The 56,248-nt window shown below is 70.4% G+C and carries 48 protein-coding genes, 1 tRNA gene and 5 pseudogenes (2 of these 54 only partly in view); 27 read left to right on the top strand and 27 right to left on the bottom strand.

The annotated features are described in order from the left end of the window. The 5 genes and pseudogenes from P9K36_RS07225 to P9K36_RS07205 form a co-directional block, all read left to right on the top strand. Positions 1-88, top strand: a pseudogene (locus tag P9K36_RS07225) (integrase core domain-containing protein); its annotated part reaches 329 nt to the left of the window's first position; the annotation flags it as partial. Positions 89-131: 43 nt separating this feature from the next. After that, complete coding sequence (locus P9K36_RS07220; RefSeq protein WP_278306764.1) at positions 132-425, top strand: hypothetical protein; 294 nt, start codon at positions 132-134, stop codon at positions 423-425. 1,226 nt (positions 426-1,651) lie between these two features. Next, positions 1,652-2,482, top strand: coding sequence for a hypothetical protein (locus P9K36_RS07215; protein WP_278306763.1), 831 nt, complete (start codon positions 1,652-1,654; stop codon positions 2,480-2,482). A gap of 189 nt (positions 2,483-2,671) precedes the next feature. Further along, on the top strand, positions 2,672-3,760 hold the full coding sequence (locus P9K36_RS07210) for a phytanoyl-CoA dioxygenase family protein (protein WP_278306762.1): 1,089 nt from the start codon (positions 2,672-2,674) through the stop codon (positions 3,758-3,760). A 218-nt stretch (positions 3,761-3,978) separates the two neighbouring features. Continuing rightward, the gene (locus tag P9K36_RS07205; protein WP_278306761.1) at positions 3,979-4,971 is read left to right on the top strand and encodes a hypothetical protein; all 993 of its coding nucleotides are present in this window, start codon (positions 3,979-3,981) and stop codon (positions 4,969-4,971) included. A 236-nt stretch (positions 4,972-5,207) separates the two neighbouring features. On the opposite strand, the pseudogene P9K36_RS07200 reads toward P9K36_RS07205, so the two are convergent. Next, positions 5,208-5,408, bottom strand: a pseudogene (locus tag P9K36_RS07200) (transposase); the annotation flags it as partial. 240 nt (positions 5,409-5,648) lie between these two features. Here P9K36_RS07200 and P9K36_RS07195 point away from each other — a divergent pair. Then, on the top strand, positions 5,649-6,866 hold the full coding sequence (locus P9K36_RS07195; RefSeq protein WP_278306760.1) for an IS110 family transposase: 1,218 nt from the start codon (positions 5,649-5,651) through the stop codon (positions 6,864-6,866). Between the two features lie 32 nt (positions 6,867-6,898). On the opposite strand, the pseudogene P9K36_RS07190 reads toward P9K36_RS07195, so the two are convergent. The 8 genes and pseudogenes from P9K36_RS07190 to pdxY form a co-directional block, all read right to left on the bottom strand. Continuing rightward, positions 6,899-7,252 (bottom strand): annotated as a pseudogene (locus tag P9K36_RS07190) (DDE-type integrase/transposase/recombinase); the annotation flags it as partial. A gap of 285 nt (positions 7,253-7,537) precedes the next feature. Next, a pseudogene (locus tag P9K36_RS31015) lies at positions 7,538-7,594 on the bottom strand (hypothetical protein); the annotation flags it as partial. A 144-nt stretch (positions 7,595-7,738) separates the two neighbouring features. Beyond that, positions 7,739-7,828: transfer RNA gene (locus P9K36_RS07185), tRNA-Ser, on the bottom strand. Between the two features lie 141 nt (positions 7,829-7,969). Next, positions 7,970-10,240 carry a glycogen debranching protein GlgX gene (glgX, locus tag P9K36_RS07180; protein ID WP_278306759.1) on the bottom strand — a complete coding sequence of 757 codons (2,271 nt, stop codon included), beginning with the start codon at positions 10,238-10,240 and terminating at the stop codon, positions 7,970-7,972. Positions 10,241-10,365: 125 nt separating this feature from the next. Beyond that, on the bottom strand, positions 10,366-11,361 hold the full coding sequence (locus P9K36_RS07175) for an ABC transporter substrate-binding protein (protein WP_278306758.1): 996 nt from the start codon (positions 11,359-11,361) through the stop codon (positions 10,366-10,368). A gap of 177 nt (positions 11,362-11,538) precedes the next feature. Further along, positions 11,539-12,264 (bottom strand): NUDIX hydrolase, encoded by a 726-nt coding sequence (locus P9K36_RS07170; protein ID WP_278306757.1) that lies wholly within the window; start codon positions 12,262-12,264, stop codon positions 11,539-11,541. Continuing rightward, the gene (locus P9K36_RS07165) at positions 12,257-13,141 is read right to left on the bottom strand and encodes a PhzF family phenazine biosynthesis protein (RefSeq protein ID WP_043389498.1); all 885 of its coding nucleotides are present in this window, start codon (positions 13,139-13,141) and stop codon (positions 12,257-12,259) included. The genes P9K36_RS07170 and P9K36_RS07165 overlap by 8 nt, the downstream gene beginning before the upstream one ends. Before the next feature lie 48 nt (positions 13,142-13,189). Continuing rightward, positions 13,190-14,038, bottom strand: a complete 849-nt coding sequence (pdxY, locus tag P9K36_RS07160) for a pyridoxal kinase PdxY (RefSeq protein ID WP_043756227.1) — start codon at positions 14,036-14,038, stop codon at positions 13,190-13,192. Positions 14,039-14,174: 136 nt separating this feature from the next. Here pdxY and P9K36_RS07155 point away from each other — a divergent pair, with 136 nt between their 5' ends. The 4 genes from P9K36_RS07155 (at position 14,175) to P9K36_RS07140 (ending at position 18,126) form a co-directional block, all read left to right on the top strand. Beyond that, entirely contained in the window at positions 14,175-14,696 is a 522-nt protein-coding gene (locus tag P9K36_RS07155; protein WP_043347771.1) for a DedA family protein, read from the top strand. Continuing rightward, the gene (locus P9K36_RS07150) at positions 14,696-15,472 is read left to right on the top strand and encodes a cobalamin-binding protein (protein WP_278306756.1); all 777 of its coding nucleotides are present in this window, start codon (positions 14,696-14,698) and stop codon (positions 15,470-15,472) included. Before P9K36_RS07155 ends, P9K36_RS07150 begins: the two co-directional genes overlap by 1 nt. Positions 15,473-15,576: 104 nt before the next feature. Then, positions 15,577-16,095: an MmcB family DNA repair protein gene (locus P9K36_RS07145; RefSeq protein ID WP_278306755.1), complete on the top strand. Its 519-nt coding sequence runs from the start codon at positions 15,577-15,579 to the stop codon at positions 16,093-16,095. Between the two features lie 426 nt (positions 16,096-16,521). Then, entirely contained in the window at positions 16,522-18,126 is a 1,605-nt protein-coding gene (locus P9K36_RS07140) for a Na+/H+ antiporter (RefSeq protein ID WP_278306754.1), read from the top strand. A gap of 90 nt (positions 18,127-18,216) precedes the next feature. Here P9K36_RS07140 and P9K36_RS07135 read toward each other — a convergent pair whose 3' ends face one another. Continuing rightward, the gene (locus tag P9K36_RS07135) at positions 18,217-18,495 is read right to left on the bottom strand and encodes a hypothetical protein (protein WP_051044690.1); all 279 of its coding nucleotides are present in this window, start codon (positions 18,493-18,495) and stop codon (positions 18,217-18,219) included. 148 nt (positions 18,496-18,643) lie between these two features. Then, positions 18,644-19,093, bottom strand: coding sequence for a GNAT family N-acetyltransferase (locus P9K36_RS07130; protein ID WP_278306753.1), 450 nt, complete (start codon positions 19,091-19,093; stop codon positions 18,644-18,646). Positions 19,094-19,283: 190 nt separating this feature from the next. On the opposite strand from P9K36_RS07130, the gene P9K36_RS07125 reads away from it, so the two are divergent. The 3 genes from P9K36_RS07125 to glyS all read left to right on the top strand — a co-directional run bounded on the left by P9K36_RS07125 (position 19,284) and on the right by glyS (position 22,859). Further along, positions 19,284-20,195 (top strand): glycine--tRNA ligase subunit alpha, encoded by a 912-nt coding sequence (locus tag P9K36_RS07125; protein WP_043347781.1) that lies wholly within the window; start codon positions 19,284-19,286, stop codon positions 20,193-20,195. Positions 20,196-20,263: 68 nt separating this feature from the next. Then, positions 20,264-20,707, top strand: a complete 444-nt coding sequence (locus tag P9K36_RS07120; RefSeq protein ID WP_043347783.1) for a DUF3828 domain-containing protein — start codon at positions 20,264-20,266, stop codon at positions 20,705-20,707. A gap of 52 nt (positions 20,708-20,759) precedes the next feature. After that, a complete protein-coding gene (gene glyS, locus P9K36_RS07115) occupies positions 20,760-22,859 on the top strand; it encodes a glycine--tRNA ligase subunit beta (protein WP_278306752.1) in 2,100 nt (699 codons plus the stop codon). Between the two features lie 181 nt (positions 22,860-23,040). On the opposite strand, the gene P9K36_RS07110 is transcribed toward glyS, so the two are convergent. Beyond that, positions 23,041-23,721: an aldolase gene (locus P9K36_RS07110; RefSeq protein WP_043347786.1), complete on the bottom strand. Its 681-nt coding sequence runs from the start codon at positions 23,719-23,721 to the stop codon at positions 23,041-23,043. After that, positions 23,718-24,725, bottom strand: coding sequence for a LacI family DNA-binding transcriptional regulator (locus P9K36_RS07105; RefSeq protein ID WP_043347788.1), 1,008 nt, complete (start codon positions 24,723-24,725; stop codon positions 23,718-23,720). Before P9K36_RS07105 ends, P9K36_RS07110 begins: the two co-directional genes overlap by 4 nt. Positions 24,726-25,079: 354 nt before the next feature. On the opposite strand from P9K36_RS07105, the gene P9K36_RS07100 reads away from it, so the two are divergent. From P9K36_RS07100 to denD, 5 genes are all read left to right on the top strand, one after another. Then, the gene (locus tag P9K36_RS07100) at positions 25,080-26,402 is read left to right on the top strand and encodes an MFS transporter (protein ID WP_053609192.1); all 1,323 of its coding nucleotides are present in this window, start codon (positions 25,080-25,082) and stop codon (positions 26,400-26,402) included. Between the two features lie 106 nt (positions 26,403-26,508). Next, positions 26,509-27,423 carry an L-threonate dehydrogenase gene (gene ltnD / locus P9K36_RS07095; RefSeq protein ID WP_278306751.1) on the top strand — a complete coding sequence of 305 codons (915 nt, stop codon included), beginning with the start codon at positions 26,509-26,511 and terminating at the stop codon, positions 27,421-27,423. Between the two features lie 167 nt (positions 27,424-27,590). After that, the gene (gene otnI, locus P9K36_RS07090; protein WP_278306750.1) at positions 27,591-28,373 is read left to right on the top strand and encodes a 2-oxo-tetronate isomerase; all 783 of its coding nucleotides are present in this window, start codon (positions 27,591-27,593) and stop codon (positions 28,371-28,373) included. Then, positions 28,370-29,644, top strand: a complete 1,275-nt coding sequence (gene otnK / locus P9K36_RS07085; protein ID WP_043347794.1) for a 3-oxo-tetronate kinase — start codon at positions 28,370-28,372, stop codon at positions 29,642-29,644. The genes otnI and otnK overlap by 4 nt, the downstream gene beginning before the upstream one ends. Before the next feature lie 28 nt (positions 29,645-29,672). After that, complete coding sequence (denD, locus tag P9K36_RS07080) at positions 29,673-30,650, top strand: D-erythronate dehydrogenase (RefSeq protein WP_278306749.1); 978 nt, start codon at positions 29,673-29,675, stop codon at positions 30,648-30,650. 4 nt (positions 30,651-30,654) lie between these two features. Here the strand turns inward: denD and P9K36_RS07075 are convergent, their stop codons facing one another. Together P9K36_RS07075 and P9K36_RS07070 are read right to left on the bottom strand one after the other, a co-directional pair. After that, on the bottom strand, positions 30,655-30,993 hold the full coding sequence (locus P9K36_RS07075; RefSeq protein ID WP_278306748.1) for a type II toxin-antitoxin system VapC family toxin: 339 nt from the start codon (positions 30,991-30,993) through the stop codon (positions 30,655-30,657). A 61-nt stretch (positions 30,994-31,054) separates the two neighbouring features. Beyond that, a complete protein-coding gene (locus tag P9K36_RS07070) occupies positions 31,055-31,294 on the bottom strand; it encodes a type II toxin-antitoxin system VapB family antitoxin (RefSeq protein WP_278306747.1) in 240 nt (79 codons plus the stop codon). An 83-nt stretch (positions 31,295-31,377) separates the two neighbouring features. On the opposite strand from P9K36_RS07070, the gene recQ reads away from it, so the two are divergent. The 5 genes from recQ to grxD all read left to right on the top strand — a co-directional run bounded on the left by recQ (position 31,378) and on the right by grxD (position 36,775). After that, on the top strand, positions 31,378-33,219 hold the full coding sequence (gene recQ, locus P9K36_RS07065; protein ID WP_278306746.1) for a DNA helicase RecQ: 1,842 nt from the start codon (positions 31,378-31,380) through the stop codon (positions 33,217-33,219). 155 nt (positions 33,220-33,374) lie between these two features. Beyond that, a complete protein-coding gene (purL, locus tag P9K36_RS07060; protein WP_043347803.1) occupies positions 33,375-35,600 on the top strand; it encodes a phosphoribosylformylglycinamidine synthase subunit PurL in 2,226 nt (741 codons plus the stop codon). Between the two features lie 26 nt (positions 35,601-35,626). Further along, on the top strand, positions 35,627-35,863 hold the full coding sequence (locus P9K36_RS07055) for a BolA family transcriptional regulator (protein ID WP_007568343.1): 237 nt from the start codon (positions 35,627-35,629) through the stop codon (positions 35,861-35,863). A gap of 56 nt (positions 35,864-35,919) precedes the next feature. Beyond that, positions 35,920-36,390 (top strand): DUF29 family protein, encoded by a 471-nt coding sequence (locus P9K36_RS07050; protein ID WP_278306745.1) that lies wholly within the window; start codon positions 35,920-35,922, stop codon positions 36,388-36,390. A gap of 46 nt (positions 36,391-36,436) precedes the next feature. Further along, positions 36,437-36,775 carry a Grx4 family monothiol glutaredoxin gene (gene grxD, locus P9K36_RS07045; RefSeq protein ID WP_043347809.1) on the top strand — a complete coding sequence of 113 codons (339 nt, stop codon included), beginning with the start codon at positions 36,437-36,439 and terminating at the stop codon, positions 36,773-36,775. A 72-nt stretch (positions 36,776-36,847) separates the two neighbouring features. Here grxD and P9K36_RS07040 read toward each other — a convergent pair whose 3' ends face one another. Further along, entirely contained in the window at positions 36,848-37,504 is a 657-nt protein-coding gene (locus P9K36_RS07040) for a class I SAM-dependent methyltransferase (RefSeq protein ID WP_278306744.1), read from the bottom strand. Positions 37,505-37,603: 99 nt separating this feature from the next. Between P9K36_RS07040 and rlmN the strand changes: the two genes are divergently transcribed. After that, entirely contained in the window at positions 37,604-38,878 is a 1,275-nt protein-coding gene (gene rlmN / locus P9K36_RS07035) for a 23S rRNA (adenine(2503)-C(2))-methyltransferase RlmN (RefSeq protein ID WP_043347814.1), read from the top strand. Between the two features lie 181 nt (positions 38,879-39,059). Here rlmN and P9K36_RS07030 read toward each other — a convergent pair whose 3' ends face one another. The 4 genes and pseudogenes from P9K36_RS07030 to P9K36_RS07015 all read right to left on the bottom strand — a co-directional run. Continuing rightward, entirely contained in the window at positions 39,060-40,184 is a 1,125-nt protein-coding gene (locus P9K36_RS07030; protein WP_274928997.1) for a mechanosensitive ion channel domain-containing protein, read from the bottom strand. A gap of 279 nt (positions 40,185-40,463) precedes the next feature. Next, complete coding sequence (locus P9K36_RS07025) at positions 40,464-45,752, bottom strand: alpha-2-macroglobulin (RefSeq protein ID WP_278306743.1); 5,289 nt, start codon at positions 45,750-45,752, stop codon at positions 40,464-40,466. Between the two features lie 146 nt (positions 45,753-45,898). Next, complete coding sequence (locus tag P9K36_RS07020; RefSeq protein WP_043347845.1) at positions 45,899-46,198, bottom strand: antibiotic biosynthesis monooxygenase family protein; 300 nt, start codon at positions 46,196-46,198, stop codon at positions 45,899-45,901. Positions 46,199-46,215: 17 nt separating this feature from the next. Then, a pseudogene (locus P9K36_RS07015) lies at positions 46,216-46,617 on the bottom strand (Kdo hydroxylase family protein); the annotation flags it as partial. Between the two features lie 277 nt (positions 46,618-46,894). Here P9K36_RS07015 and P9K36_RS07010 point away from each other — a divergent pair. Further along, the gene (locus P9K36_RS07010; RefSeq protein WP_043347847.1) at positions 46,895-47,344 is read left to right on the top strand and encodes a DNA-directed RNA polymerase sigma-70 factor; all 450 of its coding nucleotides are present in this window, start codon (positions 46,895-46,897) and stop codon (positions 47,342-47,344) included. A gap of 188 nt (positions 47,345-47,532) precedes the next feature. On the opposite strand, the gene P9K36_RS07005 is transcribed toward P9K36_RS07010, so the two are convergent. Continuing rightward, a complete protein-coding gene (locus P9K36_RS07005) occupies positions 47,533-48,531 on the bottom strand; it encodes a GNAT family N-acyltransferase (RefSeq protein ID WP_043347850.1) in 999 nt (332 codons plus the stop codon). Positions 48,532-48,681: 150 nt separating this feature from the next. Then, the gene (locus tag P9K36_RS07000) at positions 48,682-49,164 is read right to left on the bottom strand and encodes an Hsp20 family protein (protein WP_278306742.1); all 483 of its coding nucleotides are present in this window, start codon (positions 49,162-49,164) and stop codon (positions 48,682-48,684) included. A gap of 205 nt (positions 49,165-49,369) precedes the next feature. On the opposite strand from P9K36_RS07000, the gene P9K36_RS06995 reads away from it, so the two are divergent. After that, on the top strand, positions 49,370-50,404 hold the full coding sequence (locus P9K36_RS06995; RefSeq protein WP_278306741.1) for an alpha/beta hydrolase: 1,035 nt from the start codon (positions 49,370-49,372) through the stop codon (positions 50,402-50,404). Positions 50,405-50,408: 4 nt separating this feature from the next. Here P9K36_RS06995 and P9K36_RS06990 read toward each other — a convergent pair whose 3' ends face one another. Then, the gene (locus P9K36_RS06990) at positions 50,409-50,933 is read right to left on the bottom strand and encodes a histidine phosphatase family protein (protein ID WP_278306740.1); all 525 of its coding nucleotides are present in this window, start codon (positions 50,931-50,933) and stop codon (positions 50,409-50,411) included. A 206-nt stretch (positions 50,934-51,139) separates the two neighbouring features. Here P9K36_RS06990 and P9K36_RS06985 point away from each other — a divergent pair, with 206 nt between their 5' ends. Then, complete coding sequence (locus P9K36_RS06985) at positions 51,140-52,063, top strand: class I fructose-bisphosphate aldolase (protein WP_278306739.1); 924 nt, start codon at positions 51,140-51,142, stop codon at positions 52,061-52,063. A gap of 25 nt (positions 52,064-52,088) precedes the next feature. Here the strand turns inward: P9K36_RS06985 and P9K36_RS06980 are convergent, their stop codons facing one another. From P9K36_RS06980 to P9K36_RS06965, 4 genes are all read right to left on the bottom strand, one after another. After that, positions 52,089-53,024 carry an NAD-dependent epimerase/dehydratase family protein gene (locus P9K36_RS06980; RefSeq protein ID WP_278306738.1) on the bottom strand — a complete coding sequence of 312 codons (936 nt, stop codon included), beginning with the start codon at positions 53,022-53,024 and terminating at the stop codon, positions 52,089-52,091. Next, positions 53,021-54,058 carry a glycosyl transferase gene (locus P9K36_RS06975; RefSeq protein WP_278306737.1) on the bottom strand — a complete coding sequence of 346 codons (1,038 nt, stop codon included), beginning with the start codon at positions 54,056-54,058 and terminating at the stop codon, positions 53,021-53,023. Before P9K36_RS06975 ends, P9K36_RS06980 begins: the two co-directional genes overlap by 4 nt. Before the next feature lie 70 nt (positions 54,059-54,128). Further along, the gene (locus tag P9K36_RS06970) at positions 54,129-55,814 is read right to left on the bottom strand and encodes a methyl-accepting chemotaxis protein (protein WP_278306736.1); all 1,686 of its coding nucleotides are present in this window, start codon (positions 55,812-55,814) and stop codon (positions 54,129-54,131) included. Between the two features lie 110 nt (positions 55,815-55,924). Continuing rightward, positions 55,925-56,248 carry the final stretch of a protein meaA gene (locus tag P9K36_RS06965; RefSeq protein ID WP_043383488.1) on the bottom strand. It continues 1,719 nt past the right edge of the window, so 324 of the gene's 2,043 nt are visible here — the last part of the coding sequence; its start codon lies beyond the right edge, outside the window; it ends in the stop codon at positions 55,925-55,927.

Below are 56,248 nucleotides of genomic sequence, written 5' to 3'. Positions count from 1 at the left end.
AACCTACAAGCCACCCAGTCCCAGTCTCATCAAACGCGCCCTCCGCATCGTTGAAGACGCCAAGGAGGTCTCACATCCAGACAGCTAGGAAAACTGCGCGTCAACAGCATCAGCCAATATGGATTCGTGACTTGGACCGCGAAGCTCTTGAAGCGCCAGTTGCTCGAACCGCATCGGTGATGCGTTCGTCGTCGGCCATTTCTTCCGCTTCCAATCGCCCGGCTACGGCCGCGGCGATGTCTTCCTGGCCGGTGGGCCCGCTGGCTAGCGCCTTGATGGCGCAGAACACTTTCCAGGCTGCTCTCGGCACCGCCGCGCGGAATTTTTCAAGCGCTCAACCGCGATTTTCGGAACGGCCATCGGCCGTCCCCGATTGCCTCGTCGAGCGCAAACGAGGAGGCGACGGCATGCTGAAGGTCTCGTAGATCGACCTCCATGAGAAGCCGGGCAGTCCGTTCACAGCGGCTGGTACATCACGGACGCGAATGGGGCCTTGATCGGTGGGGGCCATCGTTACGAGGATCAAGCCAGTGGCCTGCGGGCGCTGCTCGCCCTCAACTGCCCTGTTCGCTCCCGCAGATCTCAGCCCGCCCGGTCGGCCGGCGCGGGCACATTCGTGTTCAGCGCGTACTTCCGCCGGAGGCGCTCCCTCCTCCTCCGCCTGAAGAGAGACCGGATCCGACGGTTCCTGAGAGCTGATCCGGCGTCCCCAAGGGCTGGCCGTAGCGATTGGTGCTCAAGTTTGGCTCCTCAATTGCAAGGCCGCCGGGCGACGGATTTGTTGTCTCTGCCGGAGCGAACTGAATTCTCCCGCCAGCCAGCGGCGCCGTTAGGCGCTCCGGGCGGACCGATGTTTCGCAGATCCCCTGACAAATCGGCACCATCAGATCGGTCGGCTGACAGATCGGCTTCATCTCGCCCTGCACGCAGACGCACTGGCACAGCGCCGAGGCGGGTGCAGGCAAAAGCAGCAAGGTGGTGGCGAGAAGCAGCGAGCGCATTGTGGCCAATCTCAGCGCCCGTGGTGGGCGGAGAAGCTTGATAGCACAGCGGTGTCAATCCGACGAAGTTGGAGCCTGGCGCCTGCACGGCTCGGCGGCTATCGCTAGCCATTCTCCCAATAGGCTGTGTTGCGTATCGGTTCGGCTTACACGCTGAAGAGATCCGGCGCCTCCCGCCCCGTGATCAGATCGAGGCAGGGCTAAGCAGAGGGTACGCGGATCGGCAATCATTCCGCCGTACCCCGTCAGTATGTCCGAGCTGCCGTCTGCTTCGCGCTCCTGGCGCGATCAGACCGAGCGCCTGTTCGAGCGGCCGCATCCCGCTGGTATCTCCTGCCAGCCGAGTGGTGGCAACCTGCGCGGACGCGCTGAACCGACGCGTCGCCTGACTGTCAGACAGTGGCGCACGATCGGGCTCGACGAATGCAGCCTGCTCGCCTCGCGGCTACGATTTGAATGATTGGCCCGATCCTAACGTGTGTTAATGAGAGGACTTTCAACTTTATGGACATGCGTGGATGACCTGTGGTAGCGCCTGCGATGCGCCCGTGAGGCGTCTCACAAGCGGTTTCAGGTAGATGAGCACGCAGCCTACTTACGAAGCTCCATGGAGAGAGGCACTGAATAGCCGATCGTACTGGTATCACACGATGACTTTCCCGGACGGTGAGACCGTTCGTGGTAGCTGGACTATATCCGATTTTAGTCAGTATATTGGCCGCTATGATCTCGCAGACAAGAAAGTCCTGGATGTAGGAACCGCATCTGGTTTTCTTGCCTTCAATGCAGAGAAATTTGGTGCTGATGTCACGGGATTAGATGCCGCGTCTACCTCCGAATTTCGGCACATGCCTTTTGCTGATAGTCTTTCTTACCGTGACATTCGGCAATTCAAAGAAGTATGGACTAAAGATAATTTAATACCAATCAAAAATTCGTGGTGGCACGCATGGCATAAATATAATAGTCGGGCAAAATGTATCTATGCGCCTATGCCGGAACTTTACGAATGGCCCGAGCAGATGTTTGACGTAGTGATGGCTGGGGCGATCGTCGAGCATCTTTCTGAACCGGTCTTTGCTATCGGAGCTTGGGCTCGTCTCGCGCGAGAGGCTGTTCTGATACCTTTTACTGATGTAATACCAGTGGATGATCTAATGATTCGTCCGATTACTGCGCTCGACGATAGCCGTATTAACTATGTATGGTGGCATATTTCGCGCGGACTTTACAATAAAATATTCGATAATTTGGGTTTTGATGTCTATTACACGTCGGCTTACGCCGAGCACCATGATGGCGCGGCAGACGCTGAGATTGTAACGCGCCCATCTATTATCGCGATCAGACGTGGCACTCAGGCAGCTGCCAACTTCATCGCGCCGAGGCTTAATGATGATGCGCCTAGCGCAGTCCCATCCGCCGAAGCTCCCACGCATTCTTATAGGCGAGGGCTGCTCGGCCGGCTGAGAGGTCGCTGAACTGGGGGATCGCCGCGCGAGGCCGAGACATGGTCGCCTTCGGCAGCCTGCGGCTGGAAGGTGCCGCCGCGCGCGGAAACTGATACGATGAGCTGCTCGTACTTCCGCCGTGATCTGATGGCTCGGTAAGGTTGTCGATAATTCTGTGATCGTGGCGATAACAGCTGCGGCGGGGATCAAGGTAGAGAAATGGCCCAGGGACTTTCGCGAGCTGCGGACCTTGCGCGCACCGTCAAAACTACCTTGCGCAATCTCGCGCTGGGCCGTGACGATGCCTTGCCCGTCGCGTCAGACCCGCCACGTGGTCCAAACCATGTTGTCGACGCGGATGTGCCTGTCGATATCGGTTGCATCAAGGTATTCCGTGCCGAAAGCTTTCCAGAGGCCGGCCCTAGCCCATGGCTCGATCAGCCCGATGCAAAGGAGATTATTGAGCGACGGCTGTCACGGCGCGAGATCAGTCCGAAGCAAGCTGAGATTTGCCGGAGCTGGGAAGAGCACGGCTACTACATTCTGCGTGGCGCCATTGATCACGATACGATTGACGAGGCTTGGGGCGCATACGAGGCTGCGATCGCGCGCGGCGACCTGACGCTCGCCCCTGAAAAGGCCACGGAAGATGACCCCCACCCGGGTCGCTACCTCAATCCGCACTTGAAGGTTGAGGAACTCAATCACCTCTTGAAACACCCCGTGCTGGTCAACTTCAGCAGCATGGTGCTCGGCCGACCTGCAATCCCGTTCCAGACCATCGCGTCCCATAAGGGAAGCCAGCAATCCGAGCACTCAGACTCCATCCACATGACGACTTACCCGCTCGGCTATCTCGCCGCCTGCTGGGTCGCCATGGAGGACATTCACGCCGATGCGGGGCCGCTGGTCTACTACCCCGGTACGCACCGTCTGCCGTACCTGTTCAGCCACGACGTCGGCATCTCGACGGATGACTTCCGCGAGCGCGGCTATGGCGCCTACGTGGATCGCTACGAGCCGGCGATCAAGCAGGAGATCCGGGAGCACGGGGCGACGCCGGCCTACTTCACGGCGCGCAAGGGCGACGTGTTGTTCTGGCACGCAAACCTGCTGCATGGCGGCTCCGCGCGTGCCAACATGCAGCGCTCCCGCAAGGCTCTGGTGCACCACTACTTCGCGGAAGGCTGCGTCTGCTACCACGACCTGTCGGCGACGACATCGGCGGTGCACGGCCCCGTCGAGAGCCTGCCGACCTGCGGCGCGTCCAGCCCCGACATCGCGATACGGGGCAAGATCGCATCGTAGCTTTCGTGTCGGATCGAGCTGTGCCAGATAGAAAATCGGTCGCGAGGATGCGCACTATGATCGCCTCCAACAAGGACATGCAGGAGGGCTGGGATCTCGCCGTCGAACTGCGGATCTCGGATCGCGAGGAAGGCGGTCGCAGGCCTCGCGCCCCTTGGTGTTGCTCTCACGGCCGGTGATGCCCGGGCGCTCGTCACCCGCGTGAACGAGTTGGTGCAGTGAAGCTTTCTCTCACTCTCGCCCTGGCGCTCTTGACCTCGCCAGCCGCGGCACAGACTTTAACCTTGCCGTTCTCCAAGAGTGTCGCCAATTCCGGCCAGCCCGGACTTCAGGGAATGCCGCTGTTCCTGTCCAACAGCTTCGGCGGAGCGACCTTCGATGATCGTGCGACCTTGCGCGTCGATCGCGACGTCGAGACCGCATCGGGCGGCGGCAAGCCGTGGTGGACCTACAAGGCTTTCTGGGCGAACACGACGACGAGCTACGTCTCGCCCGGCTTCGAGTGGACGATCACGGGCGAGCTGAACAACCGTTCCCGCAAGAGTGCGAACGCCCAGAACGTGGCCGTGAATGGTACGGCCTGGAAGAAGCCGACCGACAACGGCGAGGAGACCGGCACGACCTGGGCCGGCAACTTCAACTGCGTCGACCAGACGGGCAAAGCCTCGCCGACCACGTCGTGCATCGCGCTTGAACTCGATATAGGCGGTGTAGTCGGACCGGACCCGAACCGGCAGCGCGTGCTTTCACACGCGGGCGGCGGCGGCGAGCCCGGCAGCCACGTCGCCTACGGCTACATGGTCTCGACCAGTCAGGGCGTGACCATTGACCGGGCCTTCTCGACGGCTAACGTCGGCTCGACGTTCGGCATCGGCCTCGACCTCGCAGGTGCCTCATTCAGCGGTGCCGCGATCCTGATGGCGCCTGGGCAGTGGATCGGTCTCGACGGCAACGCGGACGGGAAGTTCAGCCGCTTCCTTGGCTTCAACCCGGCCGATGGCTCCCTGACATACATGACTAGCAGCGGCCCGATGATGAGGATCGCCGACGACGGCGCGGCCTATGTTGGCCGGCTCGTCGAGACCATACCCCATGTTCCGGCTTCGTCGATCGCCCCGTGCGTCACAGGCGAGCGCGCCTGGGATCAGAGCTACGAATATCGCTGCATCGCGCCGAACCGCTGGAAGCGGGCCGTTCTGAGCGACTGGTAGGCAGCCAACACACCGGCACCGGCCCGCGCGGCTGAAGCGCCCTAAGAGTCAGGGACAAAACCGTTTGATCTGTGCGCGGCAGATGAGGGCGCAGGTGAGCGTCGTGAAGGCGAGGTGGACTTGCTCCGCAAAGTGGCTCTTCGTCATTTCGTGTGGCTTCCCCGTGCGTTCTCCGGTCGTGTGAGAAGTGAGGGTCCCCCGGATTTTGGTCCGGCCTGAAGGTGAGCTTCCGGCTCTCATTCGGCGGCCTGCAGGGCCGCCGCCAGGGCGAATTCCTGGGGCGTTCGCCACCCCAGGGCGGTGTGAGGACGGCTCTCGTTGTAGTGCCGCCGCCACGTCTCGATCTTGCTCCTCGCGTCGGCCAACGACAAGAACCAGTTCGCGTTCAGGCACTCGTCGCGCAGCCGGCCGTTGAACGACTCGACCAGCGCGTTATCCGGCATGATGCCGACCGGTGCCGCCGTTCCCAGCTCGGCGCAAAGCAGATAGCTCTCGCCGATCCGGGCTTCGGGGCACCGGGAGCACGCAAGTGCGGGCAGGCCGTCGCACTGACATGAACCGCGAGTTCGAGGTCGTTATCTGGCCGCCCCCGCGACTAGCCCGGATGCGCTGCGAGCGCGGATCCGTAACTGTCGTGTCGCCCGCCGCTCCCTCTCGTGACCAATACGGAGAGGCGCATGCGCATCATCGGTATGGACATCCACCGCGTCGCGGCCGAGATCGTTGCTCTGCACGATGGGCAACTCACAAAGCTCGGGCGCGTGCCCATGCTACGCGAGGACCTCGAAGCCTTCGCGCGCAAGGTCCTCACCCACGACGACCACGTGGTCGTCGAGGCGACCGGTAACGCCGCGACCGTCGTGGCAATCCTTGCTCCGTTCGTCGAGCGGGTCGTCGTCGCCAACCCCAAGCAGGTCCGGCTTATCGCACACGCCAAGATCAAGACCGACGCCATCGACGCTGCCGTCCTCGCCAAGCTCTACGCCACCGGCTTCCTGCCCGAGGTCTGGACGCCGGATCAGAGGACGCTGGCACTGCGCCGCCAGGTTGCGCGACGCACCCAGTTCGTGCGTCAGCGCGTACGGCTGAAGAACCTGATCCAATCCATCCTGCATGCCCACCTGATCCCACCGTGCCCGCACGGCAACCTCGTAGGGATCAGCGGCCGGCGATGGCTCGCCCGGCAGCCCTTGCCGGAGGATGAGAAGTTTGCCGTCGAACGCCACCTGACGCAGATCGACCAGATCGAGGCGTCACTCAAGTTTGTCGACGCCGATATCGCGAACTACGCGCTCGCTGATCCTCTGATCCGGCGCCTGATGACTCTCCCAGGGGTCGACGTCACCGTGGCTTCAGGCGTCGCCGCGGCAATCGGGGACATCGGCCGCTTCAGTGATCCGCAGAAGCTTGTCGCCTACCTCGGGCTGAACCCGAGCGTTCGGCAGTCCGGCGAGGGACCAGCCTACCACGGCCGGATCACCAAGCAGGGCCGAGGGCAGGCGCGCGGTATGCTGGTGGAGGCGGCATGGGCTGCGGCGCGCTCGCCTGGTCCGCTGCGCGCTTTCCATCGCAGGATCGCCGCACGGCGCGGCAAGCACATCGCGGCGGTCGCCACCGCGCGCAAGCTGGCGATGATCATCTGGCACATGCTGACGAAGACGACGGACTACATCTGGGCACGACCGGCGCTGATGGCCAGGAAGCTGCGGAGCATGGAGCTGCGGGCGGGAGCAAAGCCGAGCCCGGCTGCGCGCGGCAGCGCCTACGACTACAACATTCCTGCCAAACGGGCGGCCGAACGGGAACGTGTCGAGGCAGCAGAAGGTGCCTACCTGAGCCTGACCGAGAGTTGGCGGCAGAAGGGTCGAGCGAAGCCTGTGGAAAAGCCGGCCTGAGGAGGGGCGCAGGGCTATTCGACAACATCCGTGTCGGTCGGCTTGCCGGGGCGCGAGAAGTCCAACGTGACGCCGTTCTCGTAGGCCCAGCGGTCGCGGGCTTTCGAGACGAACTCAGGCCCGTTATCGACCTGAATCGCGCCCGGTGCTCCGTGCAGCAGCGCCAAGCGGCCGACGACAGCCACGACCTGCTCGCCTTTGATGCCCTGGTCGACCTCGATCGCCAGAGCCTCGCGCGTGAACACATCGACGACCGTCAGGGCCCGCAGCCGGCGGCCGTCGAACAGCGCGTCGGAGACGAAGTCCATCGACCAGCGTTCGTTCGGCCGGAGCGCAGCAGGCTGACGCTCACGGTGTGCCGCGCTGACGTTCCGGCGCGGCCGCTTGTTGTCCATCATCGCCAGGATGGCGTGCTGCTGATGCTGGGCAACAGATGCGCGTCGAGGATGTGTGACACTCTGACGGGCACGGTCAGCGGCACTCTGAGGCGGAGCCTCAGTTTCACTGTAGGCTCGATCATCGGAGAACCTTTCCGAGCCGGTCAGTCCAGCCGCCCAAGCTGGCTCCCAACCGTCTGAGACGGTCTGCGCACCGATCCAGTCCCAGAGCAGCGCCAGCGCGATCCACCGTCGCTCGCGTGCAACAGTCTCGCTTTCAGTGTCGAGAGCCCTGACGAGATGCTGCTGGCCGACCGTAGCGACGAGGTGGGCTGGAGCCTTGAGCCGCACGTACCAGCGCCCGCGACGACGTTGCAGGTACTCCGGGCGGCGCACCACTGGCCTCGCTCCTCAACGGCCATGATGACACTGTGTCACCAAGTGGGTTCGAAGCGAGAGAGAAAAACTATTTATTGACAGTGGTTTAGAGGTAGTTGGCGGAGGGAGCGGGATTCGAACCCGCGATACCGTTTCCGGTATACACACTTTCCAGGCGTGCGCCTTCAACCACTCGGCCACCCCTCCGTCCGCGAACCGGGCGCCCGGGCGCACACGCGGCGCGCCGGGCGCGGCCAGGGCCGCGCGGTGCCGTGCTGTTAGCCGGGTGTGCCGTCCGGCGCAAGGCGCAGTCGGCCGGGCGATGCGAAAACCGCCCGGCCGCGTCCCTCACCCCTCAGCCTCGTCGAGGTGGAAGCGGACATGCTCCACGTTCGCACGCTCGAAGGCCTGCATGACGTGGTGGTAGGAGCGCTCCATGGCGTTGTCCTCCGTCCCGGGGCTGTCCTCGGGCTTCAGCACGAACATCAGGAGCGAGCGCCCGGTCACGTCGTAGCCGGAGCCGAACTTGAAGCTCTCCACGTCCTGGCTGTCGGGCAGGTTCGTATCGAGGAGCCGCGTCCAGGCCACGCCTCCCACGGATTCGGGCAGCGTGAACGTCACGAGGTCGTGGTAGGCGTTGAACATGATCAGCAGCGTGGCGTCCCCGCCGCGGCGGTGCAGGCCGGTGGCCTGGGCGCGCCCGTCGAGCTGGACCGCGAAGGCGCGGGCCTCGCCGTCCGACCAATTCTCGCCCGCCATCTCGCTCCCGTCCGGCCGCAGCCACGTCACGTCCTTGACGCCGAACTCCTCGTCGTACTGGCCGGTGAGGAACCGCCCGCGGCTCAGGATCGGCAGGGCGTTGCGCAGGATGATCAGGCGCTGGGTGAACTCCGCGAGATCCCGCTCCTCGTCGCCGATCGCATCCCAGTCCAGCCAGGAGACTTCGTTGTCCTGGCAATAGGCGTTGTTGTTGCCGTTCTGGGTCCGGGCGAACTCGTCGCCGGCGAGCAGCATCGGCGTGCCGCGGGACAGGAACAGCGTCGCCAGCATATTGCGCATCTGGCGCAGGCGCACCGCCCGGATCTCCGGGTCGTCGGTGGGGCCCTCCACCCCGTAATTGTACGAGAGGTTGTGCGAGTGGCCGTCGCGGTTGCCCTCGCCGTTCGCGTCGTTGTGCTTGTCGTTGTAAGAGACCGTATCGTGCAGGGTGAAGCCGTCATGGGCGGTGAGGAAGTTCACCGAGGCCCAGGGCTTGCGCCCGCGCTTGTTGAACTTGTCGGCCGAGCCCGCGATCCGCGCCGCCAGATCCGGCAGCAGCCCGCCATCGCCCTTCCAGTAGGCGCGGACGTCGTCGCGGAACCGGTCGTTCCACTCGGCCCAGCCGGGCGGGAAGCCGCCGACCTGGTAGCCCCCCGGGCCGCAATCCCACGGCTCGGCGATGAGCTTGACGTTGTTGAGCACCGGATCCTGCCGGCAGGTGTCGAGGAAGCCGCCGCCCTCGTCGAACCCGTAGGGCTCGCGGCCCAGGATCGTGGCGAGGTCGAAGCGGAACCCGTCCACCTGCATCTCCTGCGCCCAGTAGCGCAGGGAATCGGTGACGAGCTGTAGCACCCGCGGATGCGACAGATTGAAGGTGTTCCCGGTGCCGGTGTCGTTGATGTAGTAGCGCGGCTCGTTGGGCAGGAGCCGGTAATAGGAGGCGTTGTCGACCCCCTTGAACGACAGGGTCGGGCCCTTCTCGTTGCCCTCGGCGGTGTGGTTGTAGACCACGTCGAGGATCACCTCGAGGCCGGCGCCGTGGAAGCGCGAGACCATCTCCTTGAACTCGGAGAAGGCGAAGTCCGGCACCGCCGCGTAGCGCCGGGCAGGGGTGAAGAACGAGATCGTGTTGTAGCCCCAGTAATTCACCAGCCCCTTCTCCTGCAGGTAGTCGTCCTGCACGAAGGAATGGACTGGCAGCAGCTCCACCGAGGTCACGCCGAGGCTCTTGATGTAGTCGAGCACGTCCCGGGTCCCGAGGCCGGCATACGTGCCGCGCAGCTTCTCCGGCACCCGCGGGTCGAGCTTGGTCATGCCCTTGACGTGGGCCTCGTACACGATGGTCTTGTCCCAGGGCACCAGCGGCTTCTGGTGCCGGCCCCAGGTGAAGGCCGGGTCGATCACCCGGGAGCGGCGGGTGTAGGGGGCGCTGTCCCGCTCGTCGAAGGTCAGGTCGTCGCCGGTCTCCATCTTGTAGCCGAACAGGGCCGGGTTCCAGGTGATCGAGCCGACGAGCCCCTTGGCGTAGGGGTCGATCAGCAGCTTGTTGGGGTTGAACCGGTGGCCGGCCTTCGGCTCGTAGGGGCCGTGGACCCGGTAGCCGTAGATCGTGCCGGGGCGGGCGTCGGGCAGGTAGCCGTGCCAGATCTCGTCCGTGTACTCGGGCAGCTCGATCCGCTCGATCTCCTGCTCGCCGGCATCGTCGAACAGGCAGAGTTCGACCTTGGTGGCGTGGGCGGAAAACAGAGCGAAGTTGACGCCGAGCCCGTCCCAGGTGGCGCCCAGGGGGTAGGGTTGGCCTTCCTGGATGCGCGTGCGGGCCGCGCGGGACTGCGATGCGGGACGACGAGTAGAGGACATGGACACTCCGGAACGCGACCCGCCCGGCCACGTGCCGCCGCGGGGAGCGTCGGGTGAACGTGCCGGAAACAGCGAAGCTCCCGCGGTGCCGCAAAAATCGCGGGCGCGTCACGACCGCGCCGCGCTCAGTTCGAGGCCGCGGCGGTGAAGCTCCGGTCCATGGCCCGCCCGACGTCCAGCGTCCTCGACAGGATCCCGTACCGCGTCGCCCGGTCCGAGGCCTCCTGGACCTCCGTCACGACACCGTCGTCGAGCGCGATCGGCCGCGTCCGCTGCGCCGTGTAGGCCGCGCGCAGGACGTCCTCCGGCAGCCTGGTCAGCGCGGCCGTGTTCCGGGCGTAGGCGTCGAGATGGTCCAGCGACCAGAGCCGCGCCCTGTCCAGGCGGCTCAGGAAGTCCTGCAGGGCGGCCCGCTTGGTGGCGATGGCGCTGTCCGAGGCGACGATGAAGGTGATGGTCGGCGTGAGGCCCGCGCCGTCCGCGATCGGCCGGGCCTTGTCCCTGAGCGTCGCGAACGAGACGTAGGGCTCCCAGACCGCCCAGGCATCCACCGAGCCGGCCATCAGCGCGACCTTGGCGTCGACGGGGTTGAGCGGCGCGAAGGTGGCCTCGGATGGCGCGATCCCGGCCTTCTCCAGCGTCGCGCTGATCAGGAACTGGCCCCAGCCGCCGCGGGTGCCGGCGAGTCGCTTCCCCTTGAGGTCGGCGGCCGAGCGGATCGGCGAATCCGCGCGGACCAGGATCGCCTGCGTCCGCGGATCCGACTTGGTGCCGCCGATCGCCTTGATCGGTGCCCCGGCCGCGACGACCGTGAGGAAGGAGAGGTCGCCGGTGTAGCCGACATGGAGCGCGCCGGCGTTGAGCGCCTCCAGGATCGGCGCGGCGGCGGGGAATTCCGACCATTCGATCCGGTAGGGCAGATCCTTCGCGGAGCCGGCGCTCTCGAGGAGTGACCGGTTCCCGCCCTTCTGGTCGCCGACCCGCAGGACGACCGCCTCCGCGCGGGCGGCCACCGCGGCCAGCGTCGTCGTGACCAGCGTCGTGGCCAGCGTCAGTGCGGCGGCGAGCGGCGCGCCGGCGAACCGGCGGCCGCCGGGACGCGCGTGAGATCCGATGAGCATGGGGCCTGCCGCAATCCGCTGCCCGCGTTGTACGGGGCTGTTCTGTGGAAGGCCGAGCTTATGCTTGCCGCGAGGGCGGTCAATGAAACGAAAATCTGGATTGCCCGCGATTGATGCCAGAGATGACATCCGGCCGCCCCCGCGGGGAGACGAACGTCTTTCCCCGCGCCGCGCCGGTCAGCGGGCGGGCGGGAACGCGTCCGCCAGGTAGGCCCGCACGAAGCCCGGCATCCGCGCGGCATCGATGTCGTCGCGGCCCCGCACGACGTGCATCCCGGCGAGTTCCGGCTCGGCCTCGGCGCCGAGATGGTCGGCGATCCGCGCCACGAGCCGCGCGGCCGTCTCCGGGAAGCGCACCGGCCGCAGGAACGCGAGCTGGCCCTCCCCCTCCAGCAGCACCCAATCCGTTTCGGCCTCGTCCGGTAGCGCCAGGCCGGTCTCCTCGGCGAGTTCCCGGGCGGCGCTGCCAACGAGATCGACCCGCGCGCCCTGTATGTCGTCCGGATCCGGAGTGCCGCAGGGGAAGTAGAGCTGGCCGGCATTGGCCGTGCGGGCCCCCATCTCGCCGAGCAGGACGGCGCCGTCCGAGGTCCAGGGCACGATCGCCGCGAAGGCATTGGCGATGCGGGCGTCTGCGATGCGGGCGTCGGCGTGCCGGGTGTCCCGGTAGTAGGTGAAGGTGGCGTAGCGCGTCGCGAACAGGTCGAGGCGGGCGGCCCCGTCCGCGACGGCGTGGTCGCAGCACAGCAGGACGGTGCCGTCGAACATGCCGGGCGCGCGGGCGATCCGGGTCTGCCAATGCGCCGCGATGGCGGCGGCATTCTCCCGGGGGAAGGCCCAGTCGTAGGTCACGAACCGCGCCGTCACGGCGGCAAGCTGCATGATCCGGAAGCCGTCAGACATGCAGGGTGCCGTCGGCCACGATCACCGCGGCCCCGCCGATCTCGACGCTCCGCAGGGCCCCCGCCTCGATGGTGAGCTGGAGCGCGATCTCGCTCGGCCGCCCCATCGCCTCACCCTGGCGGATCGCCACGTCGTGCGTGCCGTCGCCCAGGGCCTCGAACTGCATCAGCACCCCCGCGAAGGCGGAGGCCGCCGAGCCGGTGGCGGGATCCTCCGTGACGCCGAAATTCGGCGCGAACATGCGGACCCGCCAGCTCTGGCCGGTGCCCTCGGGGTCGGGTGTGTAGAGGTAGAGTCCGTCGTTCGGGTCGGGCGCCTGGGCCGGCCGGGCGGCGTCGAGGGCCGTCACCGAGCCCACGGGCACGCAGGTGAAGCTCGGCCCGACGCCGTGGCGGCTCGGCGCGTGCCGGCCGGTGCCGATGTCGGCGGGCTTGAGGCCGAGGAGCGGGGCCAGCAAGGCGGGCTCAGGGCCGGGACCGAGGTATTCCGGCAGGATCGGCAGCCGGAACCGCGCCCGTCCGCCGCTGCCGTCCGCCAGCGTTTCGACCACGCAGGGGACGATTCCGATCCGCTCCTCCAGGCCGAAGGCCCGGGCATCGCCCCGGGACGGATCCTGCAGCGCCAGCAGCACGGCGGTGCCCACCGTCGGGTGGCCGGCGAAGGGCAGCTCCCGGCCGGGGGTGAAGATGCGCAAGGACGCCCGGTGCCGGGCCTCCGTGGGCGGCAGGACGAACACCGTCTCCGACAGGTTGAACTCCTGCGCGATGGCCTGCATGGCGGCGGTGTCGAGCCCCTCCGCGTCGAGCACCACGGCCAGCGGATTGCCGGCGAGCCTCTGCTCGGTGAACACGTCGAGGGTGACGAAGCGGCGCGCCATCGTGTCCATCCTTCTTGCTCTCGCCGGGCCCGGCCGAAGGGCGTGCCCTCACACCGCCTCGACCGGAAACCGCGCGCTCGGGTTCACGTATTCCTCCTGCGCGGCCACCGTCAGGATCTCCCGCGATCCTGCCTCGGCGGTGCGCTTGAGCAGCCCGTAGATCGAGGCCGCCGCCGCGCCGAGCGCCGCCTCGGCCGAGCCGGTCCGGGCATAGTGCACCAGGAACAGGGCCGCGATGCAGTCTCCCGCCCCGTTCACCGCGATGGCGAGCCGCGGGGTGCGGACCCGGAACACCCGCCCCTCCGCGCCCGCGAGCAGGTCGATGCTGTCGGCGGGCGTGTCGGCGCAGAGCGCCGAGGTGACCAGGACCACCCGCGGCCCCCGCGCCTGGAGCGCCGCGATCGCGGCTCCGGCCTCCGCCAGGGTGCGGCTCGGCAGGCCGGTGAGGAGGCCGAGTTCGAACTGGTTGGGGGTGAGGATGTCGGCGGCCGGGACCGCGCGCTCGCGCAGGAACGCCTCGATGCCGGGCCGCACGTAGACGCCCTCCTCGACGTCGCCGATCACCGGGTCGCAGCAGTAGAGCGCTCGGGGGTTCGCCGCCCGAACGGCGTCCACCGCCTCTAGGATCGCTGCGCCGATCTCGGCCGACCCCATGTAGCCCGACAGCACCGCGTCGCAGGTGGAGAGCACGCCGCGCTCGCCGATGCCGCGCACCACCTCGCGGATCATCGCCGCGTCGAAGACGGGGCCGCGCCACGCGCCGTAACCGGTGTGGTTGGAGAACTGCACCGTATGCACGGGCCAGACCTCGACCCCGAGCCGCTGCATCGGAAACACCGCCGAGGCGTTGCCGACATGGCCATAGGCGACATGGGACTGGATCGACAGGACGTTCAACGCGGGACTCGCTCGTTGTCCCGCTACGGTTAGCCGGTTCCCGCGCCGCCTGCACCCCTATCCCTTGCCGCCCTCCCCCGCGCGCCTCAGATGGGACCGACCTTCCTCCCACCCGCCGAGCCCTGTTCAGAGCACCATGGACATCGAAGCGCTGCGCACCACGACCCTCGCCTTCGTGGAGGCGCACAAGGCCTGGACGCCGTTCATCGCCGGCGGCCTCGCCTTCTGCGAATCGATCGCGGTCCTGTCGCTGTTCGTGCCGGCGACCGTGATCCTGGTCGGCATCGGCGCCCTCGTCGGCGGCGCCGACATCCCGTTCTGGCCGGTGGTGATCGCCGCGGCGGTGGGCGCCGCGCTCGGCGACTGGATCTCCTACGAGGCCGGGCGCTGGCTCGGACCGGGGGCCAAGACCAAGTGGCCGCTGCGGCGCTACCCCGAGCTCATGGCCAAGGCCGAGGCCTTCATCGGGCGCTGGGGCATCGCCGCGGTGGCGCTGGGGCGATTCTTCGGGCCGGCCCGGGCCCTGGTGCCGCTTTTCGCCGGCATCCTCGGCTTGGCGCGGCTGCCGTTCCAGCTGGCCAACGTCGCCTCCGCCCTGGTCTGGGCCTTCGTGCTGCTGGCCCCCGGGGCCGGGCTGCTCACGTGGTTCCATCGCTGATGCGGCGCTTCCCGCCCGAGCGGATCGTCTGCCTCACCGAGGAGACCGTCGAGACCCTGTACCTGCTGGGTGCGGAGGACCGGATCGTCGGCGTCTCGGGCTACGCGGTGCGCCCGCCCCGGGTCCGGAAGGAGAAGCCCCGGGTCTCGGCCTTCACCAGCGCGGACATCCCGAAGATCCTGGCGCTGGCGCCGGACCTCGTCCTGGCCTTCTCGGACCTCCAGGCCGGCATCGTCGCCGACCTCGCCCGGGCCGGCGTGGCGGTGCACCTGTTCAACCAGCGCGACGTGGCGGGCTGCCTTGCCATGGTCCGCACCCTCGGCGCCCTCGTCGGTCTGCCGGAACGGGCCGAGGCTTTGGCGGCCGGCTTCGAGGCGCGGCTGGCGGAGGCCGCCGCGGCGGTGCGGGACCGGCCGACCCTGCGCGTCTACTTCGAGGAATGGGACGCGCCGATGATCTCCGGCATCGGCTGGGTCTCGGATCTGATCGGCCTCGCGGGCGGCCGGGACGTGTTCCCGGCCTTGAGCCGGCAGCCGGCCGCGCAGGACCGGATCGTCACGCCAGAACAGGTGATCGAAGCCGCGCCCGACGTGATCCTCGCCTCGTGGTGCGGCAAGCGGGTCAATGTCGAACGCATCCGGTCCCGACCCGGCTGGGCGGCGATCCCGGCCGTGCGCGACGGGCGCATCCACGAGATCAAGTCGCCGCTGATCCTGCAGCCTGGCCCGGCCGCGCTCACCGACGGGTTCGACGCGATCCGGGCCTGCCTCGGATGACCGCCTTGGATGATTGCCCCGGGGCGATGCCGCGCCGCAGGTGACGGACGGCGCCCGGATTGGCAGGATGTCCCGATTCGGCACAGGCGCATTCCCCGAGATTGATGTCCGCTTCCATCGGCGTTTCCAATTCCGCTTCTCCGCCCCCGGCGGCCGAGGCGCTCCTGCCGCCCGACCGGCGGCAATCGCCGACGGCGCTGCGCATCCAGCGCGGCGTGCGGCGGCTGTTCTCCGAGATGGGCTGCGTCACCCTGCCGGAATTCTCCCTCGTCAACGGCCGCCGCGCCGACGTGATCGCCCTGTGCGGCGCCGGGAAGCTCACCATCGTGGAGATCAAGTCGAGCGTGGCGGATTTCCGCGCGGACCGGAAATGGCCGGATTACCGCGACTTCTGCGACCGGTTCTTCTTCGCGATCCCCGAGGACGTGCCCGAATCCCTGATCCCGGAGGAATGCGGCCTGATCGTCGCGGATGCCTACGGGGCCGGGATCCTGCGTGCGGCGCCCGAGCACCCGCTGAGCGGCGCCCGGCGCAAGGCCGTGACGCTCCGCTTCGCCCACAGCGCCGCGCGCATCCTCCACGCGCTCGCCGATCCGGGCGCGGTGCGGGAGGGGGCGCTGTAGGATACGGCCGGCGGCCGGATTCGCGCCGACGCGACGGACCGCCCGGGACGGCTGAACGACGCTGGACCCATCCGTCGCGTCGGCGGTGGCCGAGCAGCTTTCGGCGACGCGAGCGGCAGCTGTCTCGCCGAACGTGGTCGAGGCGCGGACGATGCGCGGACTCGGATGCGTTCGATCGCGTCATGAACCGCAGGGCGGCCTCCCACCGGCTCCCGAGGATCGCGGGAACGAGCGATGCGCCATCTGCGAAAAGGACATCCACGCTGGATTGGCAGGCCGCGCAGGGCGGCTGATCGCGCAGACGACCGATTGGCGATGGACGGCGGGGTTGGCTCTGGTACGTCTGCACTGGTATTCCACCGACGATTGAAATCTGCGTAGAACGGCCGCGCTTCCCGCCGATCCAGCGCCGAGCCCGATTCATCGATGACCTCCGTCGCCCTGTTCGAGCTGATCCTCGGCCTCCTCGGCGCGGCCCTGCTGCTGTCGCTGGCGGCCGGGCGCCTGGGCTTCCCGCCGGCCGCGGCCCTGGTCATCGGCGGCATGGCGCTGGCGGTGGTGCCGGGCCTGCCGGCCTTCACGCTCGACCCGGACCTGATCATGGTCCTGTTCCTGCCGCCGCTCCTGCTCGAATCCGCCTACTTCACCGTCTGGCGCGACTTCCGGGCGAGCCTCGGCCCGATCCTGTCGCTCTCGCTCGGGGCGGTCCTGTTCACGACCCTGATCGTCGGGCTCGTCGCGCACGCGGTGGTGCCGGCCCTGCCCTGGGCCGCCTGTTTCGCCCTGGGCGCCATCGTCTCGCCGCCGGACGCGGTCGCCGCCAAGGCGGTGCTGGCCCGGGTCGCCCTGCCCCGCCGGATGATTACGGTCCTGGAAGGCGAGAGCCTCGTCAACGACGCCTCGGGCCTCGTGCTCTACCGCTTCGCCGTGGCGGCCGCGCTGACGGGGAGCTTCAGCGCCTGGGCGGCGGCCGGCAGCTTCGCGTGGCTCGCAGTGGCGGGCGTCGCGGTCGGGCTCGCCTGCGGGCTGGCGGTGAACGCCGGGATGCGGCGGCTGCACGACGCCAACGCCATCACGGTGCTGAGCTTCCTCGCCGCCTACGTCGCCTACCTCGCGGCCGAGGAGGTCCACGCCTCCGGCGTCCTCGCCGTGGTGGCCTGCGGCCTGATGATGGGCGGCCGGGAGCACGAGACCTTCGACGCCCATGCCCGCCGCCATTCCGTGGCGGTGTGGGCATTCGTGGTGTTCGTGCTGGAGGCCCTGGTCTTCGTGCTGATCGGCCTGGCGCTGCGCGGCGTGCTGGCCCGGACCGGCGGCGAGTACGGCTCGCTCTCGGCGGGGCTGCCCCTGGCGCTCGCCGTCACCGCCACCTGCGTCGTCGCCCGCCTGCTCTGGGTGTTTCCCGCCGTCTACCTGCGGCGGCTCCTGTCGCCGCGGTTGCGCGCGCGGGAACCCTCCCCGAACCCGGCCGTGCCGCTGATCGTGGGATGGGCCGGGATGCGCGGGGTCGTGACCCTTGCGGCGGCCCTGGCGCTGCCGGTGGACTTCCCCGGCCGCGACGCCATCCTGGTCGCGGCCTTCGTGGTGATCCTGTTCACCGTGCTGGTGCAGGGCACGACCCTCGGGCCGCTGATCCGCCGGCTCCGCCTCGATCCCGTGGCGCACCTGCCCGACGGCCATCTCGACGCGCCCATGGCCCGCGTCGTCGTCAACGAGGCGGGACTCGCCGCCCTGGAGGGATTGGTGTTCCCCGAGACCGGGGCGCTGCAGCACCCGCGCCTCGTGGAGGAGTATCGTCGCCGGGTCCGGGCCTCCTCGCGGGACCGGGACGAGCGGACGGCGCTCGAAGCCGAGAAGAACGAGCACTTCGCCGCCGCGCTGCTCGCCGTGCGGTCAGGCCGGTCGGCGCTGATCGACCTGCACCGGCAGAACCGGGTCCACAGCTCGGTGCTGCGTCAGCTGGAAACGGAGATCGATCTGGAAGAGCTCCATCTCAAGCGTCTGGCCGGGACCGCGCCGGCCCATAGCTAGGACGCTCTCCGCCGAAGTGGGATCCCGTCCGGCGTCGGAGAGCGCGTCGAACCAGGGGCCTGGAGCCGTGCCCGGCCGGGGTGCGGCTCCTCAATGGGCGGCGCAGCCGTCCGCCGGCTGGCCGTAGCCGCTGTAGACGACCCGCACCTTGCGCAGGCAGGTCCCCTCGGACTTCGGCGCCACCGCCACGGGCGCGACGTCCACCGGCTCGACCCGCAAGGTCGCGGCCACCGGCTGGTCCTCGGAGGTGGCGAGCGCGCGGCTGGCGCTCATCACGACGGGCGTCGCGGCCAGCGACGAGATGGCGAGCGCGGCGAAGACGGCGATGTTCTTGCGGCCGAAGGTGTTGCGGGTGCGAGCATTGAACATGACGAGTGGTCCGTCGTATTGCGTTCGGCAGCGCTGAGGTGCCGAGATCCCCTGTTGCAGCGATAACTTGGCCGTTGGCTTGGCGGTTCCCGGTATTGCCCAAAAACCGCCACGCTTGCGTGTCCCGCCGCACCTGGGGCGCGGGCCCTCAGAGGATCTTGCGGTACTGAACGAAGCCGGATTTCTCGGCGATCCGGTCGTAGAGCTGCATCGCGTCGGTGTTGGTCTCGTGCGTCAGCCAGTGGACGCGGGAGCAGCCGGCGGCTTTCGCGGCCTCGCAGACGTGCTCGATCAGCCGCCGCCCGATCCCGAGACCCCGGGCGCCGTCCGCCACGAACAGGTCCTGGAGGTAGCAGTAATCCCCGACCGTCCAGGCCGAGCGGTGGCGGATGTGGTGGACGAGGCCGATCGCCTCCGTGCCGCGCCACGGCAGGGCTCCGTCGACCGGCTCGGCCGGGTCGTTGAGGCGCCGCCAGGTCGTCTCCGTGACGGCGTCCGACAGGTCGACCTTGTAGAAAACCTGGTAGCCCCGCCAGAGCGGCAGCCAAGCATCCCGGTCGCCGGCGCCGATCCGGCGGATCGCGAGGCTGCTGTCCATGATTCTCTCCGCTGGTCCGGACGGATCGGACCTCATCCGGCCCGGACAGGCAACCCGGGCCGCCGGCGCCGAAGACCCGTCACCCGATCGCCTTCACCCGACACCCTGCGCCTTGCACCCCTGCCCGCCCGCACCTAAACCGGCCCGCCAGCGGCCCGAGCCGCCGCGCGAGCCCGAGCCTCCGACACCCATGTCCCAAAAGAAATCCTTCCAGGGTCTGATCCTGACGCTTCAGGAATTCTGGGCGGCGCAGGGCTGCGTGATCCTCCAGCCCTACGACATGGAGGTCGGCGCCGGCACCTTCCATCCGGCCACGACCCTGCGGGCGCTCGGCCCGAAACCCTGGAAGGCGGCCTATGTCCAGCCGTCGCGCCGGCCCAAGGACGGCCGCTACGGCGAGAACCCCAACCGGCTCCAGCACTATTACCAGTTCCAGGTGATCCTGAAGCCGAACCCGCCGAACCTGCAGGAGCTCTACCTCGCCTCGCTCGCGGCCATCGGCGTCGACCTCAAGCTCCACGACATCCGCTTCGTCGAGGACGATTGGGAGAGCCCGACGCTCGGCGCCTGGGGCCTGGGCTGGGAATGCTGGTGCGACGGGATGGAGGTCAGCCAGTTCACCTATTTCCAGCAGGTCGCGGGCTTCGAGTGCGCGCCGGTGGCGGGCGAGCTGACCTACGGGCTGGAGCGGCTCGCCATGTACGTCCAGGGCGTCGAGAACGTCTACGACCTCGACTTCAACGGCGCCGAGGGTGCGGACCGGATCACCTACGGGGACGTGTTCCTGCAGGCCGAGCAGGAATATTCCCGCCACAATTTCGAGTCCGCCGACACGACGATGCTGTTCCGCCAGTTCACCGACGCGGAGGCGGCCTGCCGGTCCTACCTCGCGGCGGGCGCGCCCGCCGCGGAGGGCGAGCGCCACCGGATGGCGCAGCCGGCCTACGACCAGTGCATCAAGGCCAGCCACGTCTTCAACCTCCTCGACGCGCGCGGCGTGATCTCGGTGACGGAGCGCCAGAGCTACATCCTGCGGGTGCGGGAACTCGCCAAGGCCTGCGGGGCCGCGTGGCTGAAGACCGCGGCCGGCGGAGCCCCTTGAGCCTTCGCGCGTTGCAACCCCCGCCAACCGGCGCGCTCCGGCGCGTCCGCAGACGCGGGAACCTCGTGATGAAGAAGACGATCCTCGCCCTCAGCCTCCTCGGATTCGGCCTCGCCCCCGCGCTGGCGGCCGATCCCGGGCCTGAGGCCACGGTCAAGAAGCTCTACGCCGAGCCGCACCCGAATCACTCTTCCGTGTACTCGAAGCGCCTGCAGGGCCTATTCGACGCCGACGCGAAGCAGGCCAACGGTGCCACCGGCAACCTCGACTTCGACTATCGCCTGAACGGCGAGCCCCTGAAGCCCGACACGGTGAAGAACCTGACCTTCAAGGAGGCCACCGAGGGCAAGGACCAGGCGAAGGTCACGGTGGAGCGCAAGGGCGGCGACGGATCGAAGGCGATCGTCTACGACCTCGTGCGCGAGGATGGCGGCTGGAAGGTCTCCGACGCCCACGCGATCGGCGACCGCAAGTGGCAGCTCACGACCATCCTCAAGGGCGAGGCGCGCTGAGCCTGGGCCGTCGACCCTCGACAGGGGTGCGGCGCGGCGATATGGCCGCGCCATGCCCGACCTCCTGCTCGAACTCCGCTCGGAAGAGATCCCCGCCCGCATGCAGCGGCGCGCGGCGGAGGATCTGAAAAAGCTCGTCACCGACGCCCTGGTGGCGCGCGGTTTCCTGTACGAGGGCGCCAAGGCGTTCTCGACGCCGCGCCGGCTGGCGCTGCACATCGCCGGCCTCCCCGCCCGGGGCGAGGCCGTGCGCGAGGAGCGCCGCGGCCCGCGGGTCGGCGCCCCCGAGGCGGCCGTCCAGGGCTTCCTGAAGGGCGCGGGACTGACGAGCCTCGATCAGGCCACGACCGTCACCGATCCCAAGAAGGGCGAATTCTACCTCGCGGTGATCGAGCGGCCCGGCCGCGAGACGCTGGACGTCCTGGCCGAGCTCCTGCCCGAGATTGTCAAGAACTTCCCCTGGCCGAAATCCATGCGCTGGGGCGCGGCCTCGGCGGAGCCGGGGTCCCTCCGCTGGGTGCGCCCGCTGCAATCGATCGTCGCGACCTTCGGGCCGGAGACCGAGAGCCCCGAGGTCGTGCCGTTCGCGGTCGGCGGGATCGCGGCCGGCACGGTGACCTACGGCCACCGCTTCCTCGCCCCGGAGGCGATCGAGGTGCGCCGGTTCGACGACTACATCCAGGCCCTGGAGCGGGCGAAGGTCATCCTCGACGCCGACCGGCGCAAGGACGTGATCCTGCACGATGCCCGCGACCTCGCCTTCGCCCGCGGCCTCGACCTCGTCGAGGACGAGGGGCTGCTGGAGGAGGTGTCGGGCCTCGTGGAATGGCCGGTGGTGCTGATGGGCTCCTTCGACGAGGCCTTCCTCGACATCCCCGCCGAGGCGATCCGGGCGACCATCCGGGCGAACCAGAAGTGCTTCGTCCTGCGCAAGGGCGGGGCGGAGGACTTGGCGCCGGCCTTCATCCTGGTCTCGAACCTCGTCGCCAGCGACGGCGGCCGGGCGATCACAGCCGGTAACGAGCGGGTGGTCCGGGCGCGCCTGTCGGACGCGAAGTTTTTCTGGGAGACCGACAAGGCGATTCGCTTGGAGGATCGGCTGCCGAAGCTCGACAGCATCGTCTTCCACGAGAAGCTCGGCACGCAGGGCGAGCGGATCGCCCGCATCGCCGCGCTGGCGAAGGACCTCGCGACTCTGGTCGGGGCCGATCCGGCGCTGGCCGAGCGCGCCGCCCGTCTCGCCAAGGCCGACCTCGTCACCGAGATGGTCGGCGAGTTCCCCGAGCTCCAGGGCCTGATGGGCCGCAAATACGCGGCGCTCCAGGGCGAGCACGACAGCGTCTGCGCGGCCATCGAGGAGCATTACAAGCCGCTCGGCCCCTCCGACCGGGTGCCAAGCGATCCGGTCTCCATCGCGGTGGCGCTGGCCGACAAGCTCGACACGCTGGCGGGGTTCTGGGCGATCGACGAGAAGCCCACGGGGAGCAAGGACCCGTTCGCCCTGCGCCGGGCGGCTCTGGGCGTGATCCGGCTGATCCTCGACCGCGGCTTGCGCCTGCGCCTTCTCGAGCAGGTCGGCGCGGCGGATCGCGGCCTCGCCGGGCGGGCCGGTGCGGATGCCGGGGATCTCCTCGGCTTCTTCGCGGACCGCCTCAAGGTCTACCTCCGCGACCAGGGCGCCCGCCACGACCTGATCGACGCCGTCTTCGCCCTGCCCGGCCAGGACGACCTGCTGATGGTCGTGCGCCGCGTCGAGGCGCTCGGACAGTTCCTCGACACCGAGGACGGGAAGAACCTGTTGGCCGGCTACAAGCGCGCGGCCAACATCCTGCGCATCGAGGAGAAGAAGGACGGCCGCGCCTACGATGCCGCCCCCGACGCCGCCCTCGCCGCCGCGGGCGAGCCGGCCGAGCGGGCGCTGGCCGAGGCGCTGGCGAAGGCCCGGGAGACCGCCTCGGCGGCGGTCGCCCGCGAGGATTTCGCCGGGGCCATGCAGGCGCTCTCCACGCTCCGCGCGCCGGTGGACGCCTTCTTCCAGGACGTCACCGTCAACGCGCCCGATCCGAAGCTCCGCGAGAACCGCTTGGCTCTGCTCAACGCCCTGCGCGCCGCGACGCGGGAGGTGGCGGAGTTCGCGAAGATCGAGGGGTGAGGCGGAGCCTTCCCCGCGGACAATCGCCATCTGAGCGGAGCGCGGGTCCCCTCGCCCGTGCGGGAGAGGGACAGGGTGAGGGGTGCGACCTCACCGGAAAGACCCGATCCCTCACCCCGACCCTCTCCCGCATGGGAGAGGGGGCGCGTTGCGCCTTCGCACAGACCACTGACGGCCACCCTCACCCGTGATCGTGCCCGGCATGGTCCTCCGGCTCCGGCAGGGTCAGGCCGAAATGGCTCACCAGATCGGCCACCTGCCCGGGGCTCAGCTGCCGCGGATTGAGGTTGCGGAGCAGCAGGTAGAGCTTGGCGGTCTCCTCAAGCTCCTCGGTGGCGAAGACCGCGCCCTCCAGGCTGTCCCCGGCCACCACCGGGCCGTGATTGGCGAGCAGCACCGAACTGTACCGGCCGGCGAGCCCCCGAATCGCGTCCGCGACCGCCGGGTCGCCGGGTCGGTAATAGGGCACCAGCGCCGTGCCGCCGGTGCGCATCAGGTAGTAGGGCGTCAGCGGCGGCAGGACCTGACGCGGGTCGATCTCCGGCAGCATCGAGACCGCCACCGCGTGGGTGGAGTGCAGATGGACGATCGCCTTCGCTTCGCTGCGGCTCTCGTAGAGCGCGCTGTGCAGCGGGATCTCCTTGGTGGGCTTGTCGCCCGAGACGAGGCGCCCCTGCTGGTCCAGCCGGGAGATCCGCGCCGGGTCGAGGAAGCCGAGGGACGCGTTGGTTGGCGTCACCAGCCAGCCGCCGTCGGGCAGGCGCAGCGAGATGTTGCCGGACGAGCCCGGCGTCAGGCCGCGCTCGAACAGCGAGCGGCCGTAGCGGCAGATGTCTTCGCGCAGCCGGCTCTCGTCGCTCATGCGGTCGCTCCCTCGATCAGCTCGAACCCGAGATCGATTTTCTTTGGACTCTGATCGGTCAGGCATGCGGCGGCCCGCCGGCCGATCTCCAGGCGCGGCGTGCGCACCGTCGAGAGGGGCTGGGGCATCGCCGCCGCGAAGTCGAGCCCGTTGAAGCCGAACAGCGCGATCCGTCCCGGGACCGCGAGCCCCGCCGCCAGGCAGGCGAAGTAGCCGCCGAGCGCCATGTCGTCGTTGGAGAAGTAGACGGCATCGAGATCCGGGTGGCGCGCCAGCAGCGCCTCCAGCCCCGCCCGCCCCGAGGCCGGCGAGGACGGCCCCGACCGGATCTCCTGGGCCTGGAGCGCCAGCCCGGCCTCCGCCAGGGCTTCCTCGAACCCGGCCAGCCGCTTGCCCGCCCGCACGTCTATGCGCAAGTCGTGGCCGAGATAGGCGATGCGGCGGTAGCCCCGCGCGACGAGGTGGCGGGCGCTCGCCGCCCCCACGGCCCGGTTGGAGAACCCGACCACCGTGTCGATCCCGTCGCCATCCGTGTCGATCATCTCGACGACGCGCACGCCCCCGGCCCTGGCGAGGGCCACCGTCCCGGGATTGTGCTCCAGCCCGGTGAGCAGCAGCGCCGCCGGCCGCCAGGACAGGAGCGCGGCGGCCAGCGCCTCCTCCCGGTCCGGATCGTACTCGCTCACCCCGATCACGCAGGGGATGCCCTCGGCGTCGAGCGCCGATGTCAGGCCGCGCAGCAGGTCGGGGAAGACCACGTTGGCGAGCGACGGGATGACGACGCCCACGAGCCGCGCGCTCGCGCCCTGGCCGGCGAGGCTGCCGGCGAGGCGGTTCGGCACGTAGCCGAGCCGGGCCACCGCCTCCGCCACCCGCGCGCCGGCGCGCTTGGAATAGGAGCCGTGGTTGCGCAGGACCCGCGAGACCGTGCTCTCGCCGACCCCGGCCTCACGGGCCACGTCGGTGAGCGTCACGAGCCGCCCCGGCGGCTGGAATTCGTCCATGGCCCCGCTTCTCCCGGCGCGGTCTCTGATGACGTCCGTCGCATCGCCCATCCGCACCCTCATCGCGCGATGCCCGCGCGACCGGGCCCCGAAGGAGAAGGTCTCCAGAGGGCGCTGCGATCCCTGGAGGGCTCCTTCGAGACCTCCGCTGCGCTGCGCCACCGCGGGATGAGGGTGCAATTGGGAAGACCGTCCTCAGCGATCCGGCCCCTGACATAGCGGCCTGCATTATGTCGCACAACCGGATTGGCAGCGCTGCCAAAAGGCGATATGGCACCGCCCCAGCGCCGCCCGACGAGCGGTGAAGACCATGATCCGCCCATCCGCGCGAGCGTATGGGCAAGGGAGAACGCCATGCCGGTCCAAGCCGCTCCGCTGGGGGGCGCCACCGCGCCCGCGGACGAAAAGTCCTTCGCCGACCGCACCTACGCGAAGGTGTTCTGGCGCCTCGTGCCGTTCCTGATGCTCTGCTACGTGGTGGCGTATCTCGACCGGGTGAATGTCGGCTTCGCCAAGCTCCAGATGTCCCAGGAGCTGAAGTTCTCCGAGACGGTCTATGGCCTCGGTGCCGGGATCTTCTTCCTCGGCTACTTCCTGTTCGAGGTGCCCTCGAACGTGATCCTGCACCGGGTCGGCGCGCGGGTGTGGATCGCCCGGATCATGATCACCTGGGGAATCATCTCCGGCGCCTTCCTGTTCGTGAACTCCGAGTGGAGCTTCTACGGGATGCGCTTCCTGCTCGGGCTGGCCGAGGCCGGCTTCTATCCGGGCGTGATCCTCTACACGACGTCGTGGTTCCCGGCCCATCGCCGCGCCAAGGTGATCGCGGTGTTCATGGCGGCGATCCCGATCTCGGGGATCTTCGGCAACCCGCTCTCCGGCTGGATCATGGACGCGTTCAACGGCGCCCAGGGCCTGTCCGGCTGGCAGTGGATGTTCCTGATCGAGGCGGTGCCGGCGGTGCTCATCGGACTCGCCGTGTTCTTCTACCTCGACAACCGCCCGGCCGAGGCGAAGTGGCTGAGCGACGCCGAGAAGCAGCTCCTGGAGCGCGACATCGCCGCCGACAACCGGGGCAAGGAATCGAGCCCGCACTCCATCGCCACCGTGTTCCGCAACGGCCGCGTGTGGTTCATGAGCCTGATCTACTTCGCCTTCGTGACCGGGCAGTACGGCCTCACCTTCTGGATGCCCACGATCGTCAAGGCGTCGGGCGTGCAGGGCAATCTCAACATCGGCCTGATCAGCGCGATCCCGTTCCTGTGCGCGGCCATCGTGATGGTCCTGTTCGGGCTCAGCGCCGACCGGATGCGCGAGCGCCGTTGGCACCTGATCGTCCCGGCCCTGCTCGGCGCCGTCGGCTTCGTGGTCTCGGCGAGCGCGGGCTCGACCACCATCGCGGTGGCGGCCCTCTCGGTGGCGGCGGCCGGCGTACTGACCTGCTCGCCCCTGTTCTGGTCGTTGCCCACGGCGTTCCTCAGCGGCGCCGGCGCGGCGGCCGGCATCGCCCTGATCAACTCGGTGGGCAATCTTGCCGGCTTCGTCAGCCCCTACGTGATCGGGGCGCTGCGCGACGCCACCGGCAGCACCGCCGCCGGCATGTATGCGCTCGCCGCGATGCTGGTGGTCGGCTCGGTCTGCGTGTTCGTCACGCCGGCCCGGATGGTCAACCGCTGAGGCTTCGAGCCGAGCGCGACACGGCCCCTCTCCCGGCGGGAGTGGGGCCTCGGGCCCCGCGCGGCGACGCAGGGGCGCCCTTCCCTTCAGGCAGGATCAGCCCGCGATGACCACAGACACCCCCACCCGCCGCGCCGCGGTGATCGGCCTGGGCTCCATGGGCTCCGGCATGGCCGGCTCGCTCCTGCGGGCGGGCTTCTCGGTCGCCGCCTGCGACGTGAACCCGGAGGCGGTGGCGCGCTTCGCGGCGGCCGGCGGCAGGGGCGCCGCGAATCCCGCCGAGGCGGCCCGGGATGCCGACGTGGTGGTGAGCGTGGTGGTCAACGCCGCCCAGACCGAGGCGGTGCTGTTCGGCGAGAACGGGGCCGCCGCCGCGATGCCGGAGGGCGCGGTGTTCGTCTCCTCCGCCACCATGGATCCGGCCGTCGCCCGCGCGCTCGCCGCCCGGCTGGAGGCCACCGGCCGCCACTATCTCGACGCCCCGATGAGCGGGGGCGCCGCTCGCGCGGCCGAGGGCGGCCTGACCTTCCTGGCCTCGGGCTCGGCGGCGGCCTTCGCCAAGGCGCGGCCCGCCCTCGATGCCATGGCGGGCACGCTCTACGAGCTCGGCGACGCGGCCGGCCAGGGCGCGGCCTTCAAGATGATCAACCAGCTGCTGGCCGGGGTGCATATCGCCGCCGCCTGCGAGGCGATGGCCTTCGCGGCCAAGCAGGGGCTCGATCTCCGGCGCGTCTACGAGGTGATCACCAAGTCGGCCGGCAATTCCTGGATGTTCGAGAACCGGGTGCCCCACATCCTCGACGCGGATTACAGCCCGAAGAGCGCGGTCGACATCTTCGTCAAGGATCTCGGCATCGTGCAGGACATGGCCCGGGCGGAGAAGTATCCGGTCCCGGTGGCGGCCGCAGCGCTCCAGATGTTCCTGATGGCGTCCGGCGCCGGCATGGGCCGCGACGACGACGCCTCCGTGGCGCGGCTCTACGCGCAGGTCTCGGGGGCGAAGCTGCCGGGGACGGCCTGAGGAGGCCTGATCCCACCCGCTTCCTCATCCTGAGGTGCCCGCGCCAGCGGGCCGCCTTCGCGGCCTCCGCTGCGCTCCGGCACCTCAGGATGCGGGGATCGGGTTGGATCGTGGTCCGCTGAGCGGATCGTCGCGTTTCTAAGGATCGGGCAGGGAGTCCCAAAAGAATGCCGCGCTTTGCCGCCAACCTCAGCCTGATGTTCAACGAGGTGCCGTTCCTCGACCGGTTCGAGGCTGCGGCCCGCGCCGGGTTCGACGCCGTGGAGTTCCTGTTCCCCTACGAGCATCCGCCCGAGGCCATCGGCGCGCGGCTCCGGGCGAACGGCCTGACCCAGGCGCTGTTCAACCTGCCGCCGGGCGACTTCGCCGGGGGCGAGCGCGGGATCGCCGCCTTCCCCGAGCGGTTCGACGAGCTGAAGGCGGGTGTCGAGACGGCGCTCCGCTACGCCGAGGCGACCGGCGTGGGCCGGCTCCACCTCATGGCGGGCCTCGCCCCCTGGGACGATCCCAAGGCCGCCGAATCCTACCGCCGGGCCGTGACCTGGACGGCCGAGCGGCTCGCCCACGCCGGCCTCGACCTCGTCCTGGAGCCGATCAACGGCCGGAACATGCCGGGCTACTTCCTCAACGATTTCGGCCGCGCCGCGGACCTGATCCGTGAGCTGGCTTTGCCGAACCTGAAGCTGCAGTTCGACCTCTACCATTGCCAGATCCTGCACGGCGACGTGACCATGCGGCTGCGCGCCCTGATGCCGATCATCGGCCACGTCCAGACGGCGAGCGTGCCCGAGCGCCACGAACCCTGTACCGGCGAGATGAACGACTTCTTCCTGTTCGACGAGCTGGACCGGCTCGGCTACCGCGGCTTCGTCGGCTGCGAGTACATCCCGGCCGCCGACACCGTCGCGGGCCTCGGCTGGCTCGCCGCCTACAAGGGGAGCGCCCGATGAGCCTCGCGCTGGGATGCGTCGCCGACGACTACACGGGCGCCTCGGACCTCGCCAACACCCTGACCAAGGCGGGCCTGCGCACGATCCAGACCATCGGGGTGCCTGAGGAGGGCCGCGCCCTGCCGGAGGCCGACGCGGTGGTGGTGGCGCTGAAAAGCCGCTCGATCCCGGCCGACCAGGCCGTGGCCCGCTCCCGCGAGGCGGAAGCCTGGCTGCGGGCCCGGGGCGCGGCCCACGTGATGTTCAAGGTCTGCTCGACCTTCGATTCGACGGATGCGGGCAATATCGGCCCGGTGATGGACGCCCTGCGGGCCGAGGCCGGCGCTGCCATCGCGCTCGTGACCCCGGCGTTCCCGGAGACCGGGCGCAGCGTCTACCAGGGCAACCTGTTCGTCGGATCCGTGCCGCTGAACGAGAGTCCCCTGAAGGACCATCCGCTCAACCCCATGCGCGACGCCAACCTCGTGCGCGTGCTGGGGCGCCAGAGCGCCAGCCCGGTCGGCCTGGTCGACACCGCCACGGTGGCCCGGGGTGCGGAGGCCGTGGCGGCCCGCCTCCAGGCCCTGGCGGCCGAGGGCAAGGGCGCCGCCATCGCGGACGCGATCTTCGACAGCGACCTCGAAACCCTCGGGCGGGCGATCATCGCCGAGAAATTCTCCGTGGGGGCGTCCGGCCTCGGGCTTGGGCTCGCCCGGGCGCTGGTGGCCGACGGGCGCGGCACGCAGGACGCCGCCGGGGCCGCCGTGGGCGAGCCGGTGGGCGGGGCCGCCGCCTGCCTCGCCGGCAGCTGCTCGCAGGCGACCCTCCAGCAGGTCGCCGCGGCGGAGAAGATCATGCCGGTGATGCGCCTCGACCCGGCCCGGCTGCTCGCCGGCGCCGACGTGGTGGCCGAGGCCCTGGCCTTCGCGGCGGAACGGCTCGCCGCAGGCCCGGTGCTGATCGCGTCCTCGGCGCCCCCCGAGGCGGTGCGCGCCCTCCAGGCCGAACACGGGGTCGACGCGGCCGGCCACGCCATCGAGGCGGCGCTGGCCGCCATCGCCGAGGGCCTCGTCGCCCGCGGCGTGCGCCGGCTCGTGGTCGCCGGCGGCGAAACCTCTGGGTCGGTGGTCGACCGGCTGGGCCTCACCGCCTTCCTGCTCGGGCCGGAGATCGCCGCGGGCGTGCCGGTGCTGCGGACCGCCGGGCGACCGGAGCCGATGCTGCTCGCCCTCAAATCCGGCAATTTCGGCGGCCCGGACTTCTTCGGCCGCGCCCTCGACATGATGGCCTGAGGCCGCATACTCCGACGAGAGGTTTCCCATGCACGCCCTGATTCTCGGTGCCGCCGGCATGATCGGCCGCCGCCTCGTGGACGCCCTGGTGAAGGACGGCCAGGTCGGCGGGCAGACGCTCAGCGCCCTCACCCTGCTCGACGTGGTTCCGCCCGCGGCGCCGGAAGGCTTCTCCGGCCCGGTGCGGGCCGAGGCCGCCGACCTGACGGCCCCGGGTGCCGCCGAGGCCGCCATCGCCGGGCGGCCGGGGGTGATCTTCCACCTCGCCGCGGTGGTCTCCGGCGAGGCCGAAGCCAACCTGGAACTCGGCTATCGGGTCAATCTCGACGGCACCCGCCTGCTCCTCGACGCGATCCGCGCGGCCAACGCGGCGGACGGCTACCGTCCGAAGCTCGTCTTCACCTCATCCCTCGCGGTGTTCGGGCCGCCCTTCCCCAAGGTGATCCCGGACGACCACATCCTGCGACCGGCCTCCTCGTACGGGGTGCAGAAGGCCATGGGCGAGCTGATGCTCGCCGACTACGCGCGCCGCGGCTTCCTCGACGGGATCGGTCTGCGCCTGCCGACCATCTGCGTGCGGCCGGGCAAGCCCAACAAGGCGGCCTCGGGCTTCTTCTCCGGCATCATCCGCGAGCCGCTGGCCGGCCAGGAAGCGATCCTGCCGGTGCCCGACACGGTGCGGCACTGGTTCGCCAGCCCCGCCGCGGCGGTCGGCTTCCTCGTCCACGCCGCCGGGCTCGACCTCGCGGCGATCGGGCCCCGGATCAGCCTGACCATGCCGGGCGTCTCCGCCACGGTCGCCGAGGAGATCGAGGCCCTGCGCCGCGCGGCGGGCGACAAGGCCGTGGCGCTGATCCGGCGCGCGCCGGACGCGACCATCGCGCGGATTGTCGGCTCCTGGCCGGAGGCCTTCGAGCCGGAGGCGGCCCTGGCTCTGGGCTTCCGGGCGGATGAATCCTTCGACGCGATCGTGGCCCAGCACGTGGCCGAGTTCCACGGCAGCTGAGGCGTCAGGCCAGGGCGGAGCGGATGTCGGTCTGCGGAAAGGCGTCGCCGACGTAGAGCAGCGGCACGCCGTGCATCTGCGCGCAGGCACAGGCGAAGCAGTCGCCGAGGTTCAGGCGCGCCGGGTGGCGGCCCTTGCCGTGGCGGGCGTGGGCCGCGAGGGCGAGGCGCGTCTCCGCTTCGGCGATCGGGACCCGCGTGACGCCTGTGGCGGCCAGAAAATCGTCCACGATCTCTTCGGCGACTTCGGGCGGGACGGCCTGGAGCCGGGTGATGGCGAGCACCGCCTCATACACGGCAACGCCGCTCGTGAGCCGCACGGGACTGTCGCGCAACCGATCCATCAGCGCAGAATGTCCCGGCTCGCCGGCGACGATCGCATGATGGCGGACACGTCGACGAACATCACGCGTCGTTCAGGCTGTCGTAGAAGGCCTTATCCGCCTTGAGGCCCGTCGACGGGTTGGATGCCAACCTATCCTGGATCGGCTTGACCGGCTCCAGGAAAGTCTCGCGCTCCGCGTTCTGCCGCGCCAGTCCGTTCTTGAGCGCGGGTCGCACCGCCTCGGTCTTGCTCACGCCCGTCCGCGATGCCAGCTTCTCGGCGCGCTGATTCACCTCTTCGCTGCGGATGTTGAGCGGCATGGCAGCCCCCGTGTAGACGCACGGAGGCCAGTGTCTACACACCCCTGCCGCAAGGGCGGCCAGAACCCCGATCAAGGATCCCGATGACCCGCCTCGACGAGGCCCGCGCCGCGCTCAAGAAGACCTTCGGCTACGAGGATTTCCGGCCCGGGCAGGACGAGGTGATCGGCGCGGTGCTGGACGGCGCCGACGTGTTCGCCGTGATGCCCACCGGCTCCGGCAAGTCGATGACCTACCAGCTCCCCGCCCTGGTCGAGCCCGGTCTGACCGTCGTGGTCTCGCCGCTGATCGCGCTGATGCACGATCAGGTGCAGCAGATGAAGAGCGTCGGCATCGAGGCCGCCACCCTCAACTCGACGGTGGCGGAGACGGAGTCCCGCGAGACCTGGCGGTCCCTGCGCTCGGGCGACCTCCGTCTCCTGTTCGTGTCCCCCGAGCGCCTGCTGATGGAGGGCTGCATCGAGGCCCTGCGCGGGGCCGGGGTCCGGCGGCTCGCGGTGGACGAGGCGCATTGCGTCTCGCAATGGGGCCACGATTTCCGGCCCGAGTACCGGGAGATCGCCAGGGCCCGGGTGGCGCTGGGCAACATCCAGACCCTGGCGCTCACCGCCACCGCCGATGCCGCGACCCGCGCGGAGATCGCCGAGCGGCTGTTCCCGCAGGACCGGCCCCCGAAGATCTTCGTCCACTCCTTCGACCGGCCGAACATCCGGCTGACCTTCCAGCCCAAGGACAACCCGGCCCGGCAGATCGAGCGGTTCCTGAAGCATCGGCGGGCGGAGAGCGGGATCATCTACTGCTCGTCGCGCAAGCGCGTCGAGCAACTGGCCGAGACCCTCAAGAAGGACGGGTTCGACGCCCTGCCCTACCATGCCGGCCTCGACCAGGGCACGCGCATGCGCAACCAGGACCGGTTCCTGCAGGAGGACGGGGTGGTGATGACCGCCACCATCGCCTTCGGCATGGGCATCAACAAGCCCGACGTGCGCTTCGTCTGCCACGCCGACATGCCCAACAACGTCGAGGGCTACTACCAGGAGATCGGCCGCGCCGGCCGCGACGGGCTGCCGGCCGACACGCTGACCCTCTACGGCCTCGACGACATGGCGCTCCGCCGCCGCCAGATCGACGAGAAGGAGATCTCCGACGAGCGCCGCCGGGTCGAGCGGCGCAAGCTCGAGGCGATGATCACCCTGTGCGAGGGCGCCACCTGCCGCCGCCAGTCGCTGCTCGCCTATTTCGGCGAGGCGAGCGGCCCTTGCGGCCGCTGCGACCTGTGCCGCGGCGGCGTCACCCTCGTGGACGGGACGGTCTCGGCGCAGAAGATCCTCTCGGCCGTCGTGCGCACCGGCCAGCGCTTCGGCGCGGCCTATATCTGCGACGTGGTCCACGGGAAGGAGAGCGAGCAGATCCGCCGCAACGGCCACGCGAGCCTCAAGACCTTCGGGGTCGGCGCCGACAAGCCGGTGGCCGCGTGGCGGGCGATCCTGCGCCAGCTCTTCGCGGCCGGGGCGATCGCCGAGAACGCCGACGGCTTCGGCGGCCTGTCCATGACCGAGAAGGGCGAGGCGATCCTGTTCGGCCGGGAGCCGGTGCAGCTCCGCCCGGATCCGGAGCCGAAGACCGAATCCCGCGAGCGACGCCGGCCTGCATCCCGCGAGGACGGCGAGATCGCCCTCTCGGAGGCCGACGAGGCGCTGTTCCAGCACCTGCGCGGCCTGCGCGCCACGCTGGCCCGGGCCGAGGGCATCGCGGCCTTCATGGTCTTCCCCGATCGAACGCTGATCGAGATGGCCCGCCAGAAGCCCGTCGACCTCTGGGCTCTACGCACGGTCCACGGGGTCGGCGAGCGCAAGCGCGAGGCCTACGGCGACAAGTTCGTGGCGGCGATCGCCGATTTCCTGGCCCATCCGCCGGCGGCGTGACCGGGCTTCATCCACGGTGGCGTCAGACGGCGTATTGCAACGCGGTGGGAGAACGCACTAATCCGTCACCGTCGCCGCACGCTGCCCGGTTCGGGTCGCTTATCGGGTCGGGGGTCCTGTCGGGGCTCCCGGACCGCCCTCGTCGAGGCTGCCCCATGTTCCGCAACGACGTTCCGATCACCCCCGAGCTCGTGGCCCAGCACGGCCTGACGCCGGACGAGTACGAGCGCTTTCGCGGCCTGATCGGGCGCGACCCGACGCTGACCGAACTCGGCATCGTCTCGGCCATGTGGAACGAGCACTGTTCCTACAAGTCCTCCCGCAAGCACCTGCGCGGGCTGCCGACCTCGGCGCCGTGGGTGATCCAGGGACCGGGCGAGAACGCCGGCGTGATCGACATCGGCGACGGCCTCGCCTGTGTTTTCAAGATGGAGAGCCACAACCACCCGAGCTACATCGAGCCCTATCAGGGCGCGGCGACCGGTGTCGGCGGCATCCTGCGCGACGTGTTCACCATGGGCGCTCGGCCGATCGCGGCGCTCAACGCCCTGCGCTTCGGCTCCCCCGACCATCCGCGCACCCGCAGCCTCGTCTCCGGCGTGGTCGCGGGCGTGGGCGGCTATGGCAACTCCTTCGGCGTGCCCACCGTCGGCGGCCTGACCGGTTTCCACAAGCGCTACGACGGCAACATCCTGGTCAACGCCATGGCGGTGGGCCTCGCCCGCACCGACGGGATCTTCTACGCGGCCGCCGCCGGAATCGGGAATCCGATCGTCTATCTCGGCTCCAAGACCGGCCGCGACGGCATCCACGGCGCCACCATGGCCTCGGCCGAGTTCGACGAGGCCTCCGAGTCGAAGCGTCCGACCGTGCAGGTCGGCGATCCCTTCGCCGAGAAGCTGCTGCTCGAAGCCTGCCTGGAGCTGATGGCCTCGGGGGCGGTGATCGCCATCCAGGACATGGGCGCCGCCGGCCTCACCTGCTCGGCCGTTGAGATGGGCGCCAAGGGCGACCTCGGCGTCGAACTCGACATCGACAAGGTGCCGGCCCGCGAAGAGGGTATGACCCCCTACGAGATGATGCTCTCCGAGAGCCAGGAGCGCATGCTCATGGTGCTCAAGCCCGGCATGGAGGCGGAGGCGGAAGCCATCTTCGTGAAGTGGGGGCTCGACTTCGCGGTGATCGGCCGGACCACCGACACGCTGCGCTTCGTGATCAAGTGGCACGGGGAGACCGTGGCCGACCTGCCGATCAAGGAGCTCGGCGACGAGGCGCCGCTCTACGACCGGCCGCACCTGTCCAACACGCACCTGCCGGTGCTCGCGGCCTCCGAGGTTCCGGCCCCGGCCTCGCTCACCGACGCGCTCAAGCGCCTCGTCGGCTCCCCGGACCTCTCGTCCAAGCGCTGGGTCTTCGAGCAGTACGACCACTTCATCCTGGGCAACACCGTCCAGAAGCCCGGCGGCGACGCCGCCATCGTGCGGGTCGAGGACGGGCCGAAGGGGCTGGCGCTCACCTGCGACGTCACCCCGCGCTATTGCGAGGCCGACCCGGTCGAGGGCGGCCGGCAGGCCGTGGCCGAGGCGTGGCGCAACATCACGGCGGTCGGGGCCAAGCCGCTCGCCATCACCGACAACCTGAACTTCGGCAATCCCGAGAAGCCCGAGGTGATGGGCCAGCTCGTCGGCTGCCTGCAGGGCATCGGCGAGGCCTGCCGGGCGCTGGACTTCCCGGTCGTGTCCGGCAACGTCTCGCTCTACAACGAGACCAACGGCGTCGGCATCCTGCCGACCCCGACCATCGGCGGCGTCGGCGTGCTCGACGACGTGGCGCGCCACGCCACCATCGCGCTCAAGCGCGAGGGCGACGTGCTGGTGCTGATCGGCTCCGGCGAGGGCTGGCTTGGCCAATCCGCCTACCTGTCGGTGATCGAGGGCCGCGAGGAGGGCGCGCCGCCGCCGGTGGATCTCGCCCTGGAGCGCCGCAACGGCGACTTCGTCCGTACCCTGATCCAGTCGGGCGCCGTCGACACGGTCCACGACCTTTCCGACGGCGGCCTCGCGGTGGCCCTCGCCGAGATGGCGATGGCCGGCGGCATCGGCGCTGCCCTGCCCGAGGTGCCGGTGGATCTCGCCCCCCACGCCTACCTGTTCGGCGAGGACCAGGGCCGCTACCTGCTGGCGATCGATCCGGAAGCTGCCAGCGACCTCCTCTACAGCGCCTCGGCGCAGGGGATCGACGCGGCGGTGGTCGGCGTCACCGGCTCCGACCGTTTGACCCTGCCGGGCGGCGAGACCATATCGCTGGCCGACCTGTCCACGGCGCACGAGGGCTGGCTGCCCGCCTACATGGCGAGCCAGCCGGCCGCTCCCGCCGCCTGAACCCCCTTACGCCCAGGAGTTTGCCGATGCCGATGGATGCGGGCGAGATCGAGCGCATGATCCGCGAAGCGTTGCCGGACGCGCAGGTGGAGATCCGCGACCTCGCGGGCGATGGCGACCACTACGCCGCCACCGTCCTGTCGGCGGCCTTCAAGGGCAAGACACGGGTGGCGCAGCACCAGATGGTCTACGGCGCCCTTCAGGGCCGGATGGGCGGCGTCCTCCACGCCCTTGCGCTGACCACGGGTGTCCCGCAGGATTAGGCGTTCTCGCGGTAGCTCTCCCGATGGATCGACCGAGTCTCTACGATGACGACATCGTGACCTGGGCCGAGGAGCAGGCTGCGGCTCTGCGCGCGCTCGGAGCCCGCAGCGACCTGTCGAATGCGGTCGACTGGGAGAATGTCGCCGAGGAGATCGAGAGCGTAGGACGGTCTCAACTTCGAGCCGTTGAGGGTTTGCTGGTCCAGGCTCTCGCCCATATGCTGAAGCGCCTATCGGCGCTGGATCTGCCCGTCACCCGCCCCTGGCGTGAGGAGACGCTGACGTTCCAAATCGCCGCGCGCAACAGGTTCGAGCGATCGATGCGGCAGCGTTTGGATTGGGACCGGATCTGGAAATCCGCACGCGAAACCGCCAACTTGGGTCTTACGCCATACGGTGATGGCCTTCTGCCCAACCTGCCGGATAGCTGTCCGGTTGATCCGGACGAGCTTCTTTCGGCACGCTTTGATATGGACGCGATACTGCTGCAAATCGCGGAATCAAGGAAGCATACTCCAAGCTTATAAGCTTGCTGCACGATAAACCGTCACAGGACGAACGAGGACTAACTCGATGACCGACGCCAACACGACCATCCAGAACGAGATCGCCTCCCAGGACGTGGTGGTGTTCATGAAGGGCACGCCGCAGATGCCGCAATGCGGCTTCTCGGGGCAGGTGGTGCAGATCCTCAACTACCTCGGCGTGCCGTTCAAGGGCGTGAACGTGCTGGCCGATCAGGGCATCCGCGAGGGCATCAAGGCCTTCTCGAACTGGCCGACCATCCCGCAGATCTACGTGAAGGGCGAGTTCGTCGGCGGCTGCGACATCACCCGCGAGATGTTCCAGTCGGGCGAGCTGCAGACCTTCCTGGCCGAGAAGGGTGTGCCGGTGAAGACCGCAGCCGCCTGATTTTTTGGGACTGGCCGAACGGATCAGGGCGCCTGCGGGCGCCCTTTTTCGTGCGCGCGGACCGTGGCCGGGTCAGCGGGGCTCCCGCGCCACGAACAGGGCGACGCAGCCGACGACCGTGATCTCCACCGACCGGAACCGCTGATCGAGGGCCGCGCGCAGGGCCGGCAGCGTGTCGGCGCCGTTCGAGAACACCCCTTTTCGGTTGTAGACCCGCATCAGCGCCCGCGCCGCAGCCGTGGTCGGGACGCCCCCCGACAGGATCGTGGCGCCGAACACCACCCCGTCGTCCCGCAGGCACGGCCGCACCGTGTCGAAGGCCTTCGCCTTGGCGGCGATGTCGCCCGGCAGGCAGTGGAGCAGGTAGGTCATCCCGATCGAGTCGAACGGCGCGATGCCGGTTGCCGGAGCGCCGAGCACGTCGACCCGGTAGGTCTCGGGCCGGTAGCGCGCGATCCGGTCGGCCGCGAAGGCGAGGCTGTCGGCGTTGAGGTCCATCAGGCCGATGCGCGGCGCTGGGGTGGGGAAGCGGCACCGGTCGAGATACCAGCCGGTCCCGACCCCGACGTCGCAATGCGCCGAGCCCGCGTGCCGGTCGTAGAGATCCAGGATCCGCGCCGTGGGGCAGCGCCAGATCAGCGGGTTCGACAGGCGCAGCACGACGAGGTCGTAGATCTGCAGCGTCCGCGGATTGTAGATCGCCTGCCCGGCCTGCGTGTCGGTCGTCATGGCTCTCCGTGGGGTCAGCCGTCGCCAGCGCGCATTCGCATTCGCCGGCGCGATCGCCTATATCAGACCCTTTCCAATCGTATGGATTGTTTGAACGCCATGGCGACGCCGTCGCTCGACAGCGCCCGCGCGGCCGATGCCGCGATCGAGAAGGCGCCGGATCTCCTCCCCGAGGCGCTGCCCGGCCGCCGCCCATCGCTGGTCGGCCTGACCCGCGACGCCCTCAAGGCGCAGCTCGTCGGCATGGGCGTGCCCGAGCGCGAGAGCCGGATGCGCGCCGGCCAGGTCTGGCACTGGGTCAATTTCCGCGGGGCGTCCGACTTCGCCGAGATGACCAATGTCGGCAAGGCCTTGAAGGCGCAGCTCGCCGAGCACTTCACCCTGGAGCGGCCCGAGGTGGCCAGCCGGCAGGTCTCCCGGGACGGCACCCGCAAGTGGCTGCTCCGCATGGCGCCGACCAACCGGCAGGAGCACAATCGCGGCGCCGAGATCGAGTGCGTCTACATTCCCGGCCCGGACCGGGGCACGCTCTGCGTGTCCTCCCAGGTCGGCTGCACCCTGACCTGCTCGTTCTGCCACACCGGCACGCAGCGCCTCGTGCGCAACCTCTCGGCCGCCGAGATCGTGCAGCAGCTCGTCACCGCCCGGGACGAGCTCGGCGACTGGCCCGGCCAGATGCCGAGCCGCGACGCCGGCGGCTCCGGCGAGGTCGGCCGGCTCGTGACCAACATCGTGTTCATGGGCATGGGCGAGCCCCTCTACAATCTCGACGCCGTGGTGGACGCGGTGGGGGTGATGTCGGACCAGGAGGGGCTCGGCCTGTCCCGGCGGCGCATCACGGTCTCGACCTCGGGGGTCGTGCCGCAGATCCCGCGCCTCGGCGAGCAGGCCAACGCCATGCTGGCGATCTCGCTCCACGCCGTGCGCGACGACCTGCGCGACGAGCTGGTGCCACTCAACCGGAAATACCCGATCGCCGAGCTGCTCGCCGCCTGCCGGGCCTATCCGGGCCTGAGCAACGCCCGCCGGATCACCTTCGAGTACGTGATGCTGAAGGGCGTCAACGATTCGGACGCGGACGCGCGGGAGCTGGTCCGCCTGCTCAAGGGCATCCCGGCCAAGATCAACCTGATCCCGTTCAATCCCTGGCCGGGCAGCCGCTACGAATGCTCCGACTGGGACCGGATCGAGCGCTTCTCCGAGATCGTGTTCAACGCCGGCTACGCCTCGCCGGTGCGCACGCCCCGGGGCCGGGACATCCTGGCGGCCTGCGGCCAGCTCAAGAGCGAGACCGAGAAGCTGCGCGCCCGCGCCCGGCTGATGCAGGAGGAGGGCATCGGCGTGGAGAGTTTTTACGCCGGCGCCGACGACTGAGCGACGGTCCAACGGAAGACATCCGACCTGCGCCCTCATCCTGAGGTGCGGCGAAGACGCCTCGAAGGAGCCCTCCAGAAGCCGCTGCGATTCCTGGAGCCCTCCTTCGAGGCCTCCGTTGCGCTTCGGCACCTCAGGATGAGGGCGTGGCTGGGAATCCCGCAACACTGAACGCAGTGCCTCACGCCGCGAACCGCCGCGCCTCCGCCCGGCGCAGGGCCGGTTCCTCGGCGCCGACCCATTCCGTCCGGTGCCGCGGCAGGGCCTCCGGGTGCTCGGCCTGGAGCCACGTGATCATCGCCTCGCGGACCACGCAGCGCAGGTCCCAGGCCTGGGGCGCGTTGCGGGCGCTCACCAGCATCCGGATCTCGATCGTCGATTCCTTCGCGTCCGAGACCTGGAGGTTCACCACCTTGCCGTCCCACAGGGGCGTGGCCCTGGCGATCTCGGCGAGCTTCTCGCGCATCGCCGCGACGGGCGCCCGGTGGTCGACGTAGACGAACACGCTGCCGATCAGCGAGGCGCCGTCGCGGGTCCAGTTCTGAAACGGCTTCTGGATGAAGTAGGTCAGCGGCAGGACCAGCCGGCGCCAGTCCCAGAGGCGGACCACCACGTAGGTGGCGGTGATCTCCTCCACCCAGCCCCACTCGTTCTCGACGATGATCGCGTCCTCGATCCGGATCGGCTGGGTGATGGCGATCTGGATGCCGGCCACGAGGTTCGACAGGACCGGCTGCATGGCCAGCCCGAGGACGAGGCCCGCCGCGCCCGCCGAGGCCAGCAGGCTGACCCCGTACTGGCGCACCGGCTCGAAGGTCATCAGCGCCACCGAGAGGGTGATCAGCGCCACCAGCGTCACGCCGGCCCGCTCCAGGATGCGCATCTGGGTGAAGTGCTTGCGCGCCAGCAGGTTGTCCTCGGCGTCGAGCTTGAACCGTCGGAGGTAGATGACAGTGGCGATGTGGAGCGCGGTGGCGCAGCACCAGCCGGTCAGCGTCACGAAGGCCACCAGCAGGATCTGGTTGAGGGCGATCCGCACCTCCCAGGACAGATGCACCGTGGTCGAGGCGAGGCTGATCGCCACCACGATCAGGCCGAGGCGGCTCGGCCCGCGGGTACGCGAGACCAGCGAGCGCCAGAACAGGCTCTTGCCCGAGACCGCCCGCTTCATCGCCCGGTAGACGACCCCGTGCAGGGGCATCACCACGGCGCAGCAGGCGACGATGAGGATCAGGCTCTCGGCCCACCACGGCAGGTAGGCCAGCGCGCGGGCTGCGGAGCCGGCGAGCGCGTCGAGGTCCGGCATCGGGCATCGCTCCACGGGTTCCGAACGGGACCTATGGGAATGGACGGGCGATTACGGGGGTTCCGCGACGCACCATGTGCCCGCCGCAACGCAGCGGCCCGGCCCGGCGGGTTGCGCCGTCGCGTCCGAGGCGGGTCCGGACGAGGGCTTCAGCACCGACGACTTTGCGAGCGCAGCGAAGCCATCCAGGGCAGCGCCACGCACACCGAGGGCGCGCTGCCCCGGGTCGTTTCGCTGCGCTCGCGATGACGGGAGCGCAGTGCTCGAACGCCGCCCGCCCTACTTTACAGTCCCGACCGTCACGCTGCCCGAGGCGGTCCGGCCGAACCGCGCCGGCCGGTACATGTCCTCCACGGTGGCACCCGGATGGACGTAGGTCCCCGGGGAGACCGCCCGCACCGTGTAGGCCACCGTGAAGAAGGCCGATTGGCTCGGGTCACGGTCGTAGGCCGCCACGAACCGGTCGTCTCGGAACTCGGTGTGGACCGGCTGCACGTCGGACTTGGCGAAGGCGAGCCCCTGGAGCGCGTCGGCGTCCAGCAGCTTCGGATTGTCGATCTCCAGCCCCGCCGGCAGCGGATCGACCAGCAGGAGCCGCGCCGCCTCCGCCTTGGCCTCCGTGACCTTGAGCACCACCACGAGCCGGTCGTTCTGGCGCAGGCCGCTCGCCGGGTCGACGGTGCTGCCGTCGAGGCGGCGGAAGCTGCGCTCGATCATGTAGCCCTGCTGCGCCGCCGGCTCCGGCACCAGGGGGCTGCCGTTGACGGTCACGGCCACCTGCACAGGCGCGCGGCCGGTATTGGTGAGCTGAACGCCCCGGTCGGCCAGGGCCGCCTCCCGGTAGACCCGGGCCAGCATTCCGGTCTGCGGGGCGCCGTCCACGGTGAACGAGAGGGCGCCCGCCTCGTTCGACAGGCTCTCGGCGGCGAGGACCATCCAGGCATTCTCCTGCGTGCTCGTCGACCGCTCGGCCTGCTGCTCCTCGCCGAGCACGGAAGCGGCGGGGCCCAGCGCCCCCTGCGCCAGCCCGCTCTCGGCGGCGAGCGTGATCAGCCCGGCCCCGTCGCGCAGGCGGGAGCCGTAATCGGCGCGATAGACTCCCTTGTCGCGGTCGGCGCGCAGCAGGGTGAGCGCCGAGTCCATCGTCTTGGCGGCCCGTCCGCGGTCGCCCAGGAGCGCCAGGGCGGCGGCGAGCTGCGCGCGCCCGAGGGCGGAGGAGAAGTCGCCGATCTTGGTGTCGGCGAGGTAGCGCAGGTCGCCCATCACCGGCCGGCCGTTCCGGGCAAGCACGTAGGCCGCGTAGGCGAGGTCGGCGCCGCCGTTGCGCACCTCGGTGGCGTTGGCCACGGCGTTGCGCAGGTAGTCCAACGCCTGGGCGAAGGCCTTCTGCGGCACCGCGAAGTTGCGCTCGCGGGCGCGGGTGAGGAAGTCGGTCACGTAGGCGTCGAGCCAGAGGTCGCTCGATCCCTGCGCCGACCAGAGGCCGAAATCGCCGCTCGAATCCTGGCGGGCGAGCAGGCGCTCGATCGATTCGCGCACCCGATCGTCGGCGCCGTTGTCGAGGGCGAGCTTCTCCAGGGCCGCGAGCTTGTTGACGTAGAGCAGCGGCATCGCCCGGCTCACCACCTGCTCGGAGCAGCCGTAGGGGTAGCGGTCGAGCGCCCGGAGCAGCGCCGCCACATCGACCCCCGGCAGAGCCGTGGCCGAGAGCGAAACGCTGCCGGTCCCCGGCTGCAGGTCGGCGAGGAGGTCCGATGTCAGCGTCAGCCCCGCCCCGGGGGCGAGGCTGCGCACCGAGCGGCGCAGCAGCGCGCCGGTCCCCGGCGAGATCCCCAGGGCGAAGCTCTGGTTCAGGGTGGACGGGAGCCCGGGCCCCGACAAGGCGAGGTCGAGGCGGGCCGTGCCCGGTCCTGCGGCCGTGAGCGGGATCGCGAACTGGCCCTTGGCGCCGGCCTCCAGCCGCAGCGTCTGGCGCAGCGCGCTGGCGCCGACCACGACCGGTCCGGTCGGGCTCAGGTCGACCGTGTACTCGCCCGCCTGCCCCTCGACGTTGTCGAGGGCTACGAACAGGCGCGAGCGGTCGCCGGTGTCGAGGAAGCGCGGCAGCGTGGCGCTGAGCACGACCGGATCGCGGATGATCACGTCGGCCTGGGCCTGCCCGACCCGGTCGCCGCTCCAGGCGGTAACCATGACGCGGCCGGTGCCGTTGAAGGCCGGGATCGGGAAGGTGACGCTGGCCGCGCCGTCCGGCCCCACGGTCACGACGCCGGAATAGAGCGCCAGCGGCGCCTGGGTCGGCGGGGAATCGGCGAGCTCGCCGCCGCCCGCGTCACCGCCGGAGCGGATCGCCCCGGCCGAGCCCTGCATGCCGTCGATCAGGTAGCCGTAGAGGTCCCGGACCTCCGGCCCGAGCGCCTTCTGGCCGAGGAAGTACTGGGTCGGGTCCGGCGCCGCGTAGCGGGTCAGGTTGAGGATGCCGACATCGACGAGGGCCACGGTGATCCGCGCCGGCGCGCCGGATTTCAGGCCCGTGAGCTGGACCGGCAGGGTCAGGTCCTGGCGCGGGCGCGCCCGCTCCGGCGCCTTCAGGGCGACCCCGAGGCTGCGCCGCTCCCGGTCCACCGAGAACCACGCCAGACCCAGCGCCCGGCCCGGAAGGCGCTTGGCCGCCTGGTCGAGGGGCCGGTAGGCGGTGGCCACCAGGTAGGCGCCGGCGCCCCACTCGGCCTTCACCGGGATGCTGACCGTGGTGCCGCCCTCCGGCACACTGACCTCCAGGGTCTGGTGCACGCGGTCGCTGACGACCATCAGGCTGGCTTGACCCTTGAACGTCGGGCTGAGCTTGGCCCGCAGCGTGTCGCCGGCCGCGTAGGCAGCCTTGTCGAGGGTCAGGTCGAGGAGGTCGGGCGCCTCCGCGGTCTCGGAGCCGCCCCAGCCCACCTCAAAGCCGAGGCTCGCGGTCGCCTCGGGGGCACCCGCGGTCGAGACCTCGAGGCGGTAGCGGCCGAGGCCGACCGGCGCCTCGATCCGGCTCGGACCGGCGGCCGTGACGTCGACGGTGCCGCTGGCGACGCGCCGGGCGGACTTGACCGCCTCGAACGACCAGCGCCCGTCCGCCCGGTACCACTGGTAGGAGGAATCGATCCGCGACAGGGTCCAGCTCACGCCCGGCCGGGCGAGGAGCGCCCCGTCGGGGCGCGCGAACACCACGTCGAAGCCCGCGACCCCGCCCTCCTTCAGGTCGGTGAAGCCCTTGCGCAGGGCGAGGACCGGGCCGGCCGGGAGGATCGGCAGGGTCAGGCTGCGCGACAGCGCCCGGCCGCCGGGCTCGCCGACCGCCAGCGTGATCTTCGCCTCCAGGGCGCGCGGGGCCGCGACCTGGGGCACCGGCACCGTGACGGTGGCGCCGCCCTGCGCGTTCGTGGTGGCGTGGTCCTGCAGTTCCTGCGTCGCCGGCTCCACCGCCTCGTCGTCGAGACCGATGGCGTAGGCCTCGAGCCCCTTAATGCCGCTCGTCGCGGCCGCCTGCACGGTGACGCTGCCCGACACGTCGAGGTCGGCGCCCGGGGCGCCGTAGAGGTAGCGGGCGGCGACATCGACCTGCGCGGCCTCGCCCCGGTTCAGGGCCGCCTGCCGGGCCTTGAGGGTCACCTCCAGCCGCTCGGGGACGTAATCCTCCACGAGGAAGCTGGTCTCGCCGATCGCGGGCGCCTTCGGGTCCGTGTAGGCCGAAACCCGCCACGTCCCGTGCATCGCCCCCGACAGGAGCGGCAGCGGCAGGGCGCGGCCGCCGAGCCCCTGGTCGGGCACCGAGACGCGCCGGTACTCGACGCCGTCCGGCCGCTTGACCACCAGGGTCAGCGGCAGGTCCGGCACGGCGGCGCCGCGGGGATCGCGCAGCAGGGCGGTGAGCTGGACGGTCTCGCCCGTGCGGTAGACCCCGCGCTCCGGGAACAGGTAGGCGTCGAGGCCGCCGGTCTCGGGCCGCCCCTTCACGCCGCGGTCGGTGAGGTCGAAGGCGCCGAGGTTGAGGTCGAGGAAGCCGTAATCGCCGCCCGCCTGGGCGACCACGAGGCTCGGCGCCAGGCCGCCCTCCCCGCGGGCGAGACCCGGATCGAAGGCGACGTGCCCCTGCGAATCCGTGGTCCGCGTGCCCAGCACCTCGTTGTTGCGGGCGATCAGCCGGATCTCGGCGCCCGCCATCACCTGCGCGGAGGCCAGCGAGCGCAGGACCACGGTGACCCCGTCCCGGCCCTTGGTGGCGGTGAGTCCCAGGTCGGAGACCACGAACCACTGGGTCGCCTGCGTATCGTATTCCTCGTCGGAGGCGGCCGTGCCCGAGGGGCGGGCCAGCATCACGTAGAGGCCGGGCTCCAGCTTGCCCACGGCCTGCAGCACCGGGAAGGCGGTGACGGCCTCCTGATTGATCTCGGCCTTGGCGGTGTCGAGGGTGCCCTTCCAGACGCGCTGGCCCTTCTCGGAGGCGATCGTCCGGGCGGTGGACCCGCTGAGCTGGCCCAGGAAGTCCTCCGACCGCAGGGTCGGCAGCAGGCTGCGGTCGCCGATGCGCAGCACCTCGACGTCGAGCTTCGGCGCGTTCACCGAGACGAGGGGCACGCCCGCCTGCCCAGTCCGGGGCAGGACGTAGTTGCGCCCGGTGAAGCGCACCTGCGGGGCGCGGTCGCGGACGTAGATCTCGTAATCGGCGGCCTTGAGCAGGCTCTCGCCGACGGACGACGGCAGGCCGGGGCGGACCACGATGGCGTAGCGGCCGCCATGCTTGAGCCCGTCGACGCAGACCTGGGAGCCCTCCCCGGTCACCGCGGCCGCGCTGCTACCCGAGACGGCGACGAAGGGGGCGTAGTCGGTCTTGGGCTTGATCGCCTCCGAGAAGGTGAAGCAGGCCCGCGGGGCGGCCGCGTCGGAATCGACCTTGTAGTCGAGGATGCGGAAGCCGTGCTGCGCCCGCAGGGTCTCGTAGGTCTCCCGGACCGAACCGGTCTCGGCCAGGGCGAGGCTCGCCGCGTAGGCGTCCAGCGCCGGGCGCCAGGATTCCTGCTCGGCCTCTGCCGCCCCCAGGGCCGCCAGCGACGCCGCGGCGTCGGCGGCCGTGCCGGCGCGCTCGTAGGCGCGGTAGGCGGCGGCCGTCACCCGACCGCGCAGGCGCGACCGGCCCTGATAGTCGTTGTCCTCGAGCGCGCCCAGGGCCGCCGCGGCCCCGCGGGCATAGGCCTGCCAGTTGCGCGCGTCGGCCGGGTCGGCCGCCACCGCGGCGGCGAGCGGCGCCACCGCCTCGTCCGGCTTGTCGGCGGTGAGCAGGGCCAGCCCGGCGGCGCGGGACTGGCCGGCCGGCCGCAGCGGTCCGCCGGCTTCCGCCTTCAGCGCGGTCTCCAGGCGGACCGCCGCGCTGGCGAGGTCGGCCCGGACGAAGCTCTTCGCGAACGACGCCGATGCGGCCGACACCGGCCGTGCGGTCGTGCGGGTCGCCGGCGCGGTCTGGGCGAGGGCCGGCCCCGCGAGCCATCCGAGGAGCGCCAGGGCACCCGCGAGCTGTCCGAGCCGCGCCATCAGCCTGTTCCCCAGCCTGGTTCCCGCTTGCCGCGCCCCCGATGATTCGCTTCGGGTTCGCTCATGCGGGAGCCTAGCACCGGAGGCGCGCGCCGCAACGCGTCGCCCCTCTGGCGGGCGCCGTCTGGGGCGCAGCGCGGCGGCGCTCAGAACGCCTTCAGAACCTGCTCGGTATGCTCGACGGCCACCGGTCCGGCGAAGCAGTGGGAGACCAGGGCGCGATACTCCTGCCAGGGCTGCGAGCCGGTGAAGTCCTTGGTGTGGGCCTCCAGCGTGTCCCAGTGGATCAGCAGCCGGTAGCGCTGCGGATGCTCGACGGAGCGCCGCACCTCGAAGGCCCGGCAGCCCTTGGCCGCCTTGAAGATCGCCGAGGCTTCGGTGATGCCTGCCTCGAACTCGGCCTCCATGCCGGGCTTGATCTCGATCTGCGCGATCTCGAGGATCATGGTCTGATGTCCTTGTCTCAGGTGCGGAGGGCGCGGCCGAGCTTGGCCGCCAGGATGCGATGCGGGCTTGAAGAGGGGTCGGCCTGCGCCGAGACCGGCAGATAGACGGTCTGCTCCAGCATGGAACGGCCGCCCATGGCCCCGTGCATCACGAGGTCCGGGAAAGTGCCCCAGGTCTCGCCGGGTTGGAAGTCCACGTCGGCCTGGGGCGACTCGGCCTGACAGGTCTCGTCCCGCTTCAGTGCGTCGTGCAGGTGCCGCATCAGGTGGTCGTATCCCGAGCGCTTGGCCTTGGTGACGCGCAGGGCCGCGAGCAGCCGCGCCGAGAGCGGCGCGTAGCCCGGCAGCCGCGGCATAAACCCCTCCGCCATCGACCTGAAATCCTCGCCGATCCGCCAGCGGCGCGGCTCGCCCGTCGCCCCGCCTCCAGCGCCCGGACGAGGAAGCCGGGCGCCTCGCCGGAGGCGATCCTGCGGATCGGGGCGATCATCGTCGGCGGAATGACGGCCGTCCCGACCCCCGGCCCCTGGCGCCGAGCCGCCGGGGGAGGCCAGGGCCGCGCATTTCCGGTGGATGACACCCGCCGTCCACCGACACGGTGCGGCCCCCCTCGCCCCTCGGCTTGCGCAACCGCTTCGTTCCCGGCACGTTCCCCCGCGAGTAACCGGCCCGAGAGCCCGGCGGAGGTTGGCGCCGATGGCGACGTTGAAGGAATTCGAAGAGGCCCTGCGCGAGCACGGCATGAACATGGCGTTGGCGCTTCTGGAGCGCCTGCGCGAGCGCGACCGCGCGACCCGGACGGTGAAGCCCGCCCGGCGCCTGACGGGTCAGAAGATGACCCCGGAGCTCGCCCGGGCGATCCTCGACCTGCACGCCACGACCGGCATGACCCAGCAGGAGATCGCCTTCAAGGTCGGGGTCAACCAGGGCCGCGTGAACGAGGTGATCAAGCGCGGCAAGTGGCTGACCGACGATCCCACGGCCCCGGAGGCCGTGGCCCGCGACAAGGCGGTCGCCCGGATGCGCGGCGACCCGAAGCCCAAGAAGCCGCCCGTTGCCCGCGCCGCCTCCGCACGGGCCAAGGAGCGTAAGGCCGCGCCGCCGAAGGCACGCAACCAGGGTCAGCTGGCGCTGGGGGATCTGTAGGGACGGGGCCGAAGGGTTCGTTGCTCCCGACAGGTCCTCTCATCCTGAGGTGACCGCGACGCGGGCCCGAAGGCGGGCTCCAGGGATCGCGCGGCTGGCTGGACGTCTCCTTCGAGGCGGCCGCTGCGCGCCCGCACCTCAGGATGAGGAGGGATGGCTGGATGACGGCCTCGGGCCGCGCCGGCCCCTCACCCGGCCGGCGCGAAATGGCCCCGGTAGCGCGCCCCGATCACCTCCACCGGCAGCGTCACGAACACGTCCGTCGTGCCGAACTGGTGGTCGATCACCGCGCCGTCGCCGAAGGTCGCGCCGAGGCGCAAGTAGCCCTTGATCAGCGGCGGCAGGGCGTGAAGCGCGGCCTTTGTGTCCACTGCCTCCTTCGGCATGCGGTCCATCGCCACGGCACGCTTCGGCAGCGCCCGGGCCCGCCAGCCCTCCGGCGCGCGGGCATGGTGGTGCAGGAAGGCGAGCGGCAGGGCCAGCCGGTCCGGATCGGTGCCCTCCAGGCTGGCGCAGCCGATCAGCGCGTCGATCTTGTGGTGCAGGACGTAGGCGTAGATCCCCTGCCAGAGCAGCTCGACAGTGCGCTTGCTCCGGTACGGCTTGAGCACGCAGGAACGGCCGAGTTCCAGGAGCCGCCGATGCCCCTGGGCGGCCAGCAGCGGTGCGAGGTCGTACTCGCTCTCGGAATAGAAGCCGGTATGCCGCTCGGCCACCGCGCCGCGCAGCAATCGGTAGGTGCCGACGACCTTCGGACGCGGCTCGACGAAGGGCTTCTTCCGCTTCGGGGCGGCATGGTCGAGGACGAGGAGGTGATCGCAGACCGCGTCGTAGCTGTCGACGTCGCGCCGGGACAGGGCGGCAAGCCCGGAGGGCACCGCCGACATCTCCTCGTAGAAGACCTTGTAGCGCAGCCGCTGCGCCCGCCGGATCTCGGATTTTCGCGTCGCCAGCCGCACCTCCAGGCTGCCGATGCGGCCGAGGCTGCGCCCCTCGAACGGCTCCGGCAGGCGGATCGCCCGCTCGGCCGAAAGGAGATCGGCGATTCCGTTCGCCCCCTCGACGCCCGGGAGCGGCATCGAGCGGCGGCGCAGCTTCGCGATCGGCGCGCCGACCCCCCATTGCACGCCCTTGTGCCAGCCGGCTCCGAGCGCGCTGTAGGCTCCGCGGGCGAGATTGGCGACCATGGTCGGGTTCACTCCGGGTGCGCGTCCGTGCACCGTCGAATCCGACACAGAGCACGAAGGGCACACGCCATTATGACAGCCCATGCAAGCAAGCGCCCCGGCCGGGGCCGGGGCGCTCCATCAACCTGACGGTTCCGCGCGGGCGCGGGATCAGGCGGCCTGCGGGACCGCGTCCTTGCGGACATCGCCCTCGATCACCGGGGCGCTCGGGCGCGACGCCGTGGCGATCTCGATGCGGCGGGGCTTCTTCGCCTCCGGAACCTCGCGGACGAGGTCGATGTGGAGGAGGCCGTTCTCGAGCGCCGCACCCGTCACCTGGACGTGGTCGGCGAGCTGGAACCGGCGCTCGAAGGCGCGGGCCGCGATGCCCTGGTGCAGGAACTCCGCCTTGCCCTCGGCCTTGCGCTCGCCCTTCAGCGTGAGGGCGTTCTCCCGCACCTCGATCGACAGGTCGGACTCGGTGAAGCCGGCGACCGCGACGGTGATGCGGTAGGCGTTCTCGCCGGTCCGCTCGATGTTATAGGGCGGATAGGTCGGGGCCGCCTCGGCGCTCGCGAACTGGTCGAGGGCGGAGAACAGGCGGTCGAAGCCGACGGTGGAACGGTACAGGGGAGCGAGATCGAACTGACGCATGACATATCCTCGTGTGAGCAACATGCAATTCCGGTCCGCCCGATGGGCCGGACCCGTCTTTCGTGCCGCCTGACGGCCGGCACAGACGAGATATCGGAGGGGGAAAATCGCCCTTCAAGACCCCGGGCGATGGCAGGAATCGCAATTTTTTCGCTACGGTCCGCGGGTGCAGCGGGCGGTGCACGGACGCGCTGAGGTGAGGCCAGTGAGACGCTTCGACGGTGGTACCGGGCGCGAGCCGCCGCTCCTGACCCTGCGCAACACGCCCGACAATCCGGTCCCGCCGGGCGGCACGCTGATCGCGGTCGGCACGCGCGACGATTGCACCCTGCGGGCGGCCTACTGGCAGACGACGGCGCGCACCTGCCGGGGGACGGTCTGCCTGCTCCAGGGCCGGGCCGAGTTCATCGAGAAGTATTACGAGACGATCCACGAGCTGCGGGCGCGGGGCTTCGCGGTCGTTGCCTTCGACTGGCGCGGCCAGGGCGAATCGGACCGGCGGGTGGACAATCCCCACAAGGGCCACGTCGCCCGGTTCGACGATTACCGCCTCGACCTGCGGGCCGTGGCCGAGACCGTCCTGGTGCCCCTGATGCCCGAGCCCCATGTCGGCCTCGCGCATTCCATGGGCGGATGCGTCGCTCTCCTGGGCGCCCTGGACGGCTGGCTGCCGTTCCGGCGGCTGGTGACCGTGGCCCCGATGCTGTCGATCCGGATGATCCGCTGGCCGGCCGGCGCCGCGCTGCTGTCGCAGGGCCTGCACCGTCTGGGCCTCGGGAGCCGGTACATCCCGCTCGGCAAGCCGGTCTCGATCGCCACCAACCCCTTCGCCGGCAACAGGCTGTCGCGGGATCCGGTCCGCTACGCCCGCAATGCCGCGGCGGCCCGGGAGGTCGGCGCCGGCGCGGTCGGCGATCCGACGATCGCGTGGCTCGCCGAGGCGTTCCGCGCGATGGCGCGCCTGCGCGACCCGCGGGCGGCGCCGCGGATCACGCTGCCGACCCTGATCGTCGCGGCGGGGGCCGACTCGGTTTGCGGTACGCCGGACACCGAGCGCTTCGCGGCCCGGCTGAAGGCCGGCCATATCCTGGTCCTGCCGGATTCCCGGCACGAGATCCTCACCGAGCGGGACGCGATCCGGCAGGATTTCTGGGCGGCCTTCGAGGCCTTCGTGCCGGGCTCGCCCCTGCCGAGCCACGCCGAGGTCGAGGCGCACGCCGTCGCGGTGCCGGTCGCCTGAGGCGTCAGCCGGCCAGATCCGGGTCGATGTCACGCGGGCGCACGAACCGCTCCAGGCGTCCCCGGCCCGGCGCGACCTCGGCCCAGCGGTCGCCCGCGAAATCGATCACCGCGTAGGCCGCGGTCGGGAATTCCAGGGCGAGGCGGTCCCGCGCCGCCCGCGGCCCCGCCCCCGCCAACCCCGCCGCGAGGTCGCCGAGTCCCGGATTGTGGCCGACGACGATCACCGTGCCGGCGGTGTCGGGCGCCTCCCGGATCACCGCGAGGATCCGCTGCGCGGGCGCCTCGTAGATCTCGGGCCGCCAGCGCGTCTCGGGATTGCCGAGCGTGGCCGCCATCGCCTCCCAGGTCTCGCGCGTCCGTGCAGCGGTCGAGACCAGGGCGAGATCCGGGCAGAGGCCTTCCCGCGCGAGGTGGGCGCCCACCGCCGGGGCCGCTCGCCGGCCGCGGGCATTGAGCGGGCGCTCGTGGTCCGCCACGCCCGGCGGACGGTCGGACTTCGCGTGCCGCAACAGGATCAGCCTGCGCATGAGCGAACCTCTGATGCGAATTTCTGGGCCGATCCCGGGGCTTTCAGCCACCGGATTCCGGGCGCCCATCTCCCCATCCGGTTAGCCGAAAGCGCCGCGTGCGGGAACCTCGGTTTTGCCCGCCCCGTTCCGAAGGCGGGCCGTCCGCGCACGGCATGGCATGGCACGGCATGCGGCGCGACGGTCTCCGACCAGGAGGCTGCCTGATGGACCGATCCCCACGCGTCACCGAGATCCTGTCGTGGTACGGGGCCGACAGCCCCGGGACGCTCGCCAACCTCGCCCGGATGCTGGAGCACGGAAAGCTCGGCGGCACCGGCAAGATGCTGATCCTGCCGGTGGACCAGGGTTTCGAGCACGGCCCCGCCCGCAGCTTCGGCCCGAATCCGCCAGCCTACGACCCGCTGTACCATTTCGAGTTGGCCCTGGCGGCGGGGTGCAACGCCTACGCGGCGCCGCTCGGCTTCCTGGAGGCGGGGGCGCGGGACTATGCCGGGCGCATCCCCTTGATCCTCAAGCTCAACGACCACGACCTCCTGGCCGACGAGGACGATCCCGAGCAGGCGATCACCGGCTCGGTGGCGGACGCCCTGCGGCTCGGCGCCTGCGCCGTCGGCTTCACGATCTATCCGGGCTCTGCCCACCGCAACGCCATGTACGGTCAGATTCGGGCGATCGCCGAAGAGGCCAAGAGCGTCGGGCTCGCCGTGGTGATCTGGTCCTACGCCCGCGGCTCGGCCCTGTCGAAGGCGGGCGAGACCGCCATCGACGTCATCGGCTACGCGGCGCAGATCGCCGCGCAGCTCGGCGCGCACATCATCAAGGTGAAGCTGCCCACCGCCCATATCGAGCAACCGGCGGCCAAGAAGGTCTACGAAGCCACCGGCATCCCGATCGGCACCGCGGCCGAGCGCGTCCGCCACGTGGTGCAATGCGCCTTCAACGGCCGGCGGATCGTGATCTTCTCCGGCGGTGCCCACACCGAGGAGGCCCCCTTCCTCGACGAGATCCGCGCCATCCAGGCGGGCGGCGGCTTCGGCTCGATCGTGGGCCGCAACGCCTTCCAGCGCTCGAAGGCGGACGCCCTGTCGCTGCTCGGCACGATCACCGACATCTACGCGGGCGTCTGAGCTTGGCCCGCGCCGTCAGCCGCCGTCAGCCGCCGACGCGGGCCAGCCGGGCGAGGCCGTCACGGGTCGGCCCGGCCGGCCGCCAGCCGAGGGCCGCGAGGCCGTCGGCGCGGGCGACGAGCCCCTCGGCGACGCGGGCGAACTGCGCGTCCCGGCCGGTCAGCCGGCAGGCCAGCTTGATGAGCCCGGCCGGCACCGGGACGAGGCCCGGGCCGCGGCCGAGGCCCTGGCGGAGGGACGCGATCATCTCGGGCAGGCTGAGCGGATCCGGGTCGGCGGCGATGAGGGCGCGGTTCAGCGGGCCGGGCGCCGCCAGCGCCGCGTCCACGGCGCCCGACAGGCTCTCCAGGGAGATCAGCGAGCGCCGCGCCGCGAGGCCGCCCAGCGGCAGCGGATAGGGGCTGCGCGCCAGCCGCAGCAGGGCGGCCATGTTGCCCTTCACGCCCGCCCCGTAGACGAGGACCGGGCGCAGGGCGACCCAGTCCAGCCCGGTCTCGGCGAGCGCCCGTTCGGCCTCCAGCTTGGAGCGGCCGTAGGCGTCGGTGGGCCGGGGCGGATCGCCCTCCCCGACCACGCCCGGTGCGCTCGCCCCGACCTGGGCGCGGATCGAGGACAGGAACACGAAGCGGCGCACCTTCGCGCGCGCCGCCGCCTCCGCGAGCTTGCGCGTCGCCTCGGTGTTGAGCGTCCGGTAATCGTCCTCCGGGGCGCCCGACGGCGTCGGGCCGAGGTTGGCGTGGGCGAGGCCCGCCGAGTGCACCACCGCGTCGACGCCGCTGAGGGCCGCCGCCATGTTGATCGGGCGCGTCAGGTCGCCGACCACCGCGCTCGCGGCGCCCTCCGGCACGCTCGTCGGCCGGCGCAGCAGCACGCGGACCCGGTAGCCGCGCGCGGTGAGGTCGGCGAGCAGATGGCGGCCGATGAAGCCGGTCGCCCCGGTGAGCGCGATGAGTCCGGTCACGGCTGAGCGGCACCTTCGGCTGGGGCCGGCGCCGGGGCGCGGGCGAAGCGGCGGAGCAGGGCGGCGACCAGGGCGAGCCCGGCTGCCAGGGCGGCGAGCGTGACCGGCCAGGACGGCCAAAGCAAGGTCGCGGCGGCGAGCGCCGCCAGGGCGAGATTGGCCGCAAACACACGGCCCACCACGCCGGGGATGCTGAGCCCGTTGACGGTGGCCCGCTGGTAATGGTGACCGCGATGGGCTTCCCAGACCCGCTCGCCCCGCGCCGCCCGGGCGCTGAGGGTCAGGCTGGCATCGGCGAGATAGACGAGCGGCAGCAGCAGGGCCGCGGCGAGGCCGCCCGCCAGGGCCAGCTGGCACAGCAGCCAGGCGGTGACGAGCCCGATCGGCAGCGAGCCGACATCCCCGAGGAAGAGCTTTGCGACCGGCCGGTTGAACGGCGCGAAGCCGAGCACCGCCCCCAGGAGGCTCGCCGCAACCAGCGTCGGCAGCGGCGGCAGGCGCCCGGCGAGGCCGAACAGCAGGAGCGCGCCCGCCACCGGGACGATCTCCGCCACCGTAATCCAGTCGAGCCCGTCCATGAAGTTCGTCAGGTTGACGAACCACAGGCCCGCCAGCAGCGCGAGGCCGCGCTCCAGCCAGAGCGGCAGACCGGGCAGCAAGCGCCCGTCCACGTGCCAGACCAGCAGGCCGACCACCAGAGCCTGCACGGCGAGCCGCAGCGCAGCCGGGAGCGGCCGAATGTCGTCCACCGCACCGAGGAGCGCCAGGGCAAGGGCGCAGCCGGAAAGCCAGATCCAGTCCGGACGACCTCCGATCTCCGGCGCCGCGATCAGCAGGCCCGAGATCGTGACGAACGCCGTGACCACGGCGATCCCGCCCCCCTGCGGGGTCGGCACGGTGTGGCTCGAGCGGGCATTCGGCCGGGCCAGGGCGTAGCGCTGCAGCAGCGGGCGCAGGCGCAGGATCAGGCCCGCCGAGAGGGCGGCGGCGAGGGGCACCGCCAGCAGAAGGATCGTGGGCAGGGCGGATGGCATCGCGGACGGCATTTCGGACGGCAATGGCGCCGTCCTACGCGATCTGCCGCCCGACCGTCAGGGGGGCGCCCTAGGCCGCCCGCACCGTGGCGAGGAAGCGCGCGACCTCGGCCCCCAGATGCTCAGACTGACGCGACATCTCGCTTGCGGCCCCGAGAACTTGGGCGGCGGCCGCACCGGTCTCTTCGGCGGAGTGGGCAAGGCTCGCGATCGTCCCGGTCACCGCGCCGGTGCCGACCGCGGCCTCGGCGACGTTGCGGACGATCTCCTGGGTGGCCGCACCCTGCTGCTCCACGGCTGCCGCGATGCTCGAGGCCACGTCGTCGATCTCGCGGATCCGTTGGCCGATCCCGTCGATCGCCGACGCGGCCTGCCCGGTGGAGGACTGGATCCGCCCGATCTGGCCGGTGATCTCCTCGGTGGCCCGGGCGGTCTGTTCGGCGAGCGCCTTCACCTCGGACGCCACCACCGCGAAGCCGCGTCCGGCGGTGCCGGCCCGGGCGGCCTCGATCGTGGCGTTGAGCGCCAGAAGGTTGGTCTGGGCGGCGATCCCGGAGATCAGCGCCACCACGTCGCCGACCTTCGCGGCCGCCGCGCTGAGATCGTGCACCAGCGCCACCGTGCTGGTCGACTCCGCGACGGCGACCCGCGCCAGTTCCGCCGAGCCGCTGACCTGACGGCCGATCTCCTGCACGGACGAGCCCAGTTCCTCGGCGGCCGCCGCGACGGTGTTGACGTTGGCGGCGGCCTCGCTGGCGGCGGCCGCGACGGTGCCGGACTGCCCGGCGGCATCCGACGCGCTACCGGTCAGCGACCGGGCGGTGGCCTCCAGCTCGGTGGCCGCCGCCGACACGCCGCCGACGATGCCGCCCACCGCCTGCTCGAAGGCGTCGGCCATGGCACGGGTCGCGGTCCGGCGCTGCGTCTCGGCATCCGCGCGGGCCAGCGCCGTCTCCGCCTCCAGGGCGCGCGAGCGGACGAGGTTGTCGCGGAACACCAGCACGGAGCCGGCCAGGGCTCCGATCTCGTCCCGCCGGCCCTGGCCCGGGATCCCCACTTCCGCGTCGCCCGCGGCGAGGCGCTGGGTCGCCGCCGCGATCGCCCGCAGCGGCCGGCTGACGCCGCGCAGCACCAGCACCATGGCGCCCAGCGCGACGAACAGCGCGAGCGCGGCGAGCACCAGCATGTTCCGGTTGGCGGCCGCGTAGGTCGCCTCGATCCGCGCGCCGCTCGCCTGCGAGCCGGCGGCGTTCAGGTCGACCAGCCGGTCCCATTCGGCCAGAACCCCATTGATGCCGGTCGACATCGTGGTGTTGTAGATCCGCTGGCCACCGGCGACGTCGCCGGAGGCAGCCTTGTCCAGGGCTTCCGTCTGCAACGCCCTGTAGGCGTCCAGCTGGCGCCGGAGGGCCGCGTAGGCGTCGCGCTCAGCCTGCGTGAGCGGCTGCGCCTCGTAGCGGGCGAACTGAGCGGCGAGCTGTCCGTCGCGCTTGGCGATCGTGGCCGCGACCTCGGTCCGCAACTCCGGCGTGTCGGCGGTGATCAACCGCCCGCCGTTGACCCGCTGCCGCATGATGATGACGCCGATCCGGCCGAGCGCGTCGGTCGCCGGCACGCGCACGTCGCGGAGTTCCGCCGCGGTGGCGTTGACGCTGCGCAGTTCCGTCAGGGAGAGGCCGCTCGTCGCGGCGATCAGGACAGCCAGTGCGGCGAGGCAGAATCCGAGCTTGGCCGCGATCGAGATGCCAGGGCGCATGTCGCTTCTTCCTCGGTCCCGAAAGGGGGACCGAGGACATCATGATGCGGAAACGGTTAAACTTGTTTGAGATATGGCAGCTATTGATTCAACTTTAATGCCGCCGCGTCTCAGTAGACTTGAGCCTCCGCGCGCGGCTGGTCCGATGGGCCGTCCCGGCGCTCCAGACCCTTCTCCACGACCTTTGCGAGCCCGACCATGATCTGGTCGATGGCGTAGTCCTTGGGCGTGTAGACGGCGCGGACGCCCATGTTCTTGAGAACCAGCTCATCCTCGGGCGAGATGATGCCGCCGACCACCACCGGGATGTGGTCGAGCCCTGCCTCGCGCATCTTGGCACGGACCTCCCGCACCAGCGGCACGTGGGAGCCCGACAGGATCGACAGGCCGACCACGTGGGCACCGGTCTCCTTGGCCTTCGCGACGATCTCGGC

This window comes from Methylobacterium sp. 391_Methyba4 (genome assembly GCF_029691625.1).
GTDB classification, from domain to species: Bacteria; Pseudomonadota; Alphaproteobacteria; order Rhizobiales; family Beijerinckiaceae; genus Methylobacterium; species Methylobacterium fujisawaense.
This window is presented reverse-complemented; position numbering and strand designations above follow the sequence as displayed.

Bases quoted from the DNA above. Each gene is read 5' to 3' on its own strand.
- P9K36_RS07005 (WP_043347850.1), bottom strand. From the start codon at position 48,531: ATGGTCGCCAATCTCGCCCGCGGAGCCTACAGCGCGCTCGGAGCCGGC.
- P9K36_RS07020 (WP_043347845.1), bottom strand. From the start codon at position 46,198: ATGATCCTCGAGATCGCGCAGATCGAGATCAAGCCCGGCATGGAGGCC.
- P9K36_RS07140 (WP_278306754.1), top strand. From the start codon at position 16,522: ATGACCTCCGTCGCCCTGTTCGAGCTGATCCTCGGCCTCCTCGGCGCG.
- P9K36_RS07000 (WP_278306742.1), bottom strand. From the start codon at position 49,164: ATGCGTCAGTTCGATCTCGCTCCCCTGTACCGTTCCACCGTCGGCTTC.
- P9K36_RS06975 (WP_278306737.1), bottom strand. From the start codon at position 54,058: ATGCCATCCGCCCTGCCCACGATCCTTCTGCTGGCGGTGCCCCTCGCC.
- P9K36_RS07040 (WP_278306744.1), bottom strand. From the start codon at position 37,504: ATGACGACCGACACGCAGGCCGGGCAGGCGATCTACAATCCGCGGACG.
- P9K36_RS07100 (WP_053609192.1), top strand. From the start codon at position 25,080: ATGCCGGTCCAAGCCGCTCCGCTGGGGGGCGCCACCGCGCCCGCGGAC.
- P9K36_RS07030 (WP_274928997.1), bottom strand. From the start codon at position 40,184: ATGCCGGACCTCGACGCGCTCGCCGGCTCCGCAGCCCGCGCGCTGGCC.
- P9K36_RS07170 (WP_278306757.1), bottom strand. From the start codon at position 12,264: ATGTCTGACGGCTTCCGGATCATGCAGCTTGCCGCCGTGACGGCGCGG.
- P9K36_RS06985 (WP_278306739.1), top strand. From the start codon at position 51,140: ATGGACCGATCCCCACGCGTCACCGAGATCCTGTCGTGGTACGGGGCC.
- P9K36_RS07175 (WP_278306758.1), bottom strand. From the start codon at position 11,361: ATGCTCATCGGATCTCACGCGCGTCCCGGCGGCCGCCGGTTCGCCGGC.
- P9K36_RS07070 (WP_278306747.1), bottom strand. From the start codon at position 31,294: ATGCCGCTCAACATCCGCAGCGAAGAGGTGAATCAGCGCGCCGAGAAG.
- P9K36_RS07165 (WP_043389498.1), bottom strand. From the start codon at position 13,141: ATGGCGCGCCGCTTCGTCACCCTCGACGTGTTCACCGAGCAGAGGCTC.
- P9K36_RS07025 (WP_278306743.1), bottom strand. From the start codon at position 45,752: ATGGCGCGGCTCGGACAGCTCGCGGGTGCCCTGGCGCTCCTCGGATGG.
- P9K36_RS07215 (WP_278306763.1), top strand. From the start codon at position 1,652: ATGACTTTCCCGGACGGTGAGACCGTTCGTGGTAGCTGGACTATATCC.
- otnK (WP_043347794.1), top strand. From the start codon at position 28,370: ATGAGCCTCGCGCTGGGATGCGTCGCCGACGACTACACGGGCGCCTCG.
- glgX (WP_278306759.1), bottom strand. From the start codon at position 10,240: ATGTCCTCTACTCGTCGTCCCGCATCGCAGTCCCGCGCGGCCCGCACG.
- glyS (WP_278306752.1), top strand. From the start codon at position 20,760: ATGCCCGACCTCCTGCTCGAACTCCGCTCGGAAGAGATCCCCGCCCGC.
- P9K36_RS07130 (WP_278306753.1), bottom strand. From the start codon at position 19,093: ATGGACAGCAGCCTCGCGATCCGCCGGATCGGCGCCGGCGACCGGGAT.
- recQ (WP_278306746.1), top strand. From the start codon at position 31,378: ATGACCCGCCTCGACGAGGCCCGCGCCGCGCTCAAGAAGACCTTCGGC.
- denD (WP_278306749.1), top strand. From the start codon at position 29,673: ATGCACGCCCTGATTCTCGGTGCCGCCGGCATGATCGGCCGCCGCCTC.
- P9K36_RS07120 (WP_043347783.1), top strand. From the start codon at position 20,264: ATGAAGAAGACGATCCTCGCCCTCAGCCTCCTCGGATTCGGCCTCGCC.
- P9K36_RS07150 (WP_278306756.1), top strand. From the start codon at position 14,696: ATGCGGCGCTTCCCGCCCGAGCGGATCGTCTGCCTCACCGAGGAGACC.
- P9K36_RS07010 (WP_043347847.1), top strand. From the start codon at position 46,895: ATGGCGACGTTGAAGGAATTCGAAGAGGCCCTGCGCGAGCACGGCATG.
- grxD (WP_043347809.1), top strand. From the start codon at position 36,437: ATGACCGACGCCAACACGACCATCCAGAACGAGATCGCCTCCCAGGAC.
- P9K36_RS07125 (WP_043347781.1), top strand. From the start codon at position 19,284: ATGTCCCAAAAGAAATCCTTCCAGGGTCTGATCCTGACGCTTCAGGAA.
- P9K36_RS07195 (WP_278306760.1), top strand. From the start codon at position 5,649: ATGCGCATCATCGGTATGGACATCCACCGCGTCGCGGCCGAGATCGTT.
- P9K36_RS07210 (WP_278306762.1), top strand. From the start codon at position 2,672: ATGGCCCAGGGACTTTCGCGAGCTGCGGACCTTGCGCGCACCGTCAAA.
- P9K36_RS07110 (WP_043347786.1), bottom strand. From the start codon at position 23,721: ATGAGCGACGAGAGCCGGCTGCGCGAAGACATCTGCCGCTACGGCCGC.
- rlmN (WP_043347814.1), top strand. From the start codon at position 37,604: ATGGCGACGCCGTCGCTCGACAGCGCCCGCGCGGCCGATGCCGCGATC.
- P9K36_RS07055 (WP_007568343.1), top strand. From the start codon at position 35,627: ATGCCGATGGATGCGGGCGAGATCGAGCGCATGATCCGCGAAGCGTTG.
- P9K36_RS06970 (WP_278306736.1), bottom strand. From the start codon at position 55,814: ATGCGCCCTGGCATCTCGATCGCGGCCAAGCTCGGATTCTGCCTCGCC.
- ltnD (WP_278306751.1), top strand. From the start codon at position 26,509: ATGACCACAGACACCCCCACCCGCCGCGCCGCGGTGATCGGCCTGGGC.
- P9K36_RS07075 (WP_278306748.1), bottom strand. From the start codon at position 30,993: ATGGATCGGTTGCGCGACAGTCCCGTGCGGCTCACGAGCGGCGTTGCC.
- P9K36_RS07105 (WP_043347788.1), bottom strand. From the start codon at position 24,725: ATGGACGAATTCCAGCCGCCGGGGCGGCTCGTGACGCTCACCGACGTG.
- P9K36_RS07155 (WP_043347771.1), top strand. From the start codon at position 14,175: ATGGACATCGAAGCGCTGCGCACCACGACCCTCGCCTTCGTGGAGGCG.
- P9K36_RS07135 (WP_051044690.1), bottom strand. From the start codon at position 18,495: ATGTTCAATGCTCGCACCCGCAACACCTTCGGCCGCAAGAACATCGCC.
- P9K36_RS06990 (WP_278306740.1), bottom strand. From the start codon at position 50,933: ATGCGCAGGCTGATCCTGTTGCGGCACGCGAAGTCCGACCGTCCGCCG.
- purL (WP_043347803.1), top strand. From the start codon at position 33,375: ATGTTCCGCAACGACGTTCCGATCACCCCCGAGCTCGTGGCCCAGCAC.
- otnI (WP_278306750.1), top strand. From the start codon at position 27,591: ATGCCGCGCTTTGCCGCCAACCTCAGCCTGATGTTCAACGAGGTGCCG.
- P9K36_RS07145 (WP_278306755.1), top strand. From the start codon at position 15,577: ATGTCCGCTTCCATCGGCGTTTCCAATTCCGCTTCTCCGCCCCCGGCG.